Source organism: Colwellia sp. D2M02, assembly GCF_018860755.1.
Taxonomy (GTDB): Bacteria; Pseudomonadota; Gammaproteobacteria; order Enterobacterales; family Alteromonadaceae; genus Colwellia; species Colwellia asteriadis.
Genome location: NZ_JAHKPW010000032.1, coordinates 149,071 through 206,741, shown reverse-complemented (window position 1 = coordinate 206,741; position 57,671 = coordinate 149,071). Strand labels below are relative to the sequence as shown.

The 57,671-nt window shown below is 37.5% G+C and carries 50 protein-coding genes, 6 tRNA genes and 1 riboswitch (1 of these 57 running past the window's edge); of the genes, 40 read left to right on the top strand and 16 right to left on the bottom strand.

Features of this window, described 5'->3' with window-relative positions:
• From KO495_RS04980 to KO495_RS04900, 17 genes are all read left to right on the top strand, one after another.
• Nucleotides 1-1,475, top strand: partial view of an ATP-binding protein gene (locus KO495_RS04980; RefSeq protein ID WP_215979277.1) — the 3' portion only. The gene continues 928 nt to the left of window position 1, outside the view; only the last 1,475 of its 2,403 coding nucleotides appear in the window; its start codon lies off the left edge, out of view; it ends in the stop codon at nt 1,473-1,475.
• A gap of 298 nt (nt 1,476-1,773) precedes the next feature.
• Complete coding sequence (locus KO495_RS04975; RefSeq protein ID WP_252738804.1) at nt 1,774-2,388, top strand: hypothetical protein; 615 nt, start codon at nt 1,774-1,776, stop codon at nt 2,386-2,388.
• Between the two features lie 467 nt (nt 2,389-2,855).
• On the top strand, nt 2,856-4,658 hold the full coding sequence (locus tag KO495_RS04970) for a DEAD/DEAH box helicase (protein ID WP_215979276.1): 1,803 nt from the start codon (nt 2,856-2,858) through the stop codon (nt 4,656-4,658).
• Nucleotides 4,659-4,875: 217 nt separating this feature from the next.
• Nucleotides 4,876-5,286 carry a tol-pal system-associated acyl-CoA thioesterase gene (ybgC, locus tag KO495_RS04965; protein ID WP_215979275.1) on the top strand — a complete coding sequence of 137 codons (411 nt, stop codon included), beginning with the start codon at nt 4,876-4,878 and terminating at the stop codon, nt 5,284-5,286.
• Entirely contained in the window at nt 5,276-5,962 is a 687-nt protein-coding gene (gene tolQ / locus KO495_RS04960; RefSeq protein WP_215979274.1) for a protein TolQ, read from the top strand. The genes ybgC and tolQ overlap by 11 nt, the downstream gene beginning before the upstream one ends.
• Nucleotides 5,963-5,971: 9 nt before the next feature.
• Nucleotides 5,972-6,397, top strand: coding sequence for a protein TolR (gene tolR, locus KO495_RS04955; RefSeq protein ID WP_215979273.1), 426 nt, complete (start codon nt 5,972-5,974; stop codon nt 6,395-6,397).
• Nucleotide 6,398: 1 nt separating this feature from the next.
• Nucleotides 6,399-7,364, top strand: coding sequence for a cell envelope integrity protein TolA (gene tolA, locus KO495_RS04950; RefSeq protein WP_354668365.1), 966 nt, complete (start codon nt 6,399-6,401; stop codon nt 7,362-7,364).
• A 94-nt stretch (nt 7,365-7,458) separates the two neighbouring features.
• Nucleotides 7,459-8,757: a Tol-Pal system beta propeller repeat protein TolB gene (tolB, locus tag KO495_RS04945; protein WP_252738816.1), complete on the top strand. Its 1,299-nt coding sequence runs from the start codon at nt 7,459-7,461 to the stop codon at nt 8,755-8,757.
• Between the two features lie 57 nt (nt 8,758-8,814).
• Entirely contained in the window at nt 8,815-9,354 is a 540-nt protein-coding gene (gene pal / locus KO495_RS04940) for a peptidoglycan-associated lipoprotein Pal (RefSeq protein WP_215979271.1), read from the top strand.
• A gap of 31 nt (nt 9,355-9,385) precedes the next feature.
• Entirely contained in the window at nt 9,386-10,171 is a 786-nt protein-coding gene (gene ybgF / locus KO495_RS04935) for a tol-pal system protein YbgF (RefSeq protein ID WP_215979270.1), read from the top strand.
• Nucleotides 10,172-10,344: 173 nt separating this feature from the next.
• Nucleotides 10,345-10,420, top strand: a tRNA-Lys gene (locus KO495_RS04930).
• A gap of 75 nt (nt 10,421-10,495) precedes the next feature.
• Nucleotides 10,496-10,571, top strand: a tRNA-Lys gene (locus KO495_RS04925).
• A gap of 48 nt (nt 10,572-10,619) precedes the next feature.
• A tRNA-Lys gene (locus KO495_RS04920) sits at nt 10,620-10,695 on the top strand.
• A 35-nt stretch (nt 10,696-10,730) separates the two neighbouring features.
• Nucleotides 10,731-10,806 (top strand) — tRNA-Lys (locus KO495_RS04915).
• Nucleotides 10,807-10,843: 37 nt separating this feature from the next.
• A tRNA-Lys gene (locus tag KO495_RS04910) sits at nt 10,844-10,919 on the top strand.
• Nucleotides 10,920-11,169: 250 nt separating this feature from the next.
• Nucleotides 11,170-12,210 carry a quinolinate synthase NadA gene (gene nadA, locus KO495_RS04905; RefSeq protein WP_215979269.1) on the top strand — a complete coding sequence of 347 codons (1,041 nt, stop codon included), beginning with the start codon at nt 11,170-11,172 and terminating at the stop codon, nt 12,208-12,210.
• A gap of 224 nt (nt 12,211-12,434) precedes the next feature.
• Nucleotides 12,435-12,524 (top strand) — tRNA-Ser (locus KO495_RS04900).
• Between the two features lie 79 nt (nt 12,525-12,603).
• On the opposite strand, the gene KO495_RS04895 is transcribed toward KO495_RS04900, so the two are convergent.
• Nucleotides 12,604-13,995, bottom strand: coding sequence for an NAD-dependent succinate-semialdehyde dehydrogenase (locus KO495_RS04895; RefSeq protein ID WP_215979268.1), 1,392 nt, complete (start codon nt 13,993-13,995; stop codon nt 12,604-12,606).
• 58 nt (nt 13,996-14,053) lie between these two features.
• Complete coding sequence (locus KO495_RS04890; RefSeq protein WP_215979267.1) at nt 14,054-14,470, bottom strand: MAPEG family protein; 417 nt, start codon at nt 14,468-14,470, stop codon at nt 14,054-14,056.
• A 681-nt stretch (nt 14,471-15,151) separates the two neighbouring features.
• Between KO495_RS04890 and KO495_RS04885 the strand changes: the two genes are divergently transcribed.
• From KO495_RS04885 to lysC, 4 genes are all read left to right on the top strand, one after another.
• The gene (locus KO495_RS04885) at nt 15,152-16,090 is read left to right on the top strand and encodes a formate/nitrite transporter family protein (protein ID WP_252738803.1); all 939 of its coding nucleotides are present in this window, start codon (nt 15,152-15,154) and stop codon (nt 16,088-16,090) included.
• Between the two features lie 150 nt (nt 16,091-16,240).
• Nucleotides 16,241-18,967: an aconitate hydratase AcnA gene (acnA, locus tag KO495_RS04880; RefSeq protein WP_215979266.1), complete on the top strand. Its 2,727-nt coding sequence runs from the start codon at nt 16,241-16,243 to the stop codon at nt 18,965-18,967.
• 524 nt (nt 18,968-19,491) lie between these two features.
• Nucleotides 19,492-20,073, top strand: a complete 582-nt coding sequence (locus tag KO495_RS04875; protein ID WP_215979265.1) for a porin family protein — start codon at nt 19,492-19,494, stop codon at nt 20,071-20,073.
• Between the two features lie 543 nt (nt 20,074-20,616).
• A riboswitch (Lysine riboswitch) is annotated at nt 20,617-20,851 on the top strand.
• Between the two features lie 120 nt (nt 20,852-20,971).
• Nucleotides 20,972-22,345 (top strand): lysine-sensitive aspartokinase 3, encoded by a 1,374-nt coding sequence (lysC, locus tag KO495_RS04870; RefSeq protein ID WP_215979264.1) that lies wholly within the window; start codon nt 20,972-20,974, stop codon nt 22,343-22,345.
• Nucleotides 22,346-22,451: 106 nt separating this feature from the next.
• On the opposite strand, the gene KO495_RS04865 is transcribed toward lysC, so the two are convergent.
• Nucleotides 22,452-22,931, bottom strand: coding sequence for a glutathione peroxidase (locus tag KO495_RS04865; RefSeq protein WP_215979263.1), 480 nt, complete (start codon nt 22,929-22,931; stop codon nt 22,452-22,454).
• Between the two features lie 126 nt (nt 22,932-23,057).
• Between KO495_RS04865 and KO495_RS04860 the strand changes: the two genes are divergently transcribed.
• The gene (locus tag KO495_RS04860; protein WP_215979262.1) at nt 23,058-23,921 is read left to right on the top strand and encodes an NAD(P)-dependent oxidoreductase; all 864 of its coding nucleotides are present in this window, start codon (nt 23,058-23,060) and stop codon (nt 23,919-23,921) included.
• An 11-nt stretch (nt 23,922-23,932) separates the two neighbouring features.
• On the top strand, nt 23,933-24,733 hold the full coding sequence (locus tag KO495_RS04855; RefSeq protein ID WP_215979261.1) for a hypothetical protein: 801 nt from the start codon (nt 23,933-23,935) through the stop codon (nt 24,731-24,733).
• A 191-nt stretch (nt 24,734-24,924) separates the two neighbouring features.
• Here the strand turns inward: KO495_RS04855 and KO495_RS04850 are convergent, their stop codons facing one another.
• On the bottom strand, nt 24,925-26,373 hold the full coding sequence (locus KO495_RS04850; protein WP_215979260.1) for a DASS family sodium-coupled anion symporter: 1,449 nt from the start codon (nt 26,371-26,373) through the stop codon (nt 24,925-24,927).
• Nucleotides 26,374-26,546: 173 nt separating this feature from the next.
• Here KO495_RS04850 and KO495_RS04845 point away from each other — a divergent pair, with 173 nt between their 5' ends.
• Nucleotides 26,547-29,024 carry an EAL domain-containing protein gene (locus tag KO495_RS04845; RefSeq protein WP_215979259.1) on the top strand — a complete coding sequence of 826 codons (2,478 nt, stop codon included), beginning with the start codon at nt 26,547-26,549 and terminating at the stop codon, nt 29,022-29,024.
• Nucleotides 29,025-29,078: 54 nt separating this feature from the next.
• On the opposite strand, the gene sbcB is transcribed toward KO495_RS04845, so the two are convergent.
• Nucleotides 29,079-30,524 carry an exodeoxyribonuclease I gene (gene sbcB / locus KO495_RS04840; RefSeq protein WP_215979258.1) on the bottom strand — a complete coding sequence of 482 codons (1,446 nt, stop codon included), beginning with the start codon at nt 30,522-30,524 and terminating at the stop codon, nt 29,079-29,081.
• Between the two features lie 254 nt (nt 30,525-30,778).
• Nucleotides 30,779-31,363 (bottom strand): TetR/AcrR family transcriptional regulator, encoded by a 585-nt coding sequence (locus tag KO495_RS04835; protein ID WP_215979257.1) that lies wholly within the window; start codon nt 31,361-31,363, stop codon nt 30,779-30,781.
• Between the two features lie 262 nt (nt 31,364-31,625).
• Here KO495_RS04835 and KO495_RS04830 point away from each other — a divergent pair, with 262 nt between their 5' ends.
• The 3 genes from KO495_RS04830 (at nt 31,626) to hemH (ending at nt 34,664) form a co-directional block, all read left to right on the top strand.
• Nucleotides 31,626-32,174 carry a carboxymuconolactone decarboxylase family protein gene (locus tag KO495_RS04830; RefSeq protein WP_215979256.1) on the top strand — a complete coding sequence of 183 codons (549 nt, stop codon included), beginning with the start codon at nt 31,626-31,628 and terminating at the stop codon, nt 32,172-32,174.
• A 40-nt stretch (nt 32,175-32,214) separates the two neighbouring features.
• Nucleotides 32,215-32,868, top strand: coding sequence for a DsbA family oxidoreductase (locus KO495_RS04825; RefSeq protein ID WP_215979255.1), 654 nt, complete (start codon nt 32,215-32,217; stop codon nt 32,866-32,868).
• Nucleotides 32,869-33,584: 716 nt separating this feature from the next.
• On the top strand, nt 33,585-34,664 hold the full coding sequence (gene hemH, locus KO495_RS04820; protein ID WP_215979254.1) for a ferrochelatase: 1,080 nt from the start codon (nt 33,585-33,587) through the stop codon (nt 34,662-34,664).
• Nucleotides 34,665-34,847: 183 nt separating this feature from the next.
• On the opposite strand, the gene KO495_RS04815 is transcribed toward hemH, so the two are convergent.
• Nucleotides 34,848-35,558, bottom strand: a complete 711-nt coding sequence (locus KO495_RS04815; RefSeq protein ID WP_215979253.1) for a VC0807 family protein — start codon at nt 35,556-35,558, stop codon at nt 34,848-34,850.
• Nucleotides 35,559-35,861: 303 nt separating this feature from the next.
• Here KO495_RS04815 and KO495_RS04810 point away from each other — a divergent pair, with 303 nt between their 5' ends.
• The 3 genes from KO495_RS04810 to KO495_RS04800 are packed head-to-tail and all read left to right on the top strand — an operon-like array spanning nt 35,862 to nt 38,698.
• Entirely contained in the window at nt 35,862-37,154 is a 1,293-nt protein-coding gene (locus tag KO495_RS04810; RefSeq protein WP_215979252.1) for a hypothetical protein, read from the top strand.
• Nucleotides 37,155-37,157: 3 nt separating this feature from the next.
• Complete coding sequence (locus KO495_RS04805; protein WP_215979251.1) at nt 37,158-38,135, top strand: transporter substrate-binding domain-containing protein; 978 nt, start codon at nt 37,158-37,160, stop codon at nt 38,133-38,135.
• On the top strand, nt 38,135-38,698 hold the full coding sequence (locus KO495_RS04800; RefSeq protein WP_215979250.1) for a hypothetical protein: 564 nt from the start codon (nt 38,135-38,137) through the stop codon (nt 38,696-38,698). The genes KO495_RS04805 and KO495_RS04800 overlap by 1 nt, the downstream gene beginning before the upstream one ends.
• Nucleotides 38,699-38,781: 83 nt before the next feature.
• Here KO495_RS04800 and KO495_RS04795 read toward each other — a convergent pair whose 3' ends face one another.
• From KO495_RS04795 to KO495_RS04770, 6 genes are all read right to left on the bottom strand, one after another.
• The gene (locus tag KO495_RS04795) at nt 38,782-41,415 is read right to left on the bottom strand and encodes a TonB-dependent receptor (protein ID WP_215979249.1); all 2,634 of its coding nucleotides are present in this window, start codon (nt 41,413-41,415) and stop codon (nt 38,782-38,784) included.
• A 389-nt stretch (nt 41,416-41,804) separates the two neighbouring features.
• Nucleotides 41,805-42,611 (bottom strand): FimV/HubP family polar landmark protein, encoded by an 807-nt coding sequence (locus KO495_RS04790; RefSeq protein ID WP_215979248.1) that lies wholly within the window; start codon nt 42,609-42,611, stop codon nt 41,805-41,807.
• Between the two features lie 298 nt (nt 42,612-42,909).
• Entirely contained in the window at nt 42,910-43,395 is a 486-nt protein-coding gene (locus KO495_RS04785; RefSeq protein WP_215979247.1) for a hypothetical protein, read from the bottom strand.
• Nucleotides 43,396-43,422: 27 nt separating this feature from the next.
• Nucleotides 43,423-44,199, bottom strand: coding sequence for a hypothetical protein (locus KO495_RS04780; protein WP_215979246.1), 777 nt, complete (start codon nt 44,197-44,199; stop codon nt 43,423-43,425).
• 111 nt (nt 44,200-44,310) lie between these two features.
• Complete coding sequence (locus tag KO495_RS04775) at nt 44,311-44,484, bottom strand: hypothetical protein (RefSeq protein ID WP_215979245.1); 174 nt, start codon at nt 44,482-44,484, stop codon at nt 44,311-44,313.
• 134 nt (nt 44,485-44,618) lie between these two features.
• A complete protein-coding gene (locus tag KO495_RS04770) occupies nt 44,619-45,125 on the bottom strand; it encodes a YgjP-like metallopeptidase domain-containing protein (protein ID WP_215979244.1) in 507 nt (168 codons plus the stop codon).
• Between the two features lie 196 nt (nt 45,126-45,321).
• Between KO495_RS04770 and KO495_RS04765 the strand changes: the two genes are divergently transcribed.
• From KO495_RS04765 to KO495_RS04740, 6 genes are all read left to right on the top strand, one after another.
• Nucleotides 45,322-45,582, top strand: a complete 261-nt coding sequence (locus KO495_RS04765; RefSeq protein ID WP_215979243.1) for a DUF2999 family protein — start codon at nt 45,322-45,324, stop codon at nt 45,580-45,582.
• On the top strand, nt 45,582-45,965 hold the full coding sequence (locus tag KO495_RS04760; RefSeq protein ID WP_215979242.1) for a HopJ type III effector protein: 384 nt from the start codon (nt 45,582-45,584) through the stop codon (nt 45,963-45,965). Before KO495_RS04765 ends, KO495_RS04760 begins: the two co-directional genes overlap by 1 nt.
• Nucleotides 45,966-46,725: 760 nt before the next feature.
• Nucleotides 46,726-47,271, top strand: a complete 546-nt coding sequence (locus KO495_RS04755) for an SLATT domain-containing protein (protein WP_215979241.1) — start codon at nt 46,726-46,728, stop codon at nt 47,269-47,271.
• Nucleotides 47,268-48,638 (top strand): reverse transcriptase domain-containing protein, encoded by a 1,371-nt coding sequence (locus tag KO495_RS04750; RefSeq protein WP_215979240.1) that lies wholly within the window; start codon nt 47,268-47,270, stop codon nt 48,636-48,638. Before KO495_RS04755 ends, KO495_RS04750 begins: the two co-directional genes overlap by 4 nt.
• Nucleotides 48,639-49,075: 437 nt before the next feature.
• Nucleotides 49,076-49,711 (top strand): flavin reductase family protein, encoded by a 636-nt coding sequence (locus tag KO495_RS04745; RefSeq protein ID WP_215979239.1) that lies wholly within the window; start codon nt 49,076-49,078, stop codon nt 49,709-49,711.
• Between the two features lie 60 nt (nt 49,712-49,771).
• Nucleotides 49,772-50,605: a class I SAM-dependent methyltransferase gene (locus tag KO495_RS04740; protein ID WP_215979238.1), complete on the top strand. Its 834-nt coding sequence runs from the start codon at nt 49,772-49,774 to the stop codon at nt 50,603-50,605.
• A 33-nt stretch (nt 50,606-50,638) separates the two neighbouring features.
• Here the strand turns inward: KO495_RS04740 and KO495_RS04735 are convergent, their stop codons facing one another.
• Nucleotides 50,639-51,592: a DUF808 domain-containing protein gene (locus tag KO495_RS04735; protein WP_215979237.1), complete on the bottom strand. Its 954-nt coding sequence runs from the start codon at nt 51,590-51,592 to the stop codon at nt 50,639-50,641.
• Between the two features lie 92 nt (nt 51,593-51,684).
• On the bottom strand, nt 51,685-52,737 hold the full coding sequence (locus KO495_RS04730) for a choice-of-anchor H family protein (protein WP_215979236.1): 1,053 nt from the start codon (nt 52,735-52,737) through the stop codon (nt 51,685-51,687).
• Nucleotides 52,738-53,061: 324 nt separating this feature from the next.
• Here KO495_RS04730 and KO495_RS04725 point away from each other — a divergent pair, with 324 nt between their 5' ends.
• Genes KO495_RS04725 through KO495_RS04715 form a run of 3 tightly spaced genes read left to right on the top strand, consistent with a single transcriptional unit; the run spans nt 53,062 to nt 55,507 of the window.
• A complete protein-coding gene (locus KO495_RS04725; RefSeq protein ID WP_215979235.1) occupies nt 53,062-53,346 on the top strand; it encodes a PepSY domain-containing protein in 285 nt (94 codons plus the stop codon).
• Nucleotides 53,347-53,349: 3 nt separating this feature from the next.
• Complete coding sequence (locus KO495_RS04720; protein ID WP_215979234.1) at nt 53,350-54,027, top strand: response regulator transcription factor; 678 nt, start codon at nt 53,350-53,352, stop codon at nt 54,025-54,027.
• 7 nt (nt 54,028-54,034) lie between these two features.
• Complete coding sequence (locus KO495_RS04715) at nt 54,035-55,507, top strand: ATP-binding protein (RefSeq protein WP_252738802.1); 1,473 nt, start codon at nt 54,035-54,037, stop codon at nt 55,505-55,507.
• 170 nt (nt 55,508-55,677) lie between these two features.
• Here the strand turns inward: KO495_RS04715 and KO495_RS04710 are convergent, their stop codons facing one another.
• On the bottom strand, nt 55,678-56,064 hold the full coding sequence (locus KO495_RS04710) for a GNAT family N-acetyltransferase (RefSeq protein WP_252738801.1): 387 nt from the start codon (nt 56,062-56,064) through the stop codon (nt 55,678-55,680).
• A gap of 94 nt (nt 56,065-56,158) precedes the next feature.
• Here KO495_RS04710 and KO495_RS04705 point away from each other — a divergent pair, with 94 nt between their 5' ends.
• Nucleotides 56,159-57,583, top strand: coding sequence for a DUF3300 domain-containing protein (locus KO495_RS04705; protein WP_252738800.1), 1,425 nt, complete (start codon nt 56,159-56,161; stop codon nt 57,581-57,583).
• Nucleotides 57,584-57,671 lie beyond the last annotated feature (88 nt).

Genomic DNA, 57,671 nt, shown 5'->3' with positions numbered 1-57,671 from the left:
TTCCTAATTTATTAGTGCCGCAAAATAAAGATCAAGGTGCGCCGGTTATTTATGAGCAAAACCCTACCTATCAAAACTTATTTGGTCATGTTGATTTTGCCAGCTTCCAAGGAGCAAGTTATACCAGCTATCGTTTAATAAGGCCGGGTGCATTACATAAGGCAAACGGCGGTTACTTATTACTTGATGCCGAAAAAGTGTTGAGCCAACCTATGGTTTGGTCACGTTTAAAGTTAGCGTTAAAGACGCAACAAATTACCATTGAAAATCCATATTCAGAATACAGTCAACCTAGTGGTTATAGTTTACAGCCTGAAAAAATTCCATTGCAAGTTAAGGTAGTGTTGTTAGGAGATGCTGAGATTTATTATACCTTACAAGATTACGATCAAGAATTTACTGAGCTTTTTAGAGTGTTAGCCGACTTTGACCGCCATTTAGAAAAAAATGATGATAACTTAATAGCCTTTGGTCAATTAATTCGCCAACGGGCTCAACATCATAACTACCCTGAGGTAACCAACGAAGCGGTACTCGAATTAGTACGTTACGCTTTAAGAAGGGGCGAGCATCAAACCAAAATTTCAGCCAATATCGTACAAGTGAATGACCTACTTGATGAAGCTAATTATTGCTGGCAAAAACTAGGTGCCAAGGGAGCATTAACTGCAGAACATATTGCAATGGCACAAGCAGCTAAAAAGCGCCGTATTGGTCGGTTAAGTGAAACCTGGCTAAGTGAAATAAAAGAACAACAAGTGTTAATTAGCACAGAAGGAGAGTTTGTTGGTAAGGTTAATGGCTTAACCGTTTTGGAAATAGGCGATAGTATATTTGGTACGCCTGCGCGCATAACTGCTACTGTTTATGCAGGTAGTGAAGGTGTGACAGATATTGAGCGTGAAGTTGACTTAGGCAAATCTATTCACTCGAAAGGAGTGTTGTTGCTTACCGGTTATTTAGGTCATAAATACGGGCAAAGTTTCCCTGTTTCAATTTCGGCAAATATTGCGATAGAGCAATCTTATGGCCACATTGATGGTGATAGTGCGTCGTTAGCTGAATTATGTGCGCTTATTTCTTCAATTACTTTATTACCTATAGATCAAAGCCTTGCTATTACTGGCTCAATTAACCAGCATGGTGAAGTGCAGTCAATTGGTGGTGTTAATGAAAAGATTGAAGGATTTTTTCAACTATGTCTGGATAAAGGGCTAACGGGTAAGCAAGGGGTAATCATTCCAAAAACAAATGTGATTAACTTAATGCTGAGTAATGAGGTAATTGATGCAGTTGATAAAGGACTGTTTGCCATTTATGCCGTTGAAACCATTGATCAAGCATTGGCCTTATTATTAAATACCGAGGCGGGTACTATTAGTAAAACAGGACGTTATCCGCGTAAGTCTATCCATGGCTTAGCACTTGATAAGTTAGAGGCCTTCTCTGACATCCTTAATGGTGATGAAGAATAATAACAGTACTTAAGTTATTAAAATAAGTTAAAAAACCGGTAAATTTATTTATCGGTTTTTTGTTAATATGCTTTTACCATTTAAATATATATAGTGATTAACCTTTGAGCGACCCGAAAATTAGCAATTTTTAAAGCCTCTTTTTATAAATACCCTCATAATATTGATTAAAATAAATCAATATATGTTTTATAAACAATGGTTTGATTGAAAAAAGAACGATGTTTGCACTTAAATTGCACTAACGTAGTGTTCTTGTTATCATCCGTAACATAAATGCAACATTTAATACGCGGTTATGATAGAACTTTCAACGGACGAACTCGATTTTTTTAAAAATATCTTTTCAGAATCACCTGAAGAGGGTGAGTTGTTGCATCCTGCACAACAGCTTAGTGTTCATACTACAATACCGAGTAACTTGAAAAAATTATTAGGTGAAAGTAAGTTAACCTTACTTGCTGAAATCAGTCATTATCAATTATGGTTTCCTGTCACTATGACGGTTAGTAACGGAAATTTTACACCTGTTTTAGGTACACCTGAAATTATTGATGTACAAGGCAATGAGCGCAGCTGGCGTGTTAATGCACCTGAAAACTTATCATTACTTAATATTGCCTCTCAGCATAAGTTAGAGATTCTTTCACTTTCAGGTACAGGGGTTACATTAAAGTTATTAGATGACGAATTATCGGTTAAAGATGACCCTTTATTAAAGCAACAATCACTTGTATTAATGTTACCTAATCAACAATCAGTCACTTTATCTTTAGATGTTGTAAGAAAGGATAACAATATTATTGCTGCTAAATTTAAAGATTTTGATCAAGGTCGAGAGTCGCTACGCCAGTTTTTATTTAACTCCCATAAAGCAAAATACGCTGATTTATATCAAGACGTTATTTTATAATTTAGCACTCTTTCGTATATTTAAGCCTAATTCACTTACCCCCCAAATTAAAATCACTAGGAATAGTACTTGTATCTAGTGCTAATCTCTGTATAATGCGCGCCTCGATAAGGGAATGTTGATTTTACAACCTTAACGGTTATTAACCTATAGAAAATATCAATAGGTTTGTATGATTACTCACGATGAGTAAATCAAATGAGTGGGGTTTTACCGCCCAATAGACTTGCCCAGCTAATTATTTCCGACAATTAGCTAGAAATATAGTGTTAGCATACACTATGCGCCTTAAGTCTTCCTGGTGGTTTCCTCGTATATGTACGCAGGTTTAAGACTTAGCAATTTAAAATTTATTAGCTTTTTACACTTCTAATTTACGTTTTAGTAATCATTAGAGGTGGGATATATTACGCTAATTCTATTCTGTTTTAAGTTACGCACCTGCCTTGAGAAGATGAAAATTATTTATGACAGATCAAAAAACTTTGCCTGTAAGCTTTGACACTTTAGGCTTGCCTGAAAATTTATTATCCGCTGTTCTTTCTATCGGTTTTAGCTCCGCTACCGCTATTCAGGCACAAACTATTCCGCCACTACTTGCTGGCAAAGATGTATTAGGTGAAGCACAAACAGGTACCGGTAAAACCGCTGCGTTTGGCTTACCTGCATTAGCAAAAATTGATACTTCAATTAAAAAACCACAATTAATGGTGTTAGCACCAACGCGTGAATTAGCAATGCAAGTTGCTGAAGCAATTGAATCTTTCGGTAAAGATATGAAAGGTTTACGTGTTGCTACATTATATGGTGGTCAATCTTACGGACCTCAATTTCAACAATTAGAGCGTGGCGCTCAAGTTGTTGTTGGTACCCCTGGTCGCTTAATGGACCATTTACGTCGTAAAAGTCTTAAATTAGACGATTTACGTGTTTGTGTGCTTGATGAAGCAGACGAAATGTTAAACATGGGTTTCTTAGAAGATATTCAGTGGATTTTGGATCATTTGCCAAAAACCACACAAATGTGTTTATTTTCAGCAACAATGCCACCAGCAATTCGTAAAATTGCCAATCGTTTCTTAAAAGATCCTGAGCATATTAAAGTTGAAGCGGTTAAAAAAGCGAAAGCAAATATTACACAATACGCATGGAAAGTAAGCGGCATTACTAAAATGACGGCATTAGAGCGTATTGCAGAAGTGGTTGACTACGATGCGATGATTATCTTCGTTCGTACACGTAACGACACGGTTGATGTTGCTGAAAAATTAGAGCGTGCTGGCTACCCAGCATTACCTTTAAATGGTGATATGAACCAAGCACAGCGTGAACGTTGTATCGACCAAATGAAATCAGGTAAATCGTCTATTTTAGTTGCGACTGACGTTGTTGCTCGTGGTTTAGATATTCCACGTATTTCATTAGTCGTTAACTATGACTTACCAGGTGATAATGAAGCATATGTTCACCGCATTGGCCGTACTGGTCGTGCTGGTCGTGAAGGTATGTCAATTTCATTTGTTCGCCCTCGTGAAATGTACTCGTTACGTCATTATGAGCGTTTAACGTCAGGTACGGTACTTAATTACGAGTTACCTAATATTCAAGAAATAGGTAAGATTCGTATAGAACGTACTCGTGTTGAAGTGGCTAGTATTGTCGCTGATAAAGATATTACTGCAATGCGTGAGATCGTTGAGGGTATGGCTGCAGAGTCAGACGTATCAATTGTTGATTTAGCTGCAGCATTACTTTTCCAAAAGCAAATGAAACAGCCATTACAGCCAAAAGAAGATCCTAAACCTCGTCGTGATACACGTGAGCGTAACGATCGTAATGACCGTGGCGATCGCAATAGTCGCGGTAACGACCGTAACAATCGCGGTAATGACCGTAGAGATTCTCGTGGTAACGATAACCGCAATGCTCGCGGCGCTCGTGATGAAAGACCACGTAAAGCAAAAGTTAACCGTAGCGATGTTGATTGGCAGACTTACCGCCTAGAAGTGGGTAAAGACCACGGTGCTCGCCCTGGTGATATCGTTGGCGCTATTGCAAACGAAATATCATTAGACAGCAGTTACATTGGTGCTATTAACTTGCATGAAAAGCATAGCTTTGTGCAATTACCTAAAGGTATTCCAACAACGGCATTTAATCAGTTAAAAGGTGTACGTGTTCGCCGTCAACCATTATCTATTAGTGTTTCAGATGCAGCTGTTGAAAGCCAAAAGCCACGCCGTCGTAATGAAAGTTCTTCTGCGAACTAATAGTTTATAAAAAGTTACTTATTAGTTTGGTAACGCAAAACGAAAAGGCGCATTTAGCGCCTTTTTTTATGGAATTTTTTTAATAAAGTCATACATTGCCCCTTTATTAAGCAATAACGTGTTAAATTGTAATTTATTATGTCACTCGCCTTGTTTGCTTAAGGCTTTATCTATTACTATAGAGCTACCTAAAAATCAGTTATTTGTCTAGTTATCAATGTTAAGCACAACTCATAACTTACCCATTCGCATTTATTATGAAGATACAGATGCGGGGGGAATTGTTTATTATGCGAATTATTTAAAATTTACAGAGCGTGCTCGCAGTGAGTGGTTACGTGATTTAGGCATACACCAACAAACACTTTTGCAACAAAATCTTGGTTTTGTGGTCAGAAAGGTTGAAATGGATAACTTTGCTTCAGCTAAACTCGATGATTTACTTAATGTACATTCAAGTATTGTCAAAGTTAAGCGAGCTAGCTTAGTATTTGAACAACATATCTTCAACCAAGAAAATATTTTGCTTTGCACTGCCAAAGTGCTGATTGCTTGTGTTGATTTTAATAACAATAAACCCTGTGCTATTCCCGAATTTATATTAGGAGCGTTTAAACGTGTCAGCTGAAATTTCATTTTTTGATTTATTTTTAGAAGCCAGTATTTTAGTGCAATTTGTGATGTTGACCTTACTGACTTTTTCGATTGTTTGTTGGGCGATGATCTTTCAACGTCGTAAAATTTTACAAAGTGCAACACAAGAGCTGAAAACATTTGAAGATAAGTTTTGGAGTGGGGCCGACTTAAGTAAGTTATACAGTGAAATATCAGCTAAAAATCATGTTCAAGGTATTGAAAGTTTATTTGTTGCAGGTTTTAAAGAGTTTGCACGTTTACGTAAAAGCCATATTGATAATCCACAAATTATTGTAGATGGCACTCACCGAGCAATGCGCGTAGCACTTTCAAGAGAAGTGGATAATTTAGAAAAACACTTACCATTTATGGCGACGGTTGGTTCAATTAGCCCCTATATTGGCTTGTTTGGTACGGTGTGGGGGATTATGAATTCTTTTATTGCTCTTGGTTCAGTAAAGCAAGCAACATTACAAATGGTTGCACCAGGTATTGCTGAAGCACTAATTGCAACTGCCATGGGGCTCTTTGCGGCTATTCCTGCGGTAATGGCGTTTAACCGTTTCAGTCACTTAGTTGAAAAAATTGAAAACGGCTATGGTAATTTCATGGATGAGTTTTCAAGTATTTTACAACGTCAGTCGGCAAATGAGCAAAACGGCAAGTAAGGTTTAATTATGTATCAAAGAGTAAGACGCCGTAAAGTGGCTGAAATTAATGTTGTTCCTTATATCGATGTTATGCTGGTATTACTTATAATCTTTATGGTAACCGCACCACTTATTACTCAAGGGGTAAAGGTTGACTTACCTCAAGGTGATGCCGAGCCTCTTGATAAAGACAGTAAAACACCACTTGTTGCTTCGGTAGATGCCCAAGGACGCTACTATTTAACAGTCGGGGCTAACGATAAAGAGCCGCTTTCTGCTGAAGAAGTGGCAACCCTAGTTAAAGCGCATTTAACCTTAGAGCCTGATACCCCTGTAGTGGTTAATGGTGACGGTGCTGTTTCTTATGACGCTGTTATTCAGCTGATGGTGTTACTACAAACGGTGGCGGGTGTTCCTTCAGTTGGCTTAATGACAGAGCCGGTGGAGAATTAGTGTGAATAAGCAGTCCTCTAATAAGCCATTAATGAAGTCATCTTACGCAAAAGCACTGTGGTTAAGTGTTGGTTTACATGTTGCATTATTGGTAACTTTATTTATTGGTGACTTTAATGCGACATCTAAACCTGTTGCTACTCCTACGCCAAGTAGTGCTCAAATCGAGCCTATTAAAGCCGTTGTGGTTGATAAAGCTAAATATGACCAAGCGATTAATAAAATAAAAAAACAAAAAGCAGATGATGCCGCCGCAGAAAAAAAACGTATCAAAGCGATTGAGCGCCGTGCTGATGAAGCTAAACAACGCCGAGCAAAAGAAGAAGCTCGTATTAAAAAGCTAGAAATACAGCGTAAGAAAAAAGAACAAGAAAAAATTCAAGCAGACAAAGCTGCTAAAAGTGCGAAAGCAAAGGCAGACCAAGCTGAAAAAGTACGTAAGCAAAAAGAACAAGAAAAACAAAAAGCTGAACAAGCTGCTGCTACAGCAAGAGCGAAACGTATAAAAGAAGAAGCTGAAGCTAAAAAAGCGGAAGAGTTACGTAAGAAAAAACTGGCCGAGCAAAAGCGTAAAGAAAAAGAAGCGAAAGAAAAAGCGGCACAGCAAGCAGCAGAGCAAGCATTAATAGCTGAACAAATGGCTGCAGAAATGGCTGCACGTAATAAAGCACGTAGTCAGCAAGTGATGACTGAAATACAACGCTTTTCTGCCTTGATTACTCAAAGCATCAACCGTAATATGATTAAAGATCGTAGTACTATGGTTGGCAAAACCTGTCGCTTAACTATTAGTTTAGCCTCATCAGGCTTTGTTACTAATGTTAGTGTTGGTAAAGGAGATAAAGTGGTTTGTGACGCAGCAGAAACGGCCATTTATAAAACTGGCACTTTACCTGTATCGCAAGATCCTGAAGTGTTTAAAGAAATGCGTAAAATAGCGGTAACCGTTGTACCTGATTTTTCATAATCAGCCATAATATTTAACTTATAAAAAGAAGACAGAACTGACAATGAAATTATTATTAACTGTTTTTACAACCTTAATTATTACGTTGAGCTCAATGCGAGCCATGGCAACCTTAGAAATAGTAATCACTGGCGGTATTGATAGTGCTAGACCTATTGCGGTTGTTCCTTTTAAATGGGATAACAGCTCAGTATTACCTGAGCGTATTTCTAAAGTGATTAGCGACGACTTATTACGCAGCGGTAAGTTTAGCCCTGTTAATATCAATAACTTCCCACAAACACCTCATACGGCTAATGATGTTGATTACAGTGCTTGGGCAAGTCTTGGGGTTGAAGCTGTTGTTGTAGGGAAAATTAAAGAAGTATCATTAGGGCGCTATCAAGTAAGCTACCAACTTGTTGATGTTATTCGTGGTCAAGTAACTGGCGGCCAAGCAACTATGTTAAGCAGTGGTAGTATGGTTGATGTTGAAGATCATATTTTAGCGCAAAGTAGTGCCAATATTAATGGTGAGCAATTTAGACGTTACGCACATAGTATTAGTAATGTAGTGTATGAAAAATTAACCGGTAGTAAAGGTGCATTTTTAAGCAAAATAGCTTACGTTATTGTGCGAGATGAAGGTGAATACCCATACCAATTAGCTTTTGCTGATTACGACGGCTTTAATGAACATGTATTACTTAGCTCAAAAGAACCATTAATGTCGCCATCATGGCACCCTAGAGGTGAGCAGTTAGCTTATGTATCTTTTGAAAATCGACAAGCACAAATTCATACTATTGACATCTACTCAGGAAAACGTACCTTAATTAGTTCATTTGATGGTATAAACAGTGCACCGCGCTTTTCTCCAGACGGCCGCAGTATGGCAATGGTATTATCAAAAGATGGTAACCCAGATATCTATATTATGGAGTTAGCGAGCAAAAAATTACGTCGAATTACCCGTAACCGAGCTATAGATACTGAGCCAAGTTATACACCAGATGGTAAATCATTAGTATTTAGTTCAGAACGGGGTGGTAAACCGCAGTTATATCGCGTAGATTTAGGCAACGGAAAAGTTAAACGTTTAACTTTTGACGGTGATATGAACTTAGGCGGCTCTATCACTCCCGATGGGAAAAACCTGATTATGGTAAATAGAACCCGTGGTCAATACCGTTTAGCAAAACAAGAGTTTGGTACGGGAGTGTTTCAAGTGTTAACTAAAACACGCCTAGATGAATCACCAAGTGTTGCACCTAATGGTGGCATGATTATTTACAGTACACTGCACAATAATCGTCAAGTATTAGGATTGGTGTCGGTAGATGGGCGATTTAAAGCTCGTTTACCTGCACTTGATGGACAAGTGAAAGCTCCGGCATGGTCGCCGTTTTTATAAAATGATTTAATAAAACTAATAATTTCAACTCATATTTTTAGAAAATAGGAAAATAAAATGCGCTTAAATAAAATTGTAAAAAGTTTAGCAGTAGCTTTACCTCTTCTTGTATTATCTGCTTGTAGCTCTAACTCAGACACTGATGAGCAAAGCCAAGTTGATACTAATGCACAAGTAACTCAAAATGAAGAGCAAAACAGTGTACAAGTAACAGCTGCGCAACGTGCTGCAGAAATTGAAGAAGAAAAACGTCAAGAGTTAGCCCGTTTACGTTCAGAGCACATCGTCTACTTCGGTTTTGACGTATCTACAGTAACCAGCGCTGATTCTGCTATTTTAGACGCACATGCTAAATTTTTAAGCGAAAACAGTGATGTTAAAGTACTTGTTGAAGGTCATGCCGATGAACGTGGTACGCCTGAGTACAACATTGCATTAGGCGAGCGTCGTGCAAAATCTGTAGCAACTTATTTAGAAAATATGGGCGTTAACCCATCTCAACTAAGTGTTGTGAGCTATGGTGAAGAAAAACCAATGGTTAAAGACAGAAGTGAAAATGCTTTTGCTAAAAACCGTCGTGCTGTTTTAGTTTACTAAGTTTTAATATTCATCAAACCAAGGTAGATAAATGAAACTCAATAAAGTTTTATTTGGCATGATGTTTACCGCTAGCGCATTTAATGCGTTAGCGGCTCAAGCCCCCGTTGTAGACATGAGTTCGCGTACTTCAGGAACAGGTAGTGTTACTGAACAACTGCGTAGTTTAGAAGAAAAGCTTGATTCACGTAACAGGTCACAAGTAAATATTCAGCGCCAGTTAGATATGTTACAAAGTGAAGTTAATGAGCTTCGTGGTGTTACTGAGTTACATAGCCACCAATTAAGCCAAGTGTTAGAACGTCAACGAGAGCTATATCAAGAGCTTGATAGACGCGTTAGCGAAGCACTTAAACCAGCAAGTAGTGTACCTACCAGTATCGCAGTAACTAATACCGACAGTATTGGCGCAGCTAGCCAAGCATACAGTAATAACTTAAGTGAAAACGATGCCTATGATCGTGCACTTAATATGGTACTCAAAGAAGCTAAATACGAACAAGCTATACCTGAATTTAGGGCTTTCAATAAAAATTACCCTAATTCAAGTTATGCACCAAATGCACATTATTGGTTAGGGCAGTTACTTTTTAATAAAGATGAGCTGGTTGAAGCTAAACAAGAGTTTACTATTGTAGTTAATCAGTTTAGCGACTCAAATAAGCGTCCTGATGCAATGTTGAAATTGGCTATGGTCTCTCAAAAGCAAAACGATAACCAAAATGCGATTACGTTATATCGACAGTTATTAAAAGAGTACCCAAACTCAACCTCAGCAAAGCTAGCTAAACCGCGTTTAGAGAGTTTATCTAAGTAACCGTTTTATAAAGTGCAGCAGTAATTTTCGTATTGTTGTTGATAAAAGTAGCGTATTGCTTTGTTTTTACGCGAACTATCAATATTATTTAAAAAAAGCTAAATTTATGGTTGCACTTAAAAATATTATCAGTATTATATGCCCCGCGTTGAGGCACTAACTCAACACAACGGCGGCCGTTAGCTCAGCTGGTAGAGCAGTTGGCTTTTAACCAATTTGTCGAAGGTTCAAATCCTTCACGGCCGACCACCTTACTTAATTATCTTGTACTTTAAGTAAAGACTATAAATCAAGTATTTATAGTCACGTTATAATTTATTGAATCGGCCGTTAGCTCAGCTGGTAGAGCAGTTGGCTTTTAACCAATTTGTCGAAGGTTCAAATCCTTCACGGCCGACCACTTCAATAAAGAATAACTACCCCCTAATTTATTAGGAAAAACTAGGAGCGGCCGTTAGCTCAGCTGGTAGAGCAGTTGGCTTTTAACCAATTTGTCGAAGGTTCAAATCCTTCACGGCCGACCAATCCTAGTTATTAGTTATACATGTAAATCTTAAATCGGCCGTTAGCTCAGCTGGTAGAGCAGTTGGCTTTTAACCAATTTGTCGAAGGTTCAAATCCTTCACGGCCGACCAATTTAAGAATATAGATATAGCACATAAAAATTTGAAGCGGCCGTTAGCTCAGCTGGTAGAGCAGTTGGCTTTTAACCAATTTGTCGAAGGTTCAAATCCTTCACGGCCGACCACTTCAAAAACCTTCAAAGTAATTTCTCCCAAAAAATAATTCTATAAATCTCTATCACCTAAAGTGTGCATAATGAGCATGTTATATTTTAGTATTTGTTAATACGTATTTTCGATAAAACCTCTCTCTAGTTCAGCGTACTTATTTACTGTGTTAATCATTCAGCCATTCTATAATACACTACACATTGTTAGTGCTTTCCCTTATAATTGCAGCGTTTAACACGTACCGTAGTAGAATAGAGAGCACTCATGAGCCAAACCAATAACGCTGTAGATTTTGACTTTCAATTTCCAGCCAAGCCTAAGCCATTAACGCAAGACGAAAGGGCTCAAGTTAAAGAAAGAATTAAGCGCCTACTCATTGAAAAAAATGCGGTATTAGTTGCGCACTATTATACAGATCCTGAAATTCAAGCATTAGCCGAAGAAACGGGCGGCTGTGTTGCCGACTCGTTAGAAATGGCGCGTTTTGGTAAACAACACCCGGCAGAAACACTGATTGTTGCTGGTGTAAAATTTATGGGTGAAACCTCTAAAGTATTAACACCGGAAAAAACTGTTGTTATGCCTACGCTTGAAGCAACATGCTCACTTGACTTAGGTTGCCCGATTAAAGAGTTTTCAGCCTTTTGTGATCAACACCCCGATCATACCGTAGTTGTTTACGCAAATACTTCTACGGCCGTTAAAGCTCGTGCTGATTGGATTGTTACCTCATCTTGTGCCCTTGAAATTGTTGAACACTTAGATGAACAAGGTAAAAAAATTCTATGGGGACCTGATCGCCATTTGGGTAACTACATACAACGTGAAACTGGCGCTGACATGCTAATGTGGCAAGGGGCCTGTATCGTTCATGATGAGTTCAAAACTAAAGCCTTAATAGATATGAAGGCTTTACACCCTGATGCGGCTATTTTAGTGCACCCCGAGTCACCATTAGACATTGTTGAACTTGCTGATGCGGTTGGCTCTACTAGCCAACTAATAAAAGCAGCACAAGAAATGCCTAATCAAAAGTTTATTGTCGCAACAGATCGCGGTATTTTTTATAAAATGCAGCAGCTATGTCCAGAGAAAGAGTTTTTTGAAGCGCCAACCGCAGGTGAGGGAGCAACGTGCAAAAGCTGTGCACATTGCCCGTGGATGGCAATGAATGGCTTAAAAGAGATAGAAAACGCCTTACTTGACCCTACCGGCAAAGAAATTTTTGTTGATATGGAGCTTCGTGAAGGCGCATTAAAATCACTAAATCGTATGCTTGATTTTTCGACTAGTTTAAAGCGCTAAAATAGCAAGCACTTAAATAAGCGTGTAGTGACTGAATACTAAGCACTTAAACGCATTTAACTTAAATAGGCTTGCGCTAAGCAGGTATTTTCCCTACTATAGCGCGGTTGAATTTATTCAATATTAATAATGTAAGCTGGTAAGCAGAATTGACACAGATAGCGTGTTAATCAGGCGTTTACTGTTAGTGTGATAGCACATAAAATTATCAATAGTTAAAATTTGGTGAGCTGGCTGAGTGGCTGAAGGCGCACGCCTGGAAAGTGTGTTTAGGTTTACCCCTAACGAGAGTTCGAATCTCTCGCTCACCGCCACATTAAAAAGAAAGCCCTAACAGCAACGTTAGGGCTTTTTTTTCTTATCATTTAGTAAATAGCCAAGCAAGCTGATTTACTACGTATTACTATTTATCTCAGCAATCATCACCGATTTAATATTAACAAATTCTTTTAAACCAAAACCACCGTGCTCACGACCATAGCCACTGTTTTTTACTCCACCAAACGGTAGGTTTGGTTGTGCTAAACCATAACCATTAATATTAACCATTCCGGTATTAAAGTGTTTTACAGCAAGTTCAATGGCGTACTCTTCGTTTTTAGAGAAAATACCTCCGCCTAAGCCATAGCGTGAATCATTGGCAATTCTCATTGCATCATTATCATCTTTAGCTTTTATCAGAGCAGCTACAGGACCGAATAACTCATCATCATAAGCAGGCATATTAGGACTGACATTTTCTAAAATAGACGGCGGATAAAAGAAACCTTTTCCATCGGGCATTTCACAGCCACAGACTATAGTTGCCCCGGCGGCAATAGATTTTTTTACTTGGTCATGCAGTTTTTCACGTAAGTCTTTCCTCGCCATAGGACCCAAGTGAGTATCTTCTGCTCGAGGGTCGCCCATTTTTATTTGCATCATGGCTTGCTTGAATCCCAGCTTAAATTCATCGTAATTTTTTTCGGTAACAATAAAACGTTTTGCAGAAACACAGGTTTCACCATTATTGATAATACGAGCTTTGACACACGTCTCAATCGCTAGTGCAATATCTGCATCGTCTAAAACCAAGTAAGCATCATTACTACCTAGTTCTAATACTGTTTTTTTACTACGTTTCGCAGCTTCTTCGGCAACCATTTTACCCACGTTATCACTACCCGTAAAAGTAACTCCTTTAATACCATCATGGCTAATTAATTTACTTGCCGTTTCGCCATCAACGAGTAAAGATTGGTAAGCATATTTTGGAAAGCCTGCTTGTTCATACAGTGAATGAATTTTCTGTGCCATACCAAAAACATTTGAGGCATGTTTCATTACCGTTGTGTTACCAGCGATTAAATTGGTGATGCTGTATCTTATCACTTGATAAAGAGGGAAGTTCCAAGGCTGAATCCCTAAAATAACGCCAATTGGCTGGTACGTTATGATTGCTCTACCTTGATTATAATCACGTGGCTCATTGGCCAACGCTTGCTCTGCAGTACTTGCGGTGTATTTACAAATTTCAGCACAAAGCGCTACTTCTTGTTTAGCTTGAGATTGCACTTTACCCATTTCGTCCACCATTAATTGAACCAACTCGTCTTGGTTTTCTTCAATTATTTTTGCTAAGGCATTAGCGAGTTTTACACGTTCGGCAACAGACACAAGCTTCCACTCTTCGAAACATTCATTAGCCTTTTCTACACAAACCTCAGCCTCTTGATGTGTCATTAAGGTATATCTTTTTAGCGTTTTTTCGGTAAAAGGGTTGATCGTTTCTTTTGAGTTACTCATTGATTTTTTCCTTACTTATTTTGATAACGTTAATGTTTTTAGATGATTACCTTAATGACTAAAGGAGTCTTAGACCTATCATTACCAGCATAATCGTGTTGGCAATCACACCAATCATAAAAAAATAACTGCGTGGGCTTGGGTTCTTTTCGGTTGCAATAGCATAGTAGAGCACCATATGAACAATTCTTGCGATAACGTAAGTCCATACAAGCATTGCAAAGATAGGGCTTTGATAGTTAAGAATAAAGGCAAACAAAACTGTTCCCACAAATAGAGGGCTGTTTTCTAGCGTATTGTGAAAGGTACGGTGTGCTCTAAATATAAAACTATCGTGAGACAAATCATCATCAATTTTACCCGGAATAGCACTTGGTTGCTTGACCTTACTAAAGGTAGCTACTGTCCACTGAACTAATAACATCACCAAATAGAGGCAGAACGCTATGTAAGCCGAATAGGCTATATTCATCATTATTACTTCCTTTTCACATTATGAGTACGAGAACTTAGTAGAGCAAATTGTATGCCCACCCTAAATTTTATTACGGTTAAATAATGGTAGAGGTAATAAATTAGTTTATTTAATGGATGCGTAGAGGCTAATTTTAGTTAAATGTGTATATTTTTCAGAAGATTAAAATAAAATAGGATATTCAAAAACAAAGCATTTAATCATGCAAATATTGCTATATTTACTAATCAATTATTAAATGAATCAATAAATTAATCAGCTTAATTACATAGAGTGCAGTAATAAATTCATGCCTTGTAATAATTACTTGATTAGATGTAATTATTACAAGAAAAATTTAATCTCAATTTTTAAATGCTTAAAGGGTCAACCCAACTATTTTATGAGGGAGAGAATTTCACATCTTTCTCTATACATAGACAAACTAATAAAAACCTTTTAAATCAATGGTAAAGTTGTTTTCGTTGATTTTAAATTAGGCATTTGTCATTTTACTGCTTTGTAAGTTTCTTATATAAATCCTGAAAATTATCTATTGGTCTGATATTTGCTCTATCTCTATGTAATAAAAGTAGGGTATGCAGAAGTGATTCAAGTGTTAGTGAACTCTAGATATATCACTTTCTGACATCATTCAGCCTTCGTTAAAAACATAAAGCATTGATTTTAAGGTGTTAAATTTTGAAAAAGCAAAAAAATGAGCCACTAAAACCCTCTAAAAAAGACGTAAAAGGTATTGATGCAATTAAAAACCGTATCGACAAGAACACTATTAACCGCGGTGAAGTAGAGCGCAGTAAAGAGCGAAAAATAGAGTCTGAACAATATCAAGAGGTCATTATAAAGCGTACAGACGAAACCTTCAGACATGCGGACGATATTTTACAGCTCGCTATTCATGAAGGAAAAAGTCAAATAGAGCGCCCAATATTAGGTTTGTTCTTATCATCTGTCGCAGCAGGTATGATTATTGGTTTTAGCGTTCTCGCTGTAGCGGTAATGGCAAGTATTTTAGGTAGTCTTGATGGCATAAATCGTGTACTGGTTGCTTTGGTTTACCCTTTAGGTTTTATGTTATGTATTTTGAGTAGAACGCAACTTTTTACTGAACATACTGCTACCGCTGTTTATCCATTACTTGATGGGAGAGCAAGTATTAGCGGGGTATTAAAATTATGGTCAACTGTCATTCTAGGTAACTTGAGTGGTGGTTTTATTATTGCTATTTTATTAAATGGTGCCGAGTCAGTTATTCATGCTAGAGACGGGTACCTATTAATTGCGAGCCATGTTCTAGCGTTCGATTCTGCTAGCCTTTTTGTTAGTGCGATTTTAGCTGGATGGTTAATGGCTATAGGAGCGTGGACCATTTTATCTACTCATTCAACGTCTAGTCAGATCTTATGTATATTCTTAGCCACGTTTCTTATTGGTATCGGTGGTTTACACCACTCAATCGCAGGGTCGGTTGAATTATTTGTTGGTTACCTCATGTCGCCTAACATCAATATTACGACTATTATCCCCGTTATAGCGGTGATTTTACTGGGTAACGCCATTGGCGGAAGCGTGTTTGTTGCTATGTTGAATTACGGGCATATACGTGGATTAAATAAGTAACGTAAAGAAAGTACTCTTGGTTAAAGGCTGCAAGCGCTAAACAGTAATAACAGAGGCTATTAAGCAAGAGAGTAAATTAATAATAAACTTCAAATGAGGCTAAATAAAAGAACTACCTTAAAAGTACCTTAAAGCAAATAGGAGAGTATAGTGACATCATCAAATAAGCACATTGCCACCCTGACGGTGCGCGGTAAAGAATATGAATACTTCGACTTATCTACTTTGCAAATTGATATCAAGCGGCTGCCACTTACGGCAAAAATCTTATTAGAAAACTTACTACGTCATAGCGATGAGCAGTATGTTCAGCCCGAGGATATTCAAGCCTTAGCCAAATGGGATATCACTTCCGCTTCTCGTACCGAAATTGCATTTGTTCCTTCAAGAGTCATATTACAAGATTTTACAGGTGTGCCGGCGGTTGTTGATTTAGCCGCCATGCGTAATGCAATGCTTGATTTAGGTGGCGATCCCAATAAAATTAATCCACTAAAACCTGTCGATTTAGTTATTGACCATTCCATTATGGTCGACGAATTTGGCAAAGCAGACTCGTTTGAACGCAATACTGAAATTGAGGTGGCGCGTAACAAAGAGCGTTATCAATTTTTAAAATGGGGACAAAGTGCATTTGATAACTTCAAAGTGGTACCTCCTGGAAAAGGTATTGTGCACCAAGTTAATTTAGAGTACTTAGCCCGTGTAACGTTTATCGATGAACAGCAAGATAAACCACTACTTTACCCTGATACCTTAGTAGGGACAGATTCACATACTACGATGATAAATGGTTTAGGTGTACTTGGTTGGGGAGTAGGCGGTATTGAAGCTGAAGCAGCCATGTTAGGTCAACCTGTTACTATGCTAATACCTGAAGTTGTTGGCATGGAATTAAAGGGGAAATTACCCGCTGGCGCAACCGCAACCGATTTAGTGTTAGCCGTTACAGAACAATTGCGAGCATTCGGTGTAGTGGGTAAATTCATTGAGTTTTTTGGTGATGGTGTACAGCACTTATCTGTGGCAGATCGTGCAACGCTTGCCAATATGTCACCTGAGTATGGCGCCACATGTGGCTTGTTTCCTATCGATGAACAAACCACTAAATACTTGGCATTAACTGGCCGTAACGCGCTACAAATCGATATTATTGAAGCCTACTCAAAAGCGCAAGGTATGTGGGGCAGTGAAGCACAAGAGCATGCAGAGTACCATGCAAAACTCACAATGAATTTAGATACTGTTGTTCCAGCTATTGCAGGACCGAAGCGCCCGCAAGATAGAATTAATTTAGACCAAGCCGCGACTGCATTTGAGCATTGGATCTCTGAGCAAAAAGAGTTGGCTATTGCACCGAATGATAAGCAGAAAGCGACATTTGATAATGAAGGGGGAGTAGAAAACATAGGAGCTAAAACGGTAACTTCTAAAACTAGCGCTTTTTATCGTCATAAAGAACAAGACGTTGAGCTTCACGAAGGTGCGGTTGTTATCGCAGCGATTACCAGCTGTACTAATACATCGAACCCGTCAGTATTGGTGGCTGCGGCACTACTCGCGCAAAAAGCCAATCAATTAGGACTTACTGTTAAACCTTGGGTTAAAACAAGTTTTGCGCCTGGCTCACAAGTAGTAACAGAATACCTCAACAAAGCAGGGTTATCTAAAGAGTTAGATAAAATGGGGTTTAATTTAGTTGGTTATGGTTGTACTACTTGTATTGGTAACTCAGGACCATTGCCAAAACCGATTTCCAGTGCAATTAGAGAGGGGGATTTAATCGTAACCTCAGTCTTGTCAGGTAACCGTAATTTTGAAGGGAGAATTCACTCCGATGTTAAAGCTAATTATTTAGCATCGCCACCTTTAGTTGTCGCTTATGCTCTAGCGGGTAATATGAAAATTGATATTACTAAGGAACCTCTAGGTATCAGTAATGATGGAAAACCTGTTTATTTAAAAGATATATGGCCAAGCCAGCAAGAAATACAAGATATCGTTACACATGTTGTTAATAGCTCAATGTTCTCTGATAAATACAGCTCTGTTTATGATGGCGGTGATAGCTGGAAAAAACTCGATACGGTTGATGCCGATATTTACAATTGGCCAGACAGTACATACATAAAAAAACCAACTTTTTTTGAAAATATGAAAGTACAACCTGAGCCTATTCAGGCCATTGAAAATGCACGTTGTTTATTGAAATTAGCCGATAGCGTCACCACAGACCACATTTCACCTGCTGGCTCTATAGGAAAAGAAACCCCCGCGGCCGAATATCTTCGTGATAATTATGTTGAGCAAGATAATTTTAACTCTTATGGCTCTAGACGAGGTAATCATGAGATTATGATGCGTGGTACTTTTGCAAACGTTAGGTTAAAAAATCAACTTGCACCTGGGACAGAAGGGGGCTTTACCCGTAAACAGCCAGGTGCTCAGGAAATGACAGTATTTGAGGCTTCGCAACAGTATATTACTGACAACATACCTACTATTGTTATTGCTGGCAAAGAATATGGAACAGGCAGCTCTCGCGACTGGGCTGCCAAAGGACCACTGTTGTTAGGTGTGAAAGCTGTCATTGCAGAAACCTATGAGCGTATTCACCGCTCTAATTTGATTGGAATGGGAATATTACCCCTGCAATTTAAGCAAGGCAAAGGGGCACACACTTACCATTTAGATGGTACTGAGCAGTTTTCTATTCACGCGATTGAGGCTGGTCAAAAGCAGGTAAAAGTAGATGCGCTAAAATCCGATGGTGTGAGTTTTAGCTTTGAAACAGATATCCGTATTGATACACCCAATGAGTTTGAATATTTCCGCCATGGTGGCATCCTTCAATATGTTATCCGATCACTGTTGTAGCATAATTAACTAATCAGCAAGTGAGTATAACTAAGCTTGCTGATTAGTTACGCAAGTGCTATTTAAATAGCACTTCTGAACAGCACTCAATAACAGCCTTCAATAACAATAAAGTCCTACCTAAATAATCTTTAACGCCGACTAAAACCAAAAAATTTCAATGGTAACGAGCACATCTCGATAACTCCTCAACGTTAGCTCACTCAGTTTATGCAACTATTTTATTGTTTACGCTTATATTTTTATCTAATCCAATGAAATTACTAACTCACTCATATTGAAAGGGTACGCTACATAACACAATAATTTTATACGCCTCGACATCATTTAAAAGCACAATGTAAAACAGTGTGTAAATGTTTCATGGTTAATTATAAAAATTACAATAAAAAAGTAAAACTGTATGATTTTAAAGCAATAATGTGCGTTTTTAGCGCTTTTTATTGGCATGGTGTTTGTATATATAGATGTATCTGGGTAATTACATTCAGTTTAACTAATGACAAACAACAAGGGAGTATCAAATGAAGAAGACAATAATTTTAGGTGCACTTATTACCGCTGGTTTTCTAAACACTAACTTGCATGCAAAAACCTATAGCAGTGAAAGTGATGCTAAAGGTGTTTATGTTGGCGCTAGTTATGGTTATTTACGCGTAGATAGTGATAACGGCTTTGATGAAAATAAATCAGCCTACCAAGTATTTGCAGGCTATGGGTTTAATCAGTATTTTGCTATTGAAAGTAGTTTTATTGATTTTGGCGACTACGGTAATGATTTTGCTAACGCTGATACAGATGGTTATACCTTAGGTTTAAAAGCGGGTGTGCCAGTGTCAGATAATATCAGCATTTATGTTCGTGGTGGTCAATTGTGGTATGAAACAGACTACTCAGTACTTGGTGTTAACAACAGTGCAGATGATGAAGGTTTGTTTGCTGGTGTTGGTGCAAGTTACCATATCAACGAAGATTGGACCGTTAAGTTCGATTACACGGTTTATGACAACGATTTAGACGTTGATAGTGCAACAGATGATATTGATGATGCTAACTTTTCAACAGACTTGAAGCATGCTTCGTTAGGTTTTGAGTTCAAATTTTAAAACTCTACAATAAGTTTCCCCCAATACACAGCTACTAACAGCTAACTCTAGATATGTATTGGATACTCGTTGTATTGTTAAGATAGTTTCCTCTTTTAACGATTCAGCTATCGTTTAGCTTTCAAAGGCAATACAACGAGTGTATCAATAACCCAAAATTGCTAGGTCAAATCGATTTAATGAAATACGACGTAGAATAGCATCAATGATGACTTTTTAGAGTTGTTGCTATCGCGACACCTACAAGTGATATTGTATTTGTTTACACATAGACTAAGCCCTTTCAGTTTCCTGCGTACAATTGAATTAGTTAAGTTGGCTGTATTACCTAGCGATTTAGTTGTAATTATCAAAAAGCGCGTTGAAAGTTGTTAATAGTTTAGACTACATCGGTAGAGGAAAATAAACATATGAATAATTATCCATAGATATGAATAACAACGGTTGCAATCTCCTATAAAATCAGTTTAAATAAGCGTGCTTTTATGTTTTAGACTTTTAACTCTAAATTAATTCTGATTTGGTTTTCTTACAGAAGTAATAAGCACCAGAAGAGGCGCGATAGCTAGGTAGATAATGTTACCCACCTAATAGGCGGGTTAGGAACCACATTCCATATGCATTATTGAGGGAGACTATCGCCGAGAATATTGTTACGTGGCATACAATATTCGGTCGCTAGGGTTGAATCCTTAGGGCTGTCACCTGACGTATTTGTTGCACTGCTTAAGTGCTCTATAACAAAACATTAAACAAAAGGTGGAGAGCTTCTGGCTGAAAAAGTTTTGCTTCTTTTTCTATGCCGTTTTGGTGTAGACCACTCGCTAACTGCTCAGTCATGCTCTTCCTATAGCTAAGTTTACCAATAAACATGCTATGTATTTTATGGGAGAAAATTATGAATTCTAATATTACTACTAATTTACCGCTTACCATTGCCAAATTTGGTGGAACTAGTGTTGCCGACTATGACGCTATGATGCGTTGTGCCAATATCATTAAAAATGATGCGAGTAATCGTTTAGTGGTTGTTTCAGCCAGTGCTGGCGTAACCAATCATTTAGTGCGTTTAGGGCAAAGCGATGTTTCATTAGCTGAGCAAGCCGATATCATCAGTCAAATAAAAGCTATTCAGTTAAATATTACCCAACACTTTTCAGTAGATATTGAACGTGCATTAAATACCGAGATTGAAAGCTTGCTTGAAGCGTTAAGTGCATTAGCTTTAGCGCAATCTAAGCAATATAACCTACAGCATAGCGATGCAATTCTATCGTTTGGTGAGCAACTTAGCTCACGTATTTTTGCGCAAGTATTACGTGTTGCCGATGTTGCAGGTGAATATTTTAACGTTCAAGAGGTCATGAAAACCAACAGTTTATTTGGTAAAGCGGTTGTTGATGTGGCTCAGTTACGTGAACTTTGTCAATCAGAGTTAGCGCCTAAACTTGTCAATAAGGTTATTGTTACTCAAGGCTTTATTGGTCAAGATGCACAAGGTAATACCACAACCCTTGGTCGTGGAGGCTCTGATTATAGTGCGGCTTTACTTGCAGAAGCGCTAAGTGGTACTAATTTAGCCATTTGGACCGATGTTGTTGGTATTTTTACTACCGACCCTCGTATTACCGACCAAGCTCGCTCTATTGCTGAAATAAGTTTTGGCGAAGCGGCAGAAATGGCGACTTTTGGCGCTAAAATATTGCATCCTGCGACACTTATTCCAGCCATGCGTTGTAATATTCCGGTGTTTGTCGGCTCATCTAAAGAGCCTGAAAAGGGTGGCACTCAAATTAAGAAAAAAGTTGACTCAAATCCAACGTATCGCTCTATTGCTCTACGCCGTGAGCAAACCTTAGTTACAGTGAAAAGCCCAGCAATGTTACATGCCAGTGGTTTCTTAGCCAACGTTTTTGCTATTTTAGCTAAGCATGAGCTGAGTGTTGATTTGATCACAACGAGTGAAATTAGCGTTGCCTTAACCTTTGACAACCCAGTTGGCTCAACCCAATCGCAAATTACTAGCGCGGTTGTTGAAGAGTTAGAGCAATTATGTGAAGTGAGCGTTGAGCATGGTTTATCGTTAGTTGCCGTTATAGGTAACGGTTTAACACGCGCTAAAGGAATTGGACAAAGTATTTTTGATACCTTAAATGACATCAACGTAAGGTTGATTTGTCATGGTGCTAGCGCGAATAATTTGTGCTTTTTAGTGAACGAAGCTGATGCAAATACTACAGTTGAGAAGCTTCATAAAGCGCTGTTTGCCTAATAAATATAAATAACCTGATCAGGTTAAATATAAACTATGATATGAGCGTTACTTGAGTCACGCTCATATACTTATTTTTCTACAGTACCTTTTTTATAGCTCTTTTCTATAATATTTTTTCTATATCACTGGCGATATCTTCAGGCTTAGTTATTGGAGCGTAACGCTTTATAACTTGACCATCACGGTTAATTAAAAATTTAGTGAAATTCCACTTTATAGCCTTAGAGCCTAATAAGCCAGGAGCTTGTGCTTTTAAATAGCTAAATAAAGGATGGCTATTCTTTCCGTTAACATCAACTTTATTAAATAAATCAAAGCTTATATTAAACTGTAAATCACAAAACTGTTTAATTTCTTCATTGCTGCCACTTTCTTGCTGCTTGAACTGATTACAAGGAAAGGCTAACACTTCAAGTCCGTCTTCTTTATAGTTGTCGTATAAACTCTGCAACCCTTGATATTGCGGCGTAAATCCACAATTACTTGCGGTATTTACTATAAGTAACACTTTATTTTCATACTGTGAGAGTGACACGTCTTCATTGTTATTTTTTTGTGCTGAAAAGGTGTAAATACTATTCATATCGCTATTCCTAATAGGGTAATATTTCTCAATATTACATGAAAGTTATACGCTTGTATTGTAAAGTAACGGCAGTGAAATATTCCAATATCTTAGAACTAGATGGTATTACGTTAAGGGAAAAATATGAAAGTTGCATTTATCGGTTTAGGCGTGATGGGGTACCCAATGGCGGGTCATTTAGCAAAAGCGAATATTGATGTTTGCGTTTATAACCGCAGCCATGAAAAAGCGCTGGCATGGCAGGCTGAGTTTGGTGGTAGTGTTGCAACAACACCAGCATTAGCAGCACAAGGTTGTGATTTGGTTTTTTGTTGTGTGGGTAATGATGACGATGTTCGTCAAGTGACTTTAGGTGAGAATGGTATTTTAGCTGGTATGCCACAAGGTAGTATTTTTGTTGATCATACTACAGCCTCAGCTGAGTTAGCCCGAGAGTTAGCATCAGTCGCTCTTACTCATGGTCAGTACTTTTTAGATGCGCCAGTGTCAGGTGGTCAAGCAGGCGCAGAAAACGGTGTTTTAACGGTAATGTGCGGCGGTGATGCAGCAACATTTGCTAAAGCGCAGCCTGTTATGGACGCTTATGCACGTTTTAGTCAGTTGATGGGGCCTGTTGGCTCTGGCCAGTTAGCGAAAATGGTTAATCAAATATGTATTGCAGGTGTGGTACAAGGATTAGCGGAAGGTTTTAATTTTGCTGAAAAAGTGGGATTAGATCCTAAAGCATTAGTTGAAACTATTTCAAAAGGTGCTGCGGGCTCATGGCAAATGGAAAACCGCTACCAAACTATGTTTGCGGGTGAATATGATTTTGGTTTTGCGGTAGACTGGATGCGTAAAGATTTAGGCATAGCCTTTAGTGAAGCCGATAAACATGATGTTGCGCTACCCATGACAAAAATGGTTGATGGCTTTTATCAAGAAATTCAAGAAAACGGTGGTAATCGCTGGGATACGTCTAGTTTGATTTCACGTTTTAAAAAATAATTATCGAGGGAATGATGAAGGTATTTATTGGTGTTTTGACGAGTATATTGTTATTAGCTGCTTGCGGTGGTGGCCCTACTGCACCGACGAAGGTTCCTACTGCGGGCGGTCCAATTGATGTCACGCCAGTGAAGACGACAGATAACTTAGCTATCCCTAATAATCAAGGCTTAGCAAGTTATAATGTACTCATCCTAGGTAATAGTCATGTGCAATACATTGAACCGCTTTTAAAAAGTATATTTACTAAAACGAATAAAACGGTGAATATTGAGACGCGCACCGGCGCATTTCTTGATGCCATTGTAAAAAATGAAAGTATTATCGAAGTACTTGAAAGTAAACAATGGAGTCATGTTATTTTACAAGGACAGAAATATTCACAAAGTCAGTCAGTGTTGTATTCAACTGAGGCAACCATTGTCTGGATTCAACGTGTCAAGGCAATAGGAGCTACACCTATTCTTTTTCCTGAACACCCGCCAGAAGGTAAAACACAAGAAGCAGAGTACGTCCATGGAATTCATCAAGATATTGCTTCAATGCAATTGAGCTGTGTCGCTCCTGTTGGCTTAGCGTGGAATAAAGCACTGTCGATTGAACCAAATACTGTCGTTTACCAAGCCGATGAAAATCATGCTAGTGAGTTAGGGGCTAGTCTTAGCGCTTTTGTGCTGTATGAAACCATAACAGGTGAACCCGCTGATTTATTGCCTTTTATTTCTGGCATTGTTGGTGATTTGAATACTCAATCGATGTTCAAACAAGTGTCATCAGAGGTTATATCGAGTAATCCACCTTGTCTTTTTTAAAGGCTCTAAAGTAGGGAAATGATACTCAGGTAGTTAGGTTGGGTAGATAGTTCAACTCAGAATCTACTGAACTGAACTGAACTGAACTTAGCAGAAGTATAGCCTTATATTTTACTCGCAATATGTACAGCCCATTTAAAAAGCGCCAGCATTAAGCTGGCGTTTTTTTTAGGTTACTTAGCGCTTATCTGTTATAGGTTAAATATCATAGGTACGCTGGTAAACATCAGTAACACAATAATAGCAATAGCAGCTAAATTTAGCCATAAACCTGCTTTTGCCATGTCACGAATACGCAGCTCTCCTGAGCTAAATACAATAGCATTAGGTGGCGTGGCAACTGGCATCATAAAGGCGCAACTTGCTGCTAATGCGGCAGGAATAACTAGCATCATTGGGCTGTCTACTAACGTGACTGAAATAGGGCCTAACAAAGGTAAAAAGCTCGCCGCAGTAGCGGTATTACTGGTGATTTCCGTCAAGAATAAAATCGTTACAGTGACAATTAATACTGCTGCTAATAACGGAAATGTTGAGGTTGTTTCAAGTTGTGTTGCGATAAATGCGGCTAACCCCGACTTTTTAATTAAGCCTGCTAACGCAAGTCCACCGCCGAAAAGTAACAATACGCCCCACGGTAACTTTTTAGTATCATCCCACGATAAAACGCGAATGTCTTTTTTACTATCGACAGGCGCTATAAATAATAATAAGGCGACAAACATCGCAATACCGGTATCAGATATTGGCAGACCGGTAGCGCTGGCGATTAGCGGTCTAAATATCCAACCGAATGCGGCCAGGCCAAAGAAAAATAATACCATTTTCTCGCCTTTACTCATGCTACCTAACTCAAGCAGTTTTTCTTTAAATAAGCTCTTGGTATTAACCGTTTTACCTTGATTCACCTTGTAGCGAATTTTAGTCAGAATAAACCAACAAAAAACTAACATCACTGTGGTTAACGGAACACCTACCATCATCCATTGCGCAAAACCAATTTCAATACCATAGCTATCTGATAAATAAGCAGCCATTAATGCATTGGGCGGAGTACCAATAAGTGTTGCTAAGCCGCCAATACTGGCTGAAAAGGCAATGGCTAATAGCATGGCTTTGGCATAATGACCATTGTTATTGCTTTGTTTTTGGTTAACCATTTGAATAATAGATAAGGCGATAGGTAGCATCATTACCGCGGTTGCCGTATTAGACATCCACATTGATAAAAAGGCTGTTACTATCATTAACCCGCCTATTTGATGGCTAGGTTTAGGGCTGACTATCGACATCGCTTTTAATGCAATACGTTTATGTAAGTTCCAACGCTCCATCGCTATAGAGATAAAGAAACCACCCAAAAATAAAAAGATAAGTGGGTGTGCGTACGAAGACGTTACCGCTTTAATTGGCGCAATACCAATAATAGGGGCAACAATTAATGGCAAAAATGCCGTTACTGAAACAGGGGTTGCCTCAGAAATCCACCATGTTGCCATCCATAAGGCTAAGCCTAATGTGTGCCACGCCGCGGCTGACATACCTTCAAAAGGGGCGGGGATTAATAAGGTCATCAACATTAGCATTGGACCTAATAACAGCATACCCATAGGTGTTGTTTTGTTTTGAGTGTTATTCATAAGGCTTTTTGTTTTATCGTTATTTTTATAGATGGAAGCTACTGTACGCTAGAACGTCAATATACGTTAACTTACACAAATAGGTAATTATTTTATAAGTTTCACTACAACCGTCAGAAATTTAGACTAAATTTATTTACTAGGATCAGTAAATAAATGGATAAATAAGAAATATGGTTAACAGCAACTTAGCGGTAGAAAACAGTGAGAATATTCATATACAAGATACCTTTCCTTTGATTAAGTGGTCCTTAGATATAGCTACTCAGCAATTTCACTATGATCAGGGTATTTTTAACTCGCTATTCCAGTTTAATCAACCAATACATACTGTTGCCGACCTTATGGCATTAATTACTTATGAAAAGCGTGAAAAAGCGCAACAGGTTTTTCGTGAAGTATTAATAACTAACTCACCTCAAAACTTTACTTGTTGCTTAATGCTTAGTAACGAAGAGTTTGTTTATGTCGAGTTTAACCTTAACCTATCAAAGAACAATATTATTACAGGAACTATGCAACCTTTAATGATGTTTGCTAACCATATGGAAATAGCTAATATTTTTCAAAGCTTATTTGAAAATGATCATCATGGTATTTTAATTACAAATAGCGAATCAAAAATACTTGCCTGTAATGCTTACTTTGAAAGGCAAATGGGCGTAAACCGAGGTGAGTTAATAGGTAAAAATACACGTAGCTTTAATGCCGGACGACACTCAAAAGAGTTTTATCAGGATATGTGGGCGAATATTAATGAGTTAGGGCACTGGACTGGTGTTATTTTAAATCGCCATCCTGACGGGGAAATTTATCCTCATGAATTAACCATTCATAAAATATCACCAGTTAAAGGAACTGTTTTCTATTTGGGGTTAACCGTAGACTTAAGTAAACAACTATCACGTTTGATGGACACAGAGCTAGGTGGAATAGATTTATTAACCAAGCAGCCAACTAAAGAAAAGTTTCTTGAGGATCTTACTATTTTCAGTCAAAAAACAGGGCACCATAGTGGTAAAATTGTTTTGGTTGTTAAGCCATCTTTTGCCAGTGAAAATTATCATAAAAACCTTGTTTCCTTATCTGACTCACTATTTCATGTACGTTTATGTCAAGTCACAGGCTATATGGGCGAAGGTATATTTGCTATTTGCGCCGAATATCATTTCAAGCAAAACAGTGAGCAATCTAGGGCTATTCGTTCGGCCTTAAGGTATATGTTTCAAGATATTAAATTTCATGCTACTAAAGACGTTCACGATGCCATTATGAAGGGGAGAGTAGGAGTTTCAGTATTAGGGTTAGATAGTCAGTCGCCGCAAGAGTTATTGTCAAATGCAACCGAGGCAATGGTTGAGGGGCATGCTGGCGAAGGGCGACATGTTAACTTTTATTTTCGCGCCATTCATCAGGAAATTGCCCGTAAAAAGCAGCTAGAAACTTTTGTCTCACAAGCGATCAACGAACAACAACTTGCAGTGCATTATCAACCTATTGTTAACAGCAGTACGGGGGAGTTAGTTAAGTTTGAGGCATTATGTCGTTTTCCAAGTATTGTTGATATAGACAGTAATATTGAAGAAATGATCACTATTGCCGAAGATCTTGATCTTATTGCGGCATTAGATAACTGTATTAGTGCTAAAGCGTTGACGGATTTACAAGAGTTACAAGGTATATTTGGCGATGATATTGGTATTACTATTAATTGCTCCTTAAATACTAAACAAGATACTTCAGAAGTTTTAGCTAAATTAAATCAGTTAATTCTAACAAATACTCAAACCCCTAATTTAGTCACTATAGAGCTAACAGAAAGTGCCTATTTTGACAGCCAGTCTAAACAGTCAAATGCTATTGCGGAACTACATAATGTAGGGGTTAACATCGCAATAGATGACTTTGGTACGGGTTACTCATCATTTATATATTTAACCGGGGGGGTATTTGATATTTTAAAAATAGATAAGGCCTTTGTAACGGACATTTATCAAGATAATAATAAGTATAATATTGTAAAAATGATCACTGAACTTTCTCATACCTTAGGAGTAAAAGTGATTGCCGAAGGGGTTGAGAATAAGGAGGAACTCTTTGTATTGCAAGCTTTGAAAGTTGACTATATTCAAGGGTATATTTTTTCAAAACCTAAAGCATTGCCTGACTTAAATAGCGCAATGTATTTTATCGAAAAATTTAACCGTATTATGAGTTTCAATGAGAATAAAAATCAACTTGGCAGCTTTACAACATTAATAAAAAAAGATCTCTATACGTTAGCTCCAACAGATCACCTTGTTACTCTTCACCAATATATTACGCTTAATTCTACACACGTCATTCCAGTTTTACTTCGTAATAAATGCGTTGGTTTGGTCGGCCGTGCAGAGCTCAACTTACATTTATCACCCACTATGGGAACCGATACAGAAACGACTAAAGAGTCGAAAATATGGAATAAGCCGATTAATCAATTAATGAATGTCGAGTTTACGCAGCTTTTAAACACAACGGTGGTGTATGACTTGTCCGTATTGATTAAAGATAATAAACAGTTTCCCTGGGTTATTGTTGATGATAAAGACAGTTATGTTGGGATGGTTTTCCGCAGCGATATTGTTAATTATTTACTTGAACATAATACTTGATTAGCCACTCTGTGCAGTAAATTGGCTAATAGGTAATTTAAATTATTTTAACAATTAGCTTTGTAAATATTCATATAAAGCTTTGAGTACCGCCATTTTACCTTGGTCGCTCTCATGCTCGTGCGCCAAGTTTTCAATAGTTATCATAAACTCATCAGCACTTAAAATACCTTTACCACCATATTGCAATTTACTTTGACAGTATTGCTGCCAGCGCTGCTGCTCTTCATTCGTTAATGTTGTGGGGTAGTTACGGGCACGATAGCGAAAAAGTAATGTGGTTAAACGCTCATCTTGAAAAGTAAACGGATGCGTTGCCAGTTGCTCTGGTGCTAAGCCGCGTAAAATATCCATTTGCGCTTTATCACTGTGACTAAAAAAGTTACCGCCGTATAGTGCTTGTTCAGCATCAACCTCATCATTGTCAAAATCAGAGCTTGCAAAGACATCGCTTAGCTTATCCCTTATTTCAGCATTGTCTTTTAATAACGCTAAGTTCGCTAAGCAAAAATCACGAGGAATGTCTAAACGTGTTGCATTTTCAGGTAATAAGGTTTTTGCGGGCGCTACAATAGGGCATTTATTTAAATGAATAAGCTTAACTGGAATAGGCTTTTCATCAGGCGCTAAATCATCGTAGCGCGTGTATAACCTAGTTTTAATTTCATCACTAGAAAGCTCAAGTAATGGTGAAATATCTTGTGCTAAATCAACACAAATTACTGCATTTTTATTAACAGGGTGATAATTAACCGGAGCAAACCAGCTAGTACAGCCATGCTGTGATGAAATTTTGCTTGAGGTATGAACGACTGGCGTCATTTCAGCGACGTTCAGTAATTCAGCCACTTGCTTTTTGTTTTTTAAATTGAAAATAAAATCATAGAGCTTTGGCTGCTTCTCTTTAATAAGTTTTGCCATCGCAATCGTTGCGTAAACATCACTCATTGCATCATGGGCAGCTTCATGGCTAATACCATTAGCTTTGGTGAGTAACTCTAAGCGAAAACTGACTACTTGCTCACCATCACGCTCAACGGTTGGCCAATTAATACCTTCAGGGCGCAGTGCATAACACGCACGCACCATATCAATAATATCCCAGCGGCTATTACCATTTTGCCACTCACGGGCATAAGGGTCGTAAAAGTTACGATAAAATAAATAACGAGAAACTTCATCGTCAAAACGAATATTGTTATACCCAGCGACACAAGTATTAGGCGTGCTAAACAGCTCATGAATACGCTTAGCAAAATCAGCCTCTGATAAACCCTCACGTTGCGCTTTTTGTGGCGTAATACCAGTAACTAAACACGCTTCAGGGTGAGGGAGGTAATCAACAGGCGGCTGACAGTAAAACATTTGCGGCTCGCCGATAATATTTAAATCAAGGTCGGTACGAATGCCTGCAAACTGAGAAGGCTTATCAAATTTAGGTGAAATACCCCAGGTCTCATAATCGTGCCAAAGGATGGAGGGCTGTTCTGTGTTGTTCATCAATTTTTGCTCTTTGAATTTTTTAGTGATAACTCTATAGTGCGCTGTTTTGAGGCTTTTCTGGTTAACTTGGTAACTTATAATACAAGCAATATGCTTTATTACGCTGAGCCAGCATATTTATTCGATGTATCTTTGAATTGTAAAGCATTACTCGGTAATTAAATATCATTGCTTGTTGATTGTGGCACGTTGAGTCTCATATTACTAATTAGCTGCTTGCTAAGCTTGTATAAAAGCTTCAACGGATTATTTTAAAAGGGGTAGTGGTTAAAAATATTATCAATAATGTTGTTCAGTTGAGCTTTATCGTTGTTTACTTTGCCATAAGTTCGTAAGCCCACAAGTTGGATTTGTATATGGGTGGCAAGCTCTTGTGCACTTTTAGTGTTATCAACTTCACCTAATACTTGCGCCTCTTCAATAAGCTTAACAAACTCAGTGGCAATTTCGCCTAAGTGCGCTTTGGTAATATCAATTAACGCTTGGTTTTCATTAGTGAGTTCATTAATGGTTTTAGCTAGCATACAGACCCCATTAGGAGCGCTATTTTGAGTATCAATGACTTGAGCTTTCATAAAGGCTTTAAGTGCTTCAATAGGAGAGCTATTTTCACGTCGACATTGTTTTAGTTGCTCAATGCCCATGTCAGTGTAATTTCTTAATGTTTCGGTAAATAAACCCTCTTTACTGCCAAAGGCGGCGTAAATACTACCCGGACGCATATCTATTGCGTCTTGTAAATTACGCATAGAAGTGGCGTGAAAGCCTTTTTTCCAATATAGCTTAGTTGCTATGTCTATTACCGCTTCGCGGTCAAATTTTGCTACCTTGGCCATGCTGCTACCTAGAGAATTACTTTGAACATTCGTTCAATTGTAGGGTTTTGTCTTTATTAGGTAAAGATAAAGTTACTGATAATAAATAAATTCATTAGTAAACAGTCGCTTATATTTTATTTGAACGATCGCTCAAATAAAATATTGAACGATCGTTCATGTTGTTCTATAGTACGTTTTATTATAAAGGGTATGAAGCAGTTCCTTTATGACTTAGCAGTGTTAAATAGACCTTAAATTTTTTATGATTGGAGTAAAGCATATGAGTACTTTTACATTACATACAGTAGAAACGGCACCAGAGAGCAGCAAAGCTATTTTAGAAGGTGCGCAAAAACAAATGGGCGCTATTCCAGGCTTATACGCGGTTATGGCTGAATCACCACAGATTTTGCAAGCTTATACCCAATTACATCAACAATTCACTGCAACATCATTTGATGCACAAGAGCTCACCGTTGTTTGGCAAACCATTAATGTAGAACATGGGTGTCGTTACTGTGTACCCGCGCATACCGCTATTGCCAACTCAATGAATGTTGACTCCGCTCTTACAGAGGCATTACGTAATCAACAACCTATGCCAACAGATAAATTACAAGCATTACATGATTTTACTTTAGCTATGGTACGTGAACGCGGTAATGTAACAGCAGAGCAAACAGCCGCTTTTTTTGCGGCAGGTTATAGTCAGCAGCAGGTGTTAGAGATTATTTTAGGTTTATCTCAAAAAGTGATTAGTAACTATGTTAATCATGTCGCGAAAACACCCGTAGATCCAATGTTTGAACCATTTTCATGGACAAAATAGTCGTTAGAATAAGTTAATGATTGGCCGCTAAGAGGTAGTGATGAGTAAAAAAATAAAACTAGATATCATTTCAGATGTAATGTGTCCTTGGTGTGTTATTGGCTACAAGCACTTAGAGGCGGCCATTAATGAATTAAACCTACAAGATAACGTTGAAATTGAGTGGCAACCCTTTGAGCTTAACCCTGATATGCCAGCAGAAGGCGAAGAGTTACGTGCACATGTTGCTAGAAAATACGGCTCTTCAAAAGAAGATAGCGATAAAGCTAGAGCAAACTTAACAGCCTTAGGTGCGCAGTATGGCTTTACCTTTGATTATTTTGATGGCATGAAAATAGTGAATACCTTAGATGCGCATATTTTACTTGATTATGCGCATCAGCTAGGTAAACAAACACCGTTGAAAATGCGTTTGTTTTCGGCATTTTTTACTGAGCATAAAGACGTTTCAAAGCGTGAGGTGTTAATTAAAGAAGCTGGCGCAGTAGGTATTTCTGCTGAGCAGGCACAAGCGGCATTAGAAGATGATACCCTTAAAGCCCACGTTAAAGCGCTTGAGTCACAGTGGCAACAAATGGGAGTATCTAGTGTCCCTACGGTTGTTTTTAATCGTACTAGTGCATTAACGGGAGCTCAACCTCAAGCAACCTTTACGCAAATATTACGTGAACTTGTTGCAGAGCAAAGTAAGTAAATAAGTAAGTAAGCGCTCTGTATGTTACTTAAAGAGCGCTTTATAAAAAAGCGGTAGGCTTATTCAATAAATCACAACTAAAACTTTAGGGGCTGTTGATCTTTCACGGTTAACTTTTGTTCGAACTAAAAGGGCTTTAATCGCGGCGAGTAGTGTGTTGCGTAGTCATGCTAAGCAAATACTGCTCAATAAAGCGTAAAACGCTTTTAGCCGAACCCTTCGGGCAGCGTTTATTAGTCATTTTTACAGCCTTATCGCCTTTTTAGGTAACGCTACATGAATGTAGCTTATTGTCCTGAATAACTACATTACAAAGGCTCTGCCTTGTATAAATACCTACTAATTCGCTGCAAAAACAATCTCTAAAGATCAACAGCCCTAACTAAGTTAGCTGTAATAATTTATATTTTTATACTTATTAACGTTATTTCGCCCCTTTAGTAATATCTATTGATATAAATTAATAGATGATGACAAGCTTCCTGCTAGAGTAAGAGCGAAATCAGCATTTATCTCATTAGAATAAAGTAAAACAACGATAAGCGTTGGGTACTTAGAGTAAGTACTCATTTTATAAGACGATAAAATATTCAGAGCTTGCATACTAGCTCTGCTATTTCAGCACTCAAATTCATTATATTACGTTACAAGCGGATCCATTCTGCGTAAACTAGCGTATTAATTGTTTTAAAATCATAATTATGTAGAGCAGGTAGATGAAATACGAAGGTAATCCTAATTTTTCCCATAAGCAACATGACAAAATAGGTGTTTTAATTACTAATTTGGGCACGCCAGATGCTCCTAAAAAAGCTCAGTTGAAAAAGTATCTTCGTGAGTTTTTGTCAGATCCTCGCGTAGTTGAGGTGCCGCGGTTCATTTGGTGGCTGGTACTCAATTTTGTTATACTGAATATTCGTCCTAGACGCTCGGCTCATGCTTACAGTACTGTTTGGACCGAAAGAGGATCTCCGCTGTTATTTCACACCCAAGACCAAACAGATGCATTACGTAAAAAGCTAGAAGCACAATATGGCGATAATGTAGTGGTTGAATTTGCCATGCGTTATGGCTCACCATCAATTGACTCTGTGGTGAGTAAAATGCTTGCTCAGGGAGTTAGAAAGCTTGCCGTATTGCCACTTTATCCGCAGTATTGCGCCTCTACAACAGCCTCTACCTTTGATGCGGTTGCAGCGAGTTTTGCTAAAAAGCGACTCATTCCAGAGCTACGTTTTATTAATCACTACCATGACTTTCCAGCATATATTGAAGCTGTTGCTGATAAAATTCGTCAACATTGGGCAAAGCACGGTAGAGCAGATAAATTGATTTTCACCTACCATGGTATTCCTAAACGTTATTTAACCAATGGTGACCCGTACCACTGCGAATGTTATAAAACCTCACGTTTATTAGCAGAAAACCTTGGTCTAGCAAAAGACGAATTCATGACCACTTTTCAGTCGCGTTTTGGGCGAGAAGAGTGGTTGCAACCATACACAGATAAAACCTTAATGGCATTACCTGAGCAAGGCGTAAAGTCAGTGCAGTTAGTTTGTCCTGGCTTTTCAGCAGACTGTTTAGAAACCATTGAAGAAATTGGCATTGAAAACCGTGACTATTTTATCGAAGCTGGCGGTAAGCGTTACGAGTACATAGAAGCGCTTAATGCTGATAGCAGCCATATTGAGATGATGAGTGAACTACTCGAACAACATTTACACGGTTGGTCAGGCTTTACTGATACCGAGCAACGTTCAGCGTTAGCAAAAGAGTTAGGTGCGTCGAGGTAAGTAAAAGCAATAATGTTGTGTTATTAATTCAAAAAAAGTGCGTTAAGACTATGTTGTCTAACGCACTTTTTATTTGAGCTAAGGTTGGTTTGACTCAGCTAATTACTACTTAACTAAATCAAATAAACTAACTAAATCAAGCGAATCAACTAAAGCAAGTAAACGAGCTGGACTGATTTCAACTTAATTAGCATTCATCATATCTTCAAATTTAATGCCCGTTAACTGCGTAATCATCTTGATAACGTAAAACAGTACCCCAAACAGCATTAAGGTTGAAGGAATCGCGATAACGGGGTAGCTGAGCAATGTCATTTCACCGAGCTGCTCGTTAAACTCCACTGTGCCTGCAGGGCTAGTGACAATCCATTTAGCTAATAAATAATTCATCGTAGAAGAAAATACAAACGTCATGGCGAGCACAAGATTTGCGGTATTAATTTTGCGTTTGAATTGCTCTGTTTTACCTTTTTTATCTAAGGTGTCATAAATTAAATCGAGATTAAAGATAAACGAGTTTAACAGTAATTTTGCTAATAATGGTTTACCAAAAAAGCCTGATAATAAAACTACTAAGCCAATAATGGCTGGAATTGCCGCTTCTTTAATTGCTAACCATTCTACATCAAGCTCAAATAAGGCGATGCCACCGGTGAGTAAGGTACTAAAAAAACCTAATAAAGAAATAAAGTTTAACGAGCCTACTTTAATAAAATCATAAATGGCGTAACCAACCGGAAAGGCTAAGGCAATTATCAACCCGACCAAAGTGCCTAAATATTCAGGACCCGATAACTTCATTAAGATTAGCGAAGGGATCAGTATATTAAATACAATTTCTAATAACGGGTTGTTCTTTTTTGGATCTGCTTTTGCCTGTGATGCTGTTGTCATTGAGTTATTCCAAGAATGTTCGTATGGTTATGTTAACTCACACAAGCATTGTTTGTGAAGAAGCCAACGTAATTAAGTATTTTATTGGTTAATTTTTAGAGAATAACAGTACTTATTTGTACGTTAGCCAAATACACACCTAAAACACGCGCCTTGTGCTTTTGCTATGTACACCAAATCGCCACCATGGTTAAGTAATATTCAAATATTACAATAAGCTACAGGAGATATATTTAATAGATATTTTAAGGGGGTATTGGTACCCTATGAACATCACCTTAAGCAACAGTTAGTAATGTAGTAATGTCAAACTCTCAGCTCACTTTTCGTGGAATTGCGCCAATTCACTCACCGCTTAGTTTGTATCTTGGGGTAGATCAGTTTTCACCTACATTCATTTCGTCATTAAAGTCAGTCAATCTTGAGTTTTCAACGGACGACAATGGCAATCAGGTTGAAATGAATTGGCAAGGGAAGGTGCTTCATTTGGGCGGTCAACAAAATGAGGTAATACAGTATCAGTCGACGGATGATAATTCTAAAGATATTCGATTGATGTGTTGGTCACCGTCTAAAGACTCTAATGTAATGTTTCATGTGTTTGCTAATCATATAGCAATAGCTGAAGTAGAGTTTACAGTAGACATAACAGAGTTAAGCACATCAACAGGGTCTGTTGATTCATTGATAAAAGTGCTTGAGTCTCGCGTTCAAAACATAGCAAAAGAGCAAATTACACTTCATTATGAAGATTTTTGTAAAGATCTAAAGCAACTTCACTCTCAATTGTCGAAAGACTTTGTTTTTTCTGGAGAGTCATCTGCAGATATAGGAACTTGGATTGCGAGAACGCTAATCCTTAATGATGACGATATTCAACAGGAAAGTACGGCTAAAATACTTACCTCATGGTTAAAAAATACCAGCCGACCTCAAGATGCAGCAGATATTATTTCCGGCCACAAGAATTATTCAATGACATGGCTTAATTACGCCGTTAAAAATGCTAAAGCTGTAGGAGAAGACTCTAACATTCAAATTATGGTTCTAGCTCAATATTACTATGTAGCACAAGAGCATTGTAACAGTGCGTTACGTGGTTCAATTGAAGCCGCTTATGCTAGAGTAAAAAAGCATAAAATTGATAAGGTATTAGCAAATACACGTACCGCTTGTCGCCTCAATCAAATTGCTTTTTATGAAAATATTAAATTTCTCAATAGACCAAATAGAGCACTTTTAGAAAACATTCTTAATGGTTGGCAGTTTGAACAATTGGTTGAAAACTCTGATCGGATGATTGAAATATGTAACGCTAGGTTGCAAGAAGAAGATAACAAGAAGCGAGAGCGAAGTACGATCATGACTGATTTTTTACTTGTCGCATTGAGCTTCTTTGCTGTTTTCGAACTGTCTTTATATTTAACTGAATTTAGTCGCGAGATGATGAGTCGCCCCGCGTTAGATTATAACGATAGTAAAAGTTCTTACTTTTTAGGGCTAATAGCCGAAATTGATGCCGATATTATGTTTTCTTTTGGCTTTGGTTTAACCCTACTACTTATTATTGTTTATCGATATATTAAACGAAATTAAAATATGAACTATAAATTAATCATACTATTAGCGTTTATGCCTACATTTGGGATAGCTAAAACCATCTCGGTCGCAACTAACGAATGGGCTCCGTATATTAATGCTGAGCATAAACCATTAGGCACAGCTGCAGATATATTAAAGCAAGTATTAGAGCAAGAGCAACAAACGGTGGCATGGGGATATAAAAATTATGACTTAGCGTTTGAGTTGGTCGCAAAGGGAAAGCAGCCAGCAGCTTACCCTTATTTTAAGACCGTTAATCGTGCAAAACGTGTGTTGTATTCTGATGCTGTTTTTAGTGTAACGAGCCGTATTTATTATAATCGTCAGTATGAAAGTCAATTAGATACTGGGAAATTATCTAAGCATAAGTTTGGTAAAGTAGCGGGTTATAGTTATGGTGAAACGATTGATGAATACCTTAATAATGCCGTGACATACCCTAATGAAAAAGTAGCTTTGGAAAGTTTGTTAAAAAATGAAATAGATTTTTTACCTATGACTGAAAGTGTAATGAATACTCTGCTTAATAATACCTACCGAGATCAAGCGCTATTGATAAAGCAGGTTGATAAAATAGTAGGGCATGACTCTCTTCATTTGATAGCTCCTAATACAAAAGAAGGCATTGCCTTAATTACCGATGTTAATTTGTTGCTGACGCAAGTAAAAAACATACAGAGTTTACAACCAAAGCCAGTTGAGCGTTTTAAACCTCAAGATATCGCCAGATTAATTGCCGCAGAAGGCTACCCAGCAATCGTTGGACAAACAACACTAACGGAGGAAACACAATACTACACTTTACCTCGCGGAACCCGAGTGTTGATATTGCAGTGGAGCGATAAAATTATTAGCCCATCAAGTACAGATCGTATTTATAAAAGTATGATTGATCTTAGCCATGTTGTGGTGTTAAACGGACCGCATGTGGGTAAAGAGCTTTATGTTAAAAATATGCACTTAGAAGTACAGTAATGATTACATTTTTAGGTTGGTTTGGCTCGGCTTTGTATCTTATAAATCACAGTTATATTTCAATTGTAAAAAACTGGAACCCCAAGTTATATTATAGCGCTAATCTAATTGCTGCTTTATCTTTAGTGATGAGTTCATTGATTATAATTTCTTATCAAGCTGTTGTTATTAATGGGTTTTGGGCGCTTGTTTCTATACTATTATTAATAAAGTTTGATATTGCGAAAATCCCTTTATCAAAATCACTTTTCTATATAGGCTTTATTTTACTCTTAGTATGGTCAGCGTTTATTGGGTATCAACATGGATGGAGTTCATTAATGCTTTATTCATGTTTAGGTTGGTCATCAAGTTATGTTTTTTGTTTGTCGTACTTTTTATTTTGCAGTAAAAAATTAACTCATGTTAATTACTTATTGTTAAATGTATATGCTGCAAGTGTGCTTTTACCTATTTTGTGGAGTCAACAAAACTGGCCAGTATTTGGCTTAGAAGTTTGCTGGGCAATTATTTCAGCGTACGGTGCTTACTCAAAAATTGAGCAGGTGCACTTGATAGATTAAACCTTAAAGGTCGCTTATGCGCTATGTTGTTAAGATAAAAAAGCTAGCTAACACTCTAGCTAGCTTTTCATTAGGTTAACGGGCTAAAATTTATAACTGGCTTTTACATACGCAAAACGACCTTGGCTATTATGAGTTGAATTAACAAAGCCCATAAAGTCATGGTAGGTAAATGGCGGCTCTTCATTTAATAAGTTGGTTGCGCCAAGTGTTAAGGTAGTGTTTTCTATACCAATGTAATTAATGGTAGTGTCAACCGTTGTCCAAGCATCAATGTCAGACATACCTTCTGTTGCTACTGAAGCGTCTTGCTTGAATTCACCAATATAGTTAACCGCTAAGGTGGCGTTCCAGTCATCTTTAATCCATGAGGTATTAAAGGTCCAACGCACCTCTGGCTGTTCAAAATCACCTGCTTGGGTATCAATACGCATAGTACCATCAGCGTTAGGGCGAGAATCCTCAAACTCTAATACATAGTTAACAACGTAGGTAAATTTGAAGTCGCCTATAGCTGTGGGTAATGCGTAGTTGGCTTCAATATCTAAACCCGATGTGGTGATATTACCAATATTTTCAAATTTATCGAAAATTCTCACCACTTCACCTGGGTCACCTGGAATAGTTGATGGTAAACGCTCAACTACATTGGGGTCTAGACCTTGGGTATCCATTTTAAATTGGGTATCTTTGGTGATAACATCTTCAATATCGTAATTGTAGTAATCAACAGAAAAGTCAAAGCTATCAGTCACTTCATAAATAACACCTAGGTTATAGCTTGCAGACTCTTCAGGGCCTAAGTCTGCGTTACCTGAAAGAACAGCAGTATACTCTTGTGGCTCACAGGCTTTGTTAATGTTTCCAACAGCGTCACAACGAGGGTTATCAACTAAATTGGGTGACTCATCAGTATTACCTAAGCCTATTTGATGTAACGATGGCGCTCTAAAAGCAGTGCCATAAGAGCCTCGCAGTGATAACGAGTTGGTAGGTTGCCAAATAAAGGCTACTTTAGGGTCTGTTGTTGAACCAAAGTCGCTATAGTCTTCATAACGAACCGCAAATTGAATTTCTAGTGTTTCAAGTACTGGCACAGCTAACTCACCAAAAACGGCGATGTTGTCGCGAGAGCCATTAGCTTGTGTGGCCTCAGTACCAAAAATTTCACCACGAATAAATTGATCATCAGGATTATCGCTAATGGCATCTTCACGGTATTCAAAACCAACGGCAAGCCCAACATCACCATGTGTCATTTCCATAACAGGGCCACTAATTTTACCATCGAGAGATTTACTGGTTGATGTACCGACACGGGTTGTTGTGGTTTCAATATAGTCTAACGATTCTTGACTATTGCTTGATGGCTCAAAAGGGTCCCATAAGCCACTGTCAATTGCTTCTTGTGTTCTACGTGTATTAGCGAAACCATTAACACCACGCTCTGTTGATTCACTTTTAATGTAACTGTAAGCAACTTCCCAATTCCAGTCTTTTACTTCACCTTGCAACCCCATGATAGCTCGATAGTAATTTGAGCTAACCGCTTTTTCGCGGTTACCAATATCTACCATACGTCGTCTCATGGTTAAGTCTTGTTGGTAAAAATCATGATCGGGCATGTCAGCAAAAGGGTGGTTTATGTTATCGCCATCCATAAATAATTCATTAAAACTTGGACTACCAGCACCGTGAATTCGGGTTTTAGCATGTTGTCCATTTAACTCGATAAATGAACGTATATTATCATTTACTTCGTATTTACCCATGTATAGAAAGCTAACACGTTCTGTTTCTGGCACAGATGTCATCATTGGTGCATAGTCGTAACGACATAAATCTCCAACGATGTCTTCAGGTGAGCAAACGTCATTACCAAAGGTGTCTGCCATGCGAATAGTTGAATCAGATCTTAAGGCAATGGTACCAGGATAACCGGCTGAGCTTCTAAAGTCAGTAGCGAATGGATCATTAGGGCGTAATGCGGCTTGGTTTGATGATTTAGCATAATCGCGATCACCATAGAGAATTTCTTCTCTATCAAAATAGTCAAGGGTAAAGGTGTGGCTAGACTTATCGGTTGAGTTACCCCATACCATGCTTAAGTTTTGTTCTTTACCGCCACCGTCAGCAGTATCACCGAGCTTAGCGGATAGCTCCACGCCTTCTATATCATCGCGTAAAATAATATTGATAACACCTGCAACGGCATCTGAGCCATAGGTTGCCGAGGCGCCATCTTTTAGAATATCCACACGTTTTATTGCTGCTAGTGGAATGTTATTAATATCAACAAAAGCGGTATCAATATTATTGGCAAACGGTGAAACAGAAACACGACGGCCATTAACAAGTATTAGTGTAGAGTCTGCGCCTAAGCCTCGAAGTGAAACACTAGAGCCTCCATTGCTGGTGTTGTCGCTGCTGTTGCCTTGGGTAGAAAAAGTACCTTGTCCTGCCATAGGCAGTTTGGCAAATAAACCAATGAGATCTGTGACACCGCTATTAGCAATAGCATCAGCATTGATTGAGGTTACTGGCGAAGGACCTTCCATATCGCCACGTTTAATATGAGAGCCGGTTATTTCAATGCGCTCAACGTCTTCTGTATCTGCTGCCATAGCATGATAACTTTGTGCTGTTAGCAATACTGCTGAAATACTTAATGCTAACGTATGTTTTTTTAAGTTTTTATTTACCTTTTGATTTCTCATGTAACTTCCTTTACTTGTTAAGATAATTATTAGTATGTTTTCCACTTCGACTGGTGGATTTTATGTTTGATTTAATTACATAAACGTTTCTATTTGTTGGTCAAAAAGAAACCTTTCAGCATATGCAACAATCAAATCGTATGCTTTTTATACCAAAATAAGTTATTGATTAATAGTTTGTTTGTTTTTTAATTAACAATATGCGAATAATTATTCTAAAAGGGACATTACCAACAATACAAAACAGTACGTGAGCAAGCCTATGGTATAACTTGTTATGTATTTTGTTAGTGTTGAAAAAGTGAAAAAGTGAAAAAGTGAAAATAGAGAATATAAAAATGAAAATAGAAAAGTGAACGTAAAATTTAAATGTGGCTGTAAAGATATATTTAAGGCTCAATGATCACTTTTTTATTGTGCAAACGCTCAAACTCTTCTTCCATTAAGCTCTTACTACCAAGGCTTGCCATAATATTTTGCGTAGGGCAGGTTAGTGTCGCGTTCGCTTTTAATAGTTTGATATGTTGTTGACTAAACTGGTTTCTATTGGCGTTATAAATAGCAATCATCGCACTATAAACGTCAATATTCCATTGTGGAGCATAACGTGTTGCGATGCGCCAAAGTGTTTCTTGTGGTTGTTTTGTTAATACGCACTGGTTAGCTGCTACTTGGCTGATATTTGTGCTGGTATTTGTTCTGCTATTTGTTCTGCTATTTTTTCTGGGATTGTCAGGTGACGATGTTGGTAAACGACTAGCCAAGGGCTGATTTTTTGTGGTTTCAGTCATCGGATTAGTTGATGTTATTTGCTCAGCGCTTGAATAGGTATTAGCAGTCATGTGCCCTTTATTGGTAGGGGGTATGTTGAGTTTAATTGTATTAATGATTTCCCAGCGATCATTATTTGTCGTATAAACTACCAAGTTGGCAGTGCCCGTTAGTCTTTGGTTACCTTGAACTCGCAGCATGTATTGGTTGAGTCGCTGATAAGAAAGCGTGTGCTTTTTGCTGCCCTGTTGTAACACAAACTTAAGTGGTGGCTTTTCTGCACTTTCAATAATATTAAGTTTAATTGCTAAGGCTTGTGGCGTGTTTAGTTCAATATCATGCAGACTAATGTAGTCGACAGCAGCCATGGTGTAAGTGCTGAATAAATAGCAGGATAAAAAGCTAAAAATACGGAATAAATTCATCAACTACTCTCTATTGAAATGCGAATCTACAATGACATTAGCATTTATAAGTCGATTGTTTAATCTTTTTATCTGTAGCGGCTATAAAACCGAACGATATTTATAAGTAGATAATTATAAGTAGTTTTAATTATAAGTAGTTAATAGAGTAACTCCATATTACTTATGTCTTTTGCGTAATTGGGGCTCAATGAATTAACGTGTGTTAATATTTCAGCATAAAAAAACGAGTGACCATGCACTCGTTTTTAATTATGTACGTTTAGTTTTTAATTACGTACGTTTAATAACCTAAAGGTTAGTAAAGTGCTTTTAATCGTTTAGTGAAATCACTCGCGCTACGTGTCATGCGGTGACCTGTTTTAGCATGTAATACAGTGCCATCAAGGGTAAATTCACTTTTATAGTCTTTGTATTCTGCTTTAGGAGTAACAATCACTTTCGTTAAGTTAGCGATTTCTTCTTTATAGTCTTCATCATCAGCACATATTTTTGCAAGTGATTCTAGTGTGCTAATAGTACGCTGTCCGCCTTGTGCGTAAATCCATTGTGTTTGCTCACGGTTTTCTTTAAGAACGGCTTCATTTGCTTTGATCATGGCTTTATATTCATCCCATGAAACATTAACTTCAAGCGCCGCGTTGCCACAAGCGGTTTTTACTTTAGCTATTTCAGTAGCAATACCTGCTTCAGCTGCTTTAATGGCTTTTTTGTCTTTTACGCCAGCATGAGCCGTAGTTGCTAATAATGTACAAATAGCCGCGGTAAGTAGTGTTTTCTTCATTGTATTTCCTTTACGTTAGTAGGTTGGTTATAAAATAGTAAAAATTGCTTGGTAACTTGTTTCAGGCAAATTAGGTTGTTCGCTGGCGATTTGAATCGTTAATTGATTATCAGCTAAGGTGACTTTTTGCTGAGTTGTATTATCAGCAGGAGATACCTTAATTTGCGTAATACTGTTAACCGCTTCTAAATAATCACTGTCTATGGCGCATATTTTACTGAGTGCGCCTAAATAGCTCGATAGTTTTGCAGGAGCGGCTTTTAATTCTTGAGAAACAAAAGCGTTCCAATCAATATCAATATTCACTGTTTGTTTACAGGCACTGTTAAAATTTTCTTGTGCTGATTTGATTAACTTTTTAGCGGCAACTTTACTGCTCACATCAAGCTGTCTTTTATGATAAGCCTCTTTGACATTGCGCGCTTGGACAATATCAGCATCGCCAGCATAAATGATTTTCGTTTTAGAATCATCATCTAAAAAAACGGTTGAGTAAGAGTATAAAGTGCCGTGAATTAAGGTTTTATTTAGCTCATTACGCAGGTTAACACGCGCAGTATCGACAAGCTGATAGTAAAAACCTTCATTAATATTATTTTTTATTTGTTTATAAAGCAGAGTTTGATTATCGTAATGGTGGTTAAAATTACGGTAGTTAATGTAGTAATGGTTGTCTTCTTCGGCAGGAACAACAATAACACGGGCTTCATTTTCAGAGTCAAAACTATAATAAACTTTTCCATGCTCGAAAGCGTATGAAAATAGTGGTGCGCTAAGCGCTATACAAGCGAATATTTTTTTCATGATTAAGTCCATTTAGTGAATTGGCGACTACGCTATATTATTTGCTCTTAGAAATCAAATTTCATTCAGGTAAGTTACTCTTTAGAAAAGTTTTTTTAAAGGAATAATGGTTTACTTATCTTTTTTGTTAATGGTTATTTCGAGGTTTTTACACTCACCCGCAAACCATTTTTGTACGTATATAGTCCCAACAATAGGCGGCATACCTTCTTTGGGGATTTCTTTGTAGCGAATGCTATTTTTATTCTCTTTTTCAAATTCAAACTTAACAATAGTGTCTGACATACTTGTGCTCTCTGTAGTTTAGGCTTTAGTTGAGGTTTTAGTTTTAGGCTTTTTTTGGGGCAATTTGCTTACTGCATTTACCGTTTTAGTCGACATAAGCACATGCTGATTTGATTTTAATAGAATGTAACTGCTTAATAAATATCACCGAGTAATTCTACTTGGGTTAAATAAATACGTAAATCCAATTCCAGTTGGTGATATTCAGGTAGCATATATTCACACAATTGATAAAACGCTTTATTGTGATCTTTCTCTTTAATATGTGCTAACTCATGGACAGCAATCATATTCAGAAAAGCCTCGGGTGATTTTTTGAATAAGCTGCCAATACGAATTTCATTTTTGCTTTTTAGTTTATTGCCTTGAACGCGTGATACATAAGTATGCAAGCCAAGTGCATTATTTATAATGTGAATTTTATCATCATATTTTATTTGGCTAATGGGCGGTGATTTTTTTAAATATTGATTTTTTAACGCCATAATATGAACGCGCAAGGCCTTATCACTCGTTACACTGTGGGTTGTAGGGTATTTGTTCAGTAAATACTTCGCCAGTGACTTTTTTTCAAGCATGGCTTGTACTTGCTCTTGTATTTTAGGTGAGTAGCTTGCAAGGTATTTTAAGTGAGAGTGCATGTTATTATTGGGCTTTTATATTGGTAATAGGGCGTTTACGTATTGCCGTTTGTCTGTGCGTTTTTAAGCAAAGTTAAGCAATTAAGCAGTATACGTGATTTTAATATCGCTGTTAATTTGTTAAAGTGCGCATTATAAATAACACCTTGATAATAGCTTCAAGTGTTACTCACTTTATAACCTGGATAAATGCGTAATGAACCCAATTATACAAATTTTAAAAGAATTAAATGTTAGTGATGAAAAAATTAACGAATTATTTAATGCCTTAACTGAAAACCCTATGATGGCGATGGCGTTTATTGCACAGCTAGGTTTGCCGCCTGAAAAACTACAAGAAATTATGAGCTTAGTGATGGCTGATCCTGGCTTAATTGAAGAAGCTGTTAATGAGCTCGGTTTAGATTTCTCTAAAGTAGAAGCGGCAAAAGCTAAGCTTAAAGAAGGTAATGCTTAATGAGCAGCACTATTTCAACAGAGAACTCGCTAGCGTCATTACTTGACGCATTAACAGCGCAAGCTAACTCACCTCAAGAAGATATCGTTAGTTTTGAGCAAGTTATGCAAGTGATTGCTCAAAACTACCATTATTCACCGGTGACGTTTACTAACGGCACATTACTTAATGAAGCAGGTACTAATGAAGGCTCATGTAAAATATTTGCCTTTGCTCAACTGAATCAATTAACTGAGCCGCAAACACTGGCATGTTTTGGTCGTTTTTATCGTGAAGATGTTTTAGCGCATCCACAAGGTGAAGATCACGGCAATATTCGTAATTTCATCAAAACGGGTTGGGCTGGTATCAACTTTAATGCTGTAGCGTTAACGGCACTGTAATTAGTCAATAACAACTAGTTAAACTAGCCTAGCGTTACTGTTAAAGAACGCTAGGTTAAGGTTTTATACGGTACTTTATAGTTGTGAATTCTTTCGTTGTTAACTTTATCGTCGGGAACTTTATCGTCGGAGGCTAAGTGCTATAAGGCTTATACAGTAGCGCTACTGTACTAGCACTAATGTATAGTAGTTCATATCTGACTGGCATTTTTTAGTATAGATTCTGACTTAATAGTACTCTCGATAAAGCCGGTAGCTAGCCATAAGCTGACATTGAGCTTTTGTAAAATAATAAACAGATTAGTGATAATTCTAACCAAAAATAAATACATGTTTGAGGGGCTACTGTAAGCTCAAAGCCGACATTCATACTATATTTTTCTAACGTTAATTGTATGTCTAATGCTTACTTTCAAATAATTAATAAAAGCATGTAAAACATAAATTAAGTGCAACTAATTACTAAATACGTGGAACGGCCTCTGTTTTAAATTGTATAAATGGGAAAAATAAAGCATTCCCTTTGTAAACCTTCACACCGATATTAATTAAAAAATTTATTAAGCTTTATAATTCCCCTATCTTCTTCAAAATCATTGAGATAATATAAGAAATTGGAGGAGGTCATTGTGGATCCTCTTTGAGGGTGAATCTAATAAATAATATAAATGAAAGTTTATATTTACGTGAAAACGTAGACCCATTTACTGGGTGTTAAAGTATCTAATTACTTACCTCCTCCTTTTTTAATGGATTAAATATGTCAAATTTATCAGATAAAATATGGTTCACACGAAAGGCGAGAATTCAGGCTTCGGAAAGATTGCTAATGAACAATCAACACGCACAGTTCACACTTATCCTTTACTCATTAGTTAATGTTGCACTTTCAATTTATATGTTGAAAGAAGTAAACCCCGTTGGAAAAAATTCTGATATTACATTAACAATCATCTCTGTTTGCATATTAGTTTTGTCACTTTTTATATCAAATATCGATTTCAAAGGGCGAGCTGAAAAATTAAAGAAAAATTACCTGAACTTGCACGAGCTGTACGAAAAATCAGCATTACCTAATGCTGATGAATCACAAATTAATAATGAATATATGAAGCTTTTATCGGACTCTGAAAATCATAAAACAATTGACGATAAATTTTTTAGAGTGACAAACTATAAATCTCTATCTTCTAGGAAACCAACTATCCCTGACTTTATTGAGGTGATTTTTTATATTTTTATAAGAAAGTCACTCATAATTTCTATCTACACAGCCCCATTTGCTTTACTGATATTCAACAAATGAGCGCATACCTTAAATTTAATAAACTTTTCAAAGTTTCATCACTTAAAAAAACTTATGAAAATAATGTTCAAAATAGCTTAGCTGTTGGGCCAGATAAAACAACTAGAACAACTTTCGAAAACAATATAGAAAATGAACTCTTAATAATAAATAGAAAGGTCAACAATGGCAGTTATGCTTTTACCCCGTTTAAGCAAAAATTAATATCTAAAGGTGCAAATAGTTTTCCAAGAGCAATATCGATACCTACATACAGAGATAGGGTTACATTAAGGACTATTTGTGACTTGTTATTTCACGTTTTTTCTGAGGAACTTGAAGTTAATATCCCACAGGTAAAAATAGAGGATATAAAATCTAATATTATCAAGCCTGAATTTGATACATTTATAAAAATAGATATCACAAATTTTTATCCAAGTATTAACCACTCTGTATTAGAAAAAACCTTAAGAAAAAAAATTAGAAAGCCAGAGATCATCCAACTGATTTTAAAGTCGATCAGAAATTCAACGGTATCAAAAGCTGTTAATGGTGAGCGTAAAGTCAACTTAGTTGGTATACCGCAAGGGCTTGCAAACTCTAATGTTCTAGGTGAAATATATTTATCGACAATAGATCAGAAGTATTCTAATCGAACAAACATATTTTATACTCGCTACGTGGATGATATTTTAATTTTTTGCTCTGATGACGATACGGATGATATTTCAAAAGAATTAGTCGAAGATATTGAGGCTCTATCCTTAAAAGTCCATCCTCTCGATGAGGAGAACTCTAAGTCATTTACTGGCGTATTAACAGAACCATTTGATTATCTAGGTTACTACTTTAAAAATAGATCTGCATCATTGAGGATTTCTAATCGACAAAGGTTTGAGGCTTCAATTGCTAATATATTTACTAACTTTAAATATAAATACAACTCAGCTAAAATTGATGCAAATAGAGAGAGAGCGTTAGAAATTTTAAGGTGGAGATTAAACCTTAAAATAACTGGGTGCATCTATGAGAACAAAAAACGTGGTTGGGTGTTCTATTTTTCACAAATTGATGATAGAAATATATTATTTAAAATTGATTTATCGATAAAAAATATGCTCAAGAGATTCAAATTAGAGGGAAAGGTTAAGCCTAAAACATTAATAAAGTCTTTTCACGAATCTAAGAAGTCCGATAAAGAATCACATAAATATATTATTAACTTTGATTCTTTTGATACAAACCAGAAACGAAAGGTTTTAGAGATTTATCTTGGTACTGGTAAGCTTGACGGGAAGGAAAACTCTGAGGTCGAAAGGCTATTTAATTATCGAATACGCAAAGTAATAGAAGAGTTAGAAGAAGATATCCAGAATGTATCCTAATAATACTTAGAGACTGGTTTCTTGTAATGAATATGAAAAACCTTCATTGATTAAAAAACTGTAATGGACAAATTAATTTTGATACTAATTTAGCTAATTTTTGGTATCTAACGTATGTCCGCTTTGGTGGCTTAGTTCACATTAAAGCTTAAAGGCTTATCGACAGAAGTTAGCATTAAAATACCCATGCTTTTATCTATAGAGGAACGTCCGCTTTCGTATCTTTTCTGACCTAATCAACTGTACGATTAGAGCAAAGCCAAAATCGAAAAGGGTCAGATCAGATATGAGCTACTACAGCTAATGTATCGTTTTTATGGTATTAATTCATTAAAGCGTACTTAAAGCTTCAAGTGGCAAATTATGCGGCAAATATGGTATAACGTTACTCTAATTTTTTACTGCAATTTACTGCGGCCAACTTATATAACCTCCTTATGAATATCGACTTTTCAGATTGTAGTGCTAGCCAGCGCTATCACTTAATGACGCAAACAATTATTCCAAGACCTATCGCTTGGGCATTAACAAGCTCAAGCAACGCTAATGCTGATCCTAATAGCCTGAATTTAGCACCTTTTTCATACTTTACAGCGGTATCAAGTGATCCTGCTTTGTTAATGCTATCGTTAGGAAAAAAGCCCAACGGAGAAAGTAAAGATACGTTAACCAATGTATTAAAAAATAAAAAAATGGTGATACATATTGCAGGTGAAAACTTGGCAGATATAGTCACACAAACCGCTGCCTCATTAGCACATGGTGAATCTGAATTAGCGACTATACCTGAAGGAGTGCTCAATACAGTGCCATTTGAAGGATTTGCATTACCGCGTATAGCGCAATGCGACATTGCTTATGGTTGTGAGTTATATGAAATAAAAGAAATAGGTGAGGTAGCGCAAACGCTTATTTTTGTCGAAATTAAACAACTGTATGTCAGCGCTAAAGTAACTACGGTCAATGATGGACGTATTAAAATAGCTGCGGATAGCGTGAACCCGTTAGCACGACTAGGAGCGAGTGAGTATTCTGGTATTACCGCGCCGTTTAAAAAAACAAGACCTGCATAGCACCATAGTGTAATGCCTTGTTAGTTATCGCATCATGCAATAGATAAAAGCGGTTAAAATATGTATATAAACTCCAAGTGGCGAATTTTAACAGTAGGTGATGGCGATTTGTCGTTTTCGGCTTCACTGGTTAAACACCATAAACCACGCGCTTTAACCGCAACGGTTTTTGATACGCGTAGCACGCTAATCGCGAAATACGGCAGCGATGAACATTATCAGCAATTACTCAAAAATGGGGCTAATGTCTTAACCGGTTTTGATGTTACTGAGCCCAGGACATGGCAAAATATAACATTGCAGCAGTTTGATTTAGTTATTTTTCAGTTTCCGTTAATACCCGGTTTTAGCTCGAAACAAGACTATATAAAGCAATGTGAGCATTTTAGTATAAATACATTAAACCGCCGTTTACTGAGAATATATTTGCAGCATTGTTTTAAGTATTTCTTGGCTGATAATGGCGCTAAACTCGCTTATATTTCATCAAAAGATGTAAAACCCTACCGCCAGTGGAATATTGAACATTCTTTAACAATGAATTTACCGTTAATGTATTTAGGTAAAATGGCTTTTAATATTACTGAATTTCCTGGGTATCGTATCCGTAATGTCGATCGCGATAAACACGTTAAAGATACGCAAGGTTTTACCTATGTTTACAGTGACAACCAAACATTACCAGCAGAAGATATTCAATTAGCCACGTTTGTTGATGATAAGGTATTCAGCAAGCTAGCATTATTGAATAATGATAATCACTGTGCGATCTGTCGCACAGGATTGTTGCTCAATGAGCTTGATAAAAAGCTTCATTTTTCGAGTAAAAAACACTTACAGATGCAGCAATATGAGCAGCAGTGGCATTACTACTTATCACAAGAGTCGCTTTAACGTACTTTTAAAGCGACTACTTATAAATACAACCTAGCTACTCGTTAGTTTAGCTTTCATTGAATTAAAGCCAAGGTGTGCAAACACTAATAAAGCTCCTAATAAAAAGCCGACCATTAAATCAATAAATAATGGCGTAATAGCGCTTAATATGCCGCCAATCACACTCACTTGGGCTGCAAGACTTGTTGTAGCCTCAATAATATGATGCAAAGACTCAACACCATGAGTAATAAGTGAGCCGCCAACAAGCCACATGGCGATAGTGCCAGCAATGGCTAAAAACTTCATCAATTTAGGGGCGAAGTCAATCATAGCGTAACCTAAGCCACGCTTGAACTTAGCCCACAAACTTGCTGATTTATCTTGAATGAGCAATAAGCCACCATCATCAATTTTTACAATACCAGCGACTAAGCCGTAAACGCCAACGGTCATCAAAATAGCAATAAAAATAAGGACTGATATTTGAGTGGTAATTGGCTGCGTGGCAATAGTACCTAGTGCAATAATAATAATTTCAGCCGATAGAATAAAATCGGTACGAATTGCACCGCTGATTTTGTCTTTTTCATAGGCTTTAATGTCAACGCTAGGATCGTTAAGCGCATTAATTAAGTCGGCCTTATGTTGTGACTGTTCAGCTTTGTGAGCATAGGCGTGCCATACTTTTTCAAAGCCTTCATAGCAAAGGTAAGCACCGCCAATCATTAATAGCGGCATAATAACAACAGGCAGAAAATAACTTAATAATAAGGCGATTGGCACTAATATGGCCTTGTTTAGCATCGACCCTTTAAAAACAGCCCAAACAACAGGTAATTCTCGGTCTGCTTTTAAACCGCCTGATAACTGTTCAGCATTAACGGCTAAATCATCGCCTAATACACCGGCTGTTTTTTTTGCGGCAACTTTCGATAATACCGCCACATCATCGAGCAGCATGGCAATATCATCGAGTAAGGTTAGTAAACTTGCACCAGCCATTATTTTCCTTAAATTTATCGTATGAGAGTAAGCTAATGAAGTCACTATATTGAGCTTATTTTCATTGTGCAATGGCTTTTATATTCATTGCCTTACTTTTCAGTTAGCTGAGTGATAAAAGCTTTTGCGCGGTAGCTTAAAATTAAGCTCACAAAAAATAACCATAGTCCTGAGCTACTTCCGCCTTCAGTGTATATGACTTCAGTCACGTAAGGTTGATCAAAATCTGCGCTTTCAAGCGGTAACGCGTACAGTGCATTGTTATCATCAGCACTATAGCTGCTAACTAATTGATGGCTATTGGCGTGATATAGGTCAATTAAAATATCGATACTACCACTGGGATAGCCTTGCTCAAGTTGTGCAAACACTTCATATTCATCGGCTGAAGTGTCACTGTAAATAGTAAAAATATCAGTTGAGTGAAAATGGCTCCACGCGCCGCCGTTGTAACTTAAATAAAGTTCGGCATAAACATCAGTCTGTGGTGTCTGGCTATTAGCATAATAAGGATAAAAATCAGCATCAAAGACAATGCTAAAGCTTTGATAGTAACCATCGCCGTCAATATCCTCTAGTAAGTAACTAAAAGCATCATAAATACTGAAGTTTTCAGGATAAATTACGGTGTGTCTTGCAACTCCAGGCGCATCCGTATAACTTTTGGTTAATAAGGCTTGCTGCGCGTTAACGCTATTGTTTACAAGGTGTTGTGATATTAGTGCTTGATGTTCTTCTCGTGTTATTCCTGCCGGTATAACTAATGAGCTTTGACGTTTTTCGGTGCTGTTTTCTGGTGATTCATTTTTATTTTTTAACCAGTGTTTAAAGCGGTTTTTTCTCGCTTCATCGGTATTACCGCTTTCTGTTGAACGATTAACAGCACTTCGAGCATCTTTATCAACAACACTATTAGTAACGCTGTTACTAACATTTACTTTTTGACTCATGGCACTAATTTTTATCACCGAGTTCGTTGCAGGATCTGCTGTTGTATTGTTAATTGCGTGTGCTATTTGCATTGAACCAATAAACAGACTGATGCTAAGTAAGCCTACTTTTTTTAATTGTAAGGTTTTTAACGATAAGGCTTTAACTTGAGGCGCTAGTAATTTATTGATTGGTTTTAACATTAAGCTTTTCATAGATATACCCCTGATAACTGTTCTAAATAAATGAAACACAGTGCTTATGTAATGTATGTTTACTAAATGTGTTTACTAAGTCTGTTGTTAGTTAAGCAAGGTTAAACTGAATGCATCCTGAACAAGGCGCTGAGCCTTATTAAATCAGGTTTACAATCTGTTCAGCTATTATTCAGCGAAGTTTTTGTAATCTTGGTAGTTTCATAACAGAGGTTTCTTTAACTCAGGTGATCTTTTACACTAGCGTGATGTAGTTACTTTATTAAGTTATTTTATTAAGTTACTTATATCGATTGAGTTTATTTTCAGTGTAGGGGCGTTTATATGAAGTTAGTATCTTTTTTCTATGTTGTATTTATTGCGACTTTTTTGTTTTTTTCTGCGCCTAGTTCTGCTTTTTATCAACAAGGGGGGCAAAGTAGTAAACCAGCAATTAGCTCGCAACAGGCCGCACAAATTGTTAAAGGACGCTTTGGCGGTAAAGTATTAAAAGTAACACGCAGTAAATCATCAAACAATCCTGTTTATCGTGTAAAAATAGTGAAGGGCGATGGACATATTATTACGGTAATAGTCGATGGTAATACTGGGAAAATTAAAGGGCAGTAGCATATGCGATTATTATTAGTTGAAGATGATTTAACTTTACAAGAGAATTTAAGGCTAAGCTTGGTCGCCGCGGGGTATTCGGTTGATGTTTCCTGTGATGGTGAAGATGGTTTATTTCAAGGTAGCGAGTATGATTATGATGCCGCCATTATTGATGTCGGCTTGCCTATTATCGATGGTATTAGTGTTATTACCCAGCTAAGAGCGCAAGATATAACATACCCTGTCATTATTTTAACGGCCCGAGATCATTGGCAAGATAAAGTTTCAGGGCTTGATGCTGGCGCAGATGATTATTTAACTAAACCTTTTCAAGAACAAGAACTACTCGCGCGACTCAATGCCTTAATACGCCGCTCTGCAGGAAAAGCGAGTCCCATTATTAATAACGGGTTTCTTTCTATAAATACCGCCAGTTTAGCTGTGCTTGCTGATAATCAACCAGTGAGTTTAAGTAGCTCTGAATATCGTTTGTTAGAATACATGATGATGCACATTGGTGTGGTTAAATCAAAAACTGAATTAACTGAGCATATTTATGATCAAGGCTTTGACTTAGACTCGAATGTGATTGAAGTATTTATTCGCCGTTTACGTAAAAAACTTGACCCTGAGGGTAAACATCAATTTATTGAAACCCACCGCGGTGCTGGTTACTTACTTAAAGTGATGAGTGATTAAGTAACAGATGATGCACTTATTTCAGCGCCACCTAAATAAACTTCCGCAAGTAAACTCATTAAAATTTAGATTAATGTTAAGTGCGAGTTTACTTATTTTATTGGTGCTGCCCGTTATTGGTTTTACTTTAAGTAATGCCTTTGAGCAACAACTCGCTAATGCAATAAAAAAAGAATTAAGTGCCTATAGTTACAGTATTTTAGCAGTGGCAGAAGTTGATAATAGCCAGTTACTCATGCCTGAGCAGTTACTTGAAAATCAGTTTAATGTGGTTGAGTCGGGTTTGTATGCTGAAATTACGGCGATTACGCCGACAACCTTAAACGAGCAAAGCTTATGGCAGTCATACTCTTTGCTGAGTTTGCCGCCGCTCAGTAATTTACCTAGCCCTAAGGTGGGACAACGGGAGTTTTCTCAAATAGATATTGCTGGCCAAGCACATTTTGCTTTTAGCTACAGCGTCAGTTTTAGTGATAGTTTTAGCGGCCATGGTAATGATGAATTTCCCGTAACTATTCACATCATGAAAGACTTACGTGATTTTGAGCAACTACTGCAACAGTTTCAACAACAATTGGCGTTATGGTTAATACTCTTAACAGCGTTACTACTTATAATACAAAGTGTTTGGTTACGCTGGACCTTAAAGCCTCTTCATGTTTTACAACATGAATTACAACAAGTAGAGCAAGGTAAAACAGAGCAGCTACAGCAAGCTTATCCGCAAGAGTTATTGCAAGTAACTAATCAACTCAATTTATTATTACAAACAGAGCAAAAGCAGCGTGTACGTTATCGCAATGCCTTATCGGATTTAGCTCATAGCTTGAAAACACCTTTGGCGGTGATTCACAGTGAAGGGCATTTAAGCAATAGTGCAATTGAGCAAATTAAGGTAATTAATCGCACTATTGAGCATCAACTTAAACGGGCACAAAGTGCGGGGGAGTCGTCATGGCATTTAGGCGTTAGTATTGCGCCTGTTGTCACTAAGTTACTTAATAGCCTAGCTAAAATTTACCGTGATAAAGCGATCGTTTTTCAGGTAAGTTATAACGGCATTAATGAGAAGGTGAATGTGCTGAGTGAAGAACAACAAAGCCAACATGCAGCGCAGATACAAACGCTGACTTTTAAAGGTGATGAAGCCGATTTACTTGAAATGTTAGGTAATTTACTCGATAACGCCTGTAAAGCCGCTAAAAAACGGGTTTCGTTGTCTGTAGATACGGTACAAAAAGTGGCTGAAAAACCAAAGCGTTTAGTTATCACTATTAGTGATGATGGTGAAGGGATTGATCAACTTATGCAGCAAGCCATTTTACAGCGTGGGGTAAGAGCTGATACATACCAACAAGGTCATGGTATAGGCTTAGCTATAGTACGAGATTTAGTAAGTAGTTATCAAGGAACTCTCGATATCAGTCATTGTGCTGAGTTAGGTGGAGCGCAGTTTAATTTAACTTTTATCGAGCAGTAAGTGAACTTACTTATTATTTGTTGGTTTACATAAGCCATAAACATAATCATCAACTAAGATGTTATTAATCAGTGTATTTTGTCGTAAACAACCTTCTCGAATAAAGCCATGCTTCTCTAATAAATTAAATGAATCGCTATTATTAATAGAGCAGGTTGCCACTAACTTATTTAAGTTGAGCGTATTATATGCATAAGTAAACTTAGCGCTTCGCTAGCATATCCTTTGCCTTGAGCACTTGTTTTAATCATAAATCCTACTTCAGCAATTTTAGCGCTATGGTTAACTATTTTTAACCCGATACTGCCAAGCTTCTCACCCGAAAAAATGTCATTTATGCCTAAAGAAAGCCAATGATCACTTTGTAATGTCCACGGTTGTGACCTTTCAACAAAAGCCTCTGTTGCCGCTTGTTGTGTTAAGGGAGCATAAACATGTTTCATCATCTGCTTTGACATTGATATGTCGATAAATAATGGCATGTCAGAGACATCAAACAGTGATAATGCAATGCGTTGACCTGTGCTTAGTACTGTTAATTTTTGTTCAGCTATCATTCAGTCACTCCTTGATAGGGTATTGGTTACATTGTGATTCATCATTGTGTCCTTATAGCGACATGCTGACTTTTAAATTAGCAGAGAATACAAGATGAACAGAACTCAAGAGGCGATTATGAACGATAGACTTAAAAATCATATCAATAACTCGCGTGCTATGTGGTTACTTATACTGCTATTAAGCACGATTAACCTAGCATGGTCATCGGTGGCATATGCTAATAATAATACGATAAGTGTACAAGATAGCCAAGGCTACAGTGAAGCTGAGCTAGCGCAAATGCTTGCACCGATAGCACTTTACCCAGATAGTTTATTAACGCATATGTTAATTGCTGCCACTTACCCATTAGAGGTAGTACAAGCGCAGCGTTGGTTAATCAAACAAACTGAGCAGTTAGGCAGTTATTCGGCCACGGAAATACTTGATAATGCTGAGGATCAAGACTGGGACCCTAGCGTAAAAGCTTTGTTGCCTTTTGCAAATGTGTTAGAACGTTTAAATAGCGATCTTAATTGGACCGAGCAGCTTGGCGATGCCTTTTTGTTTGATGAGGAAGCCGTTTTACAAAGTATTCAAACGTTACGTAAACAAGCGCAAGTTGCTGGTCATTTAGCGAATATGGATAATATGCAAGTAAGCTATGACAACAGCGCTATTATTATTGAACCCAATAAACCTGAAATAATATACGTACCATATTATGATCCCCGCGTTGTTTATGGTCATTGGCGTTGGGGACATTATCCTCCTGTTTATTGGAATGCTCCTCATTACAGCAGCACTTATTACCATAATCGTTATCAGCCATTTTACTGGCACACCGGGGTACATGTTACTGCGCAATTATTTTTTGGTGCGGTACATTGGCAAAATAGACATGTGGTGATCATTAAGCCAAGCCGTCGCTATCACCATAAAAGCCATTATTATAATCGCACAAAAATTATTGCTAGCCATAGTGCTAAACGCTGGCAGCATAAACCGCACCATCGTCGAGGGCTAAGCTACAAATATAAAGGAGTGCATAAACCGTTTACTACCAAGGTAAACCAGCAGCGCCGATATAAAAGTCGCAATACCGCAGGCATAAAGTATCGCAATAACGATTATAAAAGTCAGTCAGTAAGAGGTTCGCATAATAGGCTAAAAACTAAAAAGGATAGTAAGGCTCGTTACGCTAGCTCGAATAAAAATAGCAGGGCTAAACGCGAGAGCAATTATGCTTATAAGCAGTCACGACCTCGAGCTAACCGAAAGCTTAATATCGCAAAAAAACATGTTGAGCAAAAACGAAGTGCTCCACGTAATAAAATAAGAGCCAATAAGGCTCATGAAACAAATATTAAGCATAATCAGTCGTTAGCAAAGCATACAAGTACTAAGAGTGCTAGAGGGAGCAATTATAGACAAACTAAATCGCAGCAGCCGAAACAAACACGCCAAGCTCGCGTTAGTCACCAGAGTAAAGCAAATAAATCAAGGCAGGTAAGAGCAGAGCGATCTCATCATTAAGTGCTCATTAATCAACCTTAACTCGGCTTAACAAATGTTTCTCTAGCAGCTATTTTTCCTAACGTCTTCGTTAAATTTACTTGCAATA

Coding starts and splice junctions, on each gene's coding strand:
- KO495_RS04825 (WP_215979255.1), top strand. CDS start 32,215: ATGAGTAAAAAAATAAAACTAGATATCATTTCAGATGTAATGTGTCCT.
- KO495_RS04865 (WP_215979263.1), bottom strand. CDS start 22,931: ATGAATAGTATTTACACCTTTTCAGCACAAAAAAATAACAATGAAGAC.
- KO495_RS04855 (WP_215979261.1), top strand. CDS start 23,933: ATGATGAAGGTATTTATTGGTGTTTTGACGAGTATATTGTTATTAGCT.
- KO495_RS04875 (WP_215979265.1), top strand. CDS start 19,492: ATGAAGAAGACAATAATTTTAGGTGCACTTATTACCGCTGGTTTTCTA.
- KO495_RS04815 (WP_215979253.1), bottom strand. CDS start 35,558: ATGACAACAGCATCACAGGCAAAAGCAGATCCAAAAAAGAACAACCCG.
- KO495_RS04710 (WP_252738801.1), bottom strand. CDS start 56,064: ATGATAGCTGAACAAAAATTAACAGTACTAAGCACAGGTCAACGCATT.
- lysC (WP_215979264.1), top strand. CDS start 20,972: ATGAATTCTAATATTACTACTAATTTACCGCTTACCATTGCCAAATTT.
- KO495_RS04800 (WP_215979250.1), top strand. CDS start 38,135: ATGATTACATTTTTAGGTTGGTTTGGCTCGGCTTTGTATCTTATAAAT.
- KO495_RS04780 (WP_215979246.1), bottom strand. CDS start 44,199: ATGAAAAAAATATTCGCTTGTATAGCGCTTAGCGCACCACTATTTTCA.
- KO495_RS04895 (WP_215979268.1), bottom strand. CDS start 13,995: ATGAGTAACTCAAAAGAAACGATCAACCCTTTTACCGAAAAAACGCTA.
- KO495_RS04810 (WP_215979252.1), top strand. CDS start 35,862: ATGTCAAACTCTCAGCTCACTTTTCGTGGAATTGCGCCAATTCACTCA.
- tolB (WP_252738816.1), top strand. CDS start 7,459: ATGCGAGCCATGGCAACCTTAGAAATAGTAATCACTGGCGGTATTGAT.
- sbcB (WP_215979258.1), bottom strand. CDS start 30,524: ATGAACAACACAGAACAGCCCTCCATCCTTTGGCACGATTATGAGACC.
- KO495_RS04725 (WP_215979235.1), top strand. CDS start 53,062: ATGAAGTTAGTATCTTTTTTCTATGTTGTATTTATTGCGACTTTTTTG.
- KO495_RS04765 (WP_215979243.1), top strand. CDS start 45,322: ATGAACCCAATTATACAAATTTTAAAAGAATTAAATGTTAGTGATGAA.
- KO495_RS04750 (WP_215979240.1), top strand. CDS start 47,268: ATGAGCGCATACCTTAAATTTAATAAACTTTTCAAAGTTTCATCACTT.
- KO495_RS04770 (WP_215979244.1), bottom strand. CDS start 45,125: ATGCACTCTCACTTAAAATACCTTGCAAGCTACTCACCTAAAATACAA.
- KO495_RS04835 (WP_215979257.1), bottom strand. CDS start 31,363: ATGGCCAAGGTAGCAAAATTTGACCGCGAAGCGGTAATAGACATAGCA.
- KO495_RS04860 (WP_215979262.1), top strand. CDS start 23,058: ATGAAAGTTGCATTTATCGGTTTAGGCGTGATGGGGTACCCAATGGCG.
- hemH (WP_215979254.1), top strand. CDS start 33,585: ATGAAATACGAAGGTAATCCTAATTTTTCCCATAAGCAACATGACAAA.
- KO495_RS04735 (WP_215979237.1), bottom strand. CDS start 51,592: ATGGCTGGTGCAAGTTTACTAACCTTACTCGATGATATTGCCATGCTG.
- KO495_RS04805 (WP_215979251.1), top strand. CDS start 37,158: ATGAACTATAAATTAATCATACTATTAGCGTTTATGCCTACATTTGGG.
- KO495_RS04785 (WP_215979247.1), bottom strand. CDS start 43,395: ATGAAGAAAACACTACTTACCGCGGCTATTTGTACATTATTAGCAACT.
- ybgC (WP_215979275.1), top strand. CDS start 4,876: ATGTTAAGCACAACTCATAACTTACCCATTCGCATTTATTATGAAGAT.
- KO495_RS04715 (WP_252738802.1), top strand. CDS start 54,035: ATGATGCACTTATTTCAGCGCCACCTAAATAAACTTCCGCAAGTAAAC.
- KO495_RS04740 (WP_215979238.1), top strand. CDS start 49,772: ATGTATATAAACTCCAAGTGGCGAATTTTAACAGTAGGTGATGGCGAT.
- KO495_RS04845 (WP_215979259.1), top strand. CDS start 26,547: ATGGTTAACAGCAACTTAGCGGTAGAAAACAGTGAGAATATTCATATA.
- KO495_RS04755 (WP_215979241.1), top strand. CDS start 46,726: ATGTCAAATTTATCAGATAAAATATGGTTCACACGAAAGGCGAGAATT.
- KO495_RS04890 (WP_215979267.1), bottom strand. CDS start 14,470: ATGATGAATATAGCCTATTCGGCTTACATAGCGTTCTGCCTCTATTTG.
- KO495_RS04760 (WP_215979242.1), top strand. CDS start 45,582: ATGAGCAGCACTATTTCAACAGAGAACTCGCTAGCGTCATTACTTGAC.
- tolR (WP_215979273.1), top strand. CDS start 5,972: ATGTATCAAAGAGTAAGACGCCGTAAAGTGGCTGAAATTAATGTTGTT.
- KO495_RS04970 (WP_215979276.1), top strand. CDS start 2,856: ATGACAGATCAAAAAACTTTGCCTGTAAGCTTTGACACTTTAGGCTTG.
- pal (WP_215979271.1), top strand. CDS start 8,815: ATGCGCTTAAATAAAATTGTAAAAAGTTTAGCAGTAGCTTTACCTCTT.
- nadA (WP_215979269.1), top strand. CDS start 11,170: ATGAGCCAAACCAATAACGCTGTAGATTTTGACTTTCAATTTCCAGCC.
- KO495_RS04775 (WP_215979245.1), bottom strand. CDS start 44,484: ATGTCAGACACTATTGTTAAGTTTGAATTTGAAAAAGAGAATAAAAAT.
- KO495_RS04795 (WP_215979249.1), bottom strand. CDS start 41,415: ATGAGAAATCAAAAGGTAAATAAAAACTTAAAAAAACATACGTTAGCA.
- KO495_RS04745 (WP_215979239.1), top strand. CDS start 49,076: ATGAATATCGACTTTTCAGATTGTAGTGCTAGCCAGCGCTATCACTTA.
- KO495_RS04830 (WP_215979256.1), top strand. CDS start 31,626: ATGAGTACTTTTACATTACATACAGTAGAAACGGCACCAGAGAGCAGC.
- KO495_RS04705 (WP_252738800.1), top strand. CDS start 56,159: ATGAACAGAACTCAAGAGGCGATTATGAACGATAGACTTAAAAATCAT.
- KO495_RS04720 (WP_215979234.1), top strand. CDS start 53,350: ATGCGATTATTATTAGTTGAAGATGATTTAACTTTACAAGAGAATTTA.
- KO495_RS04790 (WP_215979248.1), bottom strand. CDS start 42,611: ATGAATTTATTCCGTATTTTTAGCTTTTTATCCTGCTATTTATTCAGC.
- KO495_RS04730 (WP_215979236.1), bottom strand. CDS start 52,737: ATGAAAAGCTTAATGTTAAAACCAATCAATAAATTACTAGCGCCTCAA.
- KO495_RS04850 (WP_215979260.1), bottom strand. CDS start 26,373: ATGAATAACACTCAAAACAAAACAACACCTATGGGTATGCTGTTATTA.
- KO495_RS04975 (WP_252738804.1), top strand. CDS start 1,774: ATGATAGAACTTTCAACGGACGAACTCGATTTTTTTAAAAATATCTTT.
- ybgF (WP_215979270.1), top strand. CDS start 9,386: ATGAAACTCAATAAAGTTTTATTTGGCATGATGTTTACCGCTAGCGCA.